The organism is Nocardia sp. NPDC058499, from assembly GCF_042719915.1.
In the GTDB taxonomy this organism is placed as follows: Bacteria; Actinomycetota; Actinomycetes; order Mycobacteriales; family Mycobacteriaceae; genus Nocardia.
Genome location: NZ_JBHXMZ010000002.1, coordinates 992,734 through 1,049,967, shown reverse-complemented (window position 1 = coordinate 1,049,967; position 57,234 = coordinate 992,734). Strand labels below are relative to the sequence as shown.

Sequence of the window (57,234 nt, the reverse complement as noted above, 5' to 3'; positions counted from 1 at the left end):
ACCGGCTCGACGAGGCCGGGGAACTCGTCGAGGCCGCCCAGTTGTATTACGAGCGGACCGGGCTCTCCCACCGGACCGGAATCGGCTGGAAGATCCGCGGTTTCCTCGCCGAACGCCGCGGGGATCTCGATCGTGCGCAGGAGTGGTATCGGCGCAGCCTCGACCATTTCCAGGCTTCCGGTGCGCTGCTCGACGTTGCGGCGCTGCAATGCCGGCTGGCGACCATCGAATTCGCGTACGGCAGGGTCGGTGCTGGGCAGCAGCTCCTGGACGGCTCGTTCATCATCTATGCGGAGCGCGGACTCGGTAGCGAATGCGCCAAACTCGACTACTGGCATGCGGTGCTGCTGGAGATGGTCATCGATGATCTGGAAGAGCCCGCCCCGGAACTGGTGGCTCTCGGGCGGGCACTGTCGGTTACGGCTGCGATCGCCATCGACGCCGTCCGCTACACCCTGCCGAGCGGGAGCCGGCGTGAACAATGGCACCGGGAAATAGCGGAACCCGCGATGCGACTGGCGTTCCGCTTCGCCCATCTCTGCCAGGACGGTGCGTTGCTCGCCGATCTGATCGAAACCCGTTGCGCGGGAACCACCGTGGATATCGACCGCGCGCAACCGGTCGAACGTCCGCAGTTCCCGCTGGACACCCCGAATCCACCCGCCGTCACCGAGCTGCCCGGACCCCTGCAGTTGGGTGCCGCACTGGCCCAGGTCGCTGCCTCTGCGGGTCTACCCGTCGCGCCGCCGCCACGTCTCGCGGTCGAACCCGGCGCCCGGATCGCGCTCGCCGATTACATCGAGGCCGCCGAACACCGCTACGGCGGAAAATTCCGGGAGGATCGGGTGATCCCGGCATGAAACGAGGACACGGCCGGCGCTACGAGCCCCGCGGCGGCGATTGCCGAGCACGGCACAGCGATGATGCACTACAAGCGGGGCGGCGGCCGAGATGGCCGCTCGACCGGCGGAGGGACTGATGGGTGACCGGCCGACCGTAGTGGTCCGGATGGCCGATGCGGGCGATCTCTACATGTCCTGGCAGTGGACCGACGGGTCCGCGCTGCCGGGTGTGACCGTGCTGCCCGGCGACGATATCGACGCGGCCGTCGGCAACCTGTCCGCGGCGTTACCCGCCCCCGAGGTGCCCGGTGGCCTAGAGAAAGCGCTCACCTCCGGGGCGTTCGCCGCGCCCGGCACCGAATATGAGCTCGCCCGCGACCTGTCCCGCGCGCTGCTGCCCTACGACCTGGCCGGTCAGTTGTACGAGCTGTATCAGCGTGGTGTGCGCCCGCATATCCGGTTGCAGCCCTCGCCGCGGGTCGCGCAGGTGCCGTGGGAGGTTCTCGCCCCGGCACCCGACGTCCGCCTGATCGATATCGCCGATATCAGCCTGCTGGTCCCGGCCGGGATCGTGCACGCACCGATACGGGTTCCGCGGTCGTGGCCGGCCTCACGTGACCTGCCGGTGGTCGCGGTCCTCGACCCCCGAGTGCCCGGGTTCCGTGCCGATTCCGCGCTCGGTTCGGTCCTGGGCCGGATGGACCGGCCGACACCGCTCGCCGCGCGCATCGCCGGACACCTCGCCGCCGGCCGGCTGCGCCCCGTCGTCCCCGAGCCGCAGGCCGCTTTCCGGCGCACCGACCTCGACCGCCACTGGCTGTCGGAAACCCTGCGCGCCGGCGCGTCCCGGTTGATCTATGTCGGGCATGTCACCGCGGCCTCCCCCGAATCGGGGCAGAGCGAGAACACCGAACTGCATCTGGCCTGCACCGCGGACACCGTGGGTTTCGCCGAACCGCAACGCGACCACCGACCGCTTTCCGCGAAAGACCTCCTGCTCGGCACCTATACCCTGGAATCGGAACCCGTTGCCGGTAACGAACTCTGGCCGATACCCGCCCGGGTCGCGCTGATCGCCTGCGAAAGCGGCGGCGATCTGCGATTCACCGAAGCGCTCGGGTTGATCGCCGCCATGGTCACCGGTGGCGCGGAACTGGTCACCGCCACCCGCTGGCCCCTCCCGACCGACCTCGCCTTCCAGCGCTTCGGCGCCGCCCCTGATGCTGCCCCGCTCCAGGACACGATCTGTGCCGTGGACTCCGCCCACGACACAGACGACCCGGTCCCCACACTCACCGCCTGGCAGCGCGAGCGGTTACATCGCTGGCGCTCGACCGGTGCCGTCGAACATTCGCCGCTGCTGTGGTCCTCCTTCGCAACCTTCACCACCTGACAATCGAGTGGGCCGGTCGGTCCCGGCGAGGTGCCGGGACCGGTTACCTCGTCGACCGCAGGATCTGTCGCGCTTGCCGGCCTTTCGTTCGAGGGGCGGAGGTGCGCCGGAAGCATTCGGCTGGTACCCAGCTCAGGGCTGAAGGACGTACCTGCCGCGAATACCGCCCTGCGCGACCGTCCGGTGGGCGTCGGCGGCGCGGTCCAGGGGGACGACAGCATGGACCCGCGCCGGGAGCCGGCCGGTCACCGTGTCTTTCAACAACCCGGCCAACCGGTCGCCGTCGGGGCGTACCGACACCGCGCGCACGGTGATCCCGCGCTCGGCGGGTGGTTCGCCGCCCGGCCGGACACCGGCGAACAGACCGCCGTCGCGGACCAGCGGAAGGGCTTTCTCCTGGAAAACAGCGGTATCGGCGACCGCGTCCCAGCCCGGCACAGCCGTCGTCGTGAAATCCGCTCCGAGACCGCGGACGAACTCCTCGTCCTGCGTCCGGGCCAGTCCGGTGACCTTCCAGCCACGGTCCTGAGCCAGCGTGACGACATAGCCGCCGACCGCACCCGCTGCCCCGGTCACCAGCAGGCTGCGCCCGCCGCCTTCGCCGAGCAGATCCACCAGCTGCGCCGCGGTGAGGCCGTTGAGCGGCACCGTGGCCGCCGCGGTCAGTTCGAGCTCGTCGGGGACCACCGCGATATCGCTTGCCGACACGACGAGTTGCTCGGCGTAGGTACCGAAATCGCGATCGAATCCGTCGACCGTACCCGCGACCCGGCTGCCGACCGCGATATCCACATCCGGGCCGACGGCCTCGACGGTGCCCGCGAAATCGGTGCCCAGGCCGGTGTGGTCGGGCTGGGTGACGACCCCCATCTGATGGAAGACACCGGCGGTGAGCGCCAGGTCGACGGGGTTGACGGACGTACCGGCGATCGCGACCCTGACCTGGCCGGGGCCGGGTTCTACGACCGGCACGTCGATGAACTCGATCGAATCGGGACCACCTGGGGTGCGGACGACTGCGGTACGGAATGTGGTGGACATTGCGCCTCCTCTGGAGTAATCGGTGTTGTTACTCCAGAATGGAGAGGTAACTCTCCAATGGGAAGTAGGCACTCAGAAGTGCGTAACTCACCCGCGAGTAGGAAGGTGCGGTCATGGCGACGATGACGGCGGCGCAGCAGCGAGCCCAGGAGAAGGCCGATTACGACGCATTCTTCGCGGACTGCCCCAGCCGGCAGCTGCTCGACCGGATCTCCGGCAAATGGGTGGCGCTGGTGCTGGCGGCGCTCGGCAGCGACGGACCGCACCCGGCGGGACACTGCGCCGGTGAACCCCGGGCCATGCGCTACTCGGAACTGTCCCGCCGGCTGGCCGGCGTCAGCCAGAAGATGCTCACCCAGACACTGCGCTCCCTGGAACGTGACGGCCTGGTGACCCGCACGGTGACCCCGACCGTGCCGGTCACCGTCACCTACGAACTGACCGACCTGGGCCTGTCCCTGCACCAGGTGATCCGCGGGATCAAGGTATGGGCAGAAGCCCATATGGACGAGGTCCAGGACCACCGCACACGGTTCGACAGCGCATCCCCCGAGCTCGCGAGGGCGTCGGTATAGGCCCGCCCGTGGTGTCGGTGGAGCCACTGCCCGGCGGACGGGTGGCTGTTACCGAGGTGGGCGCAGATCCCGCAGGGCCTGGCAGATCGTCGCGTGGATCTCGGATTCCTCGGTTTCCGCCTCGGGATCCCACGTCGGTTCGGGCGTCCCCTCGATCGCCGGGCCGAACAACCACCACACATTGCTCCACGGATCGATGAACCGCGCCAGCGACGACGCACCGTAGAACGACGTCGTCTCGGTGATCACCCGTACAGGTGAATGTGACCGACTGCGACGAGGCGCTGCGGCGGGCGGAAGCGCATGGGGCGCCGGAAGCGATGCGATGCTCTCGGCATGACCACATCACCTTTGATCATGTCCGGTTCGGAACTCGGCAATGGGTACGGCAGCGTGAACGCCTTTGCGGCAGTCAAGGGGCCGGGCGGGGCGCGGGGATTCATCGAATTCCTCGGCAACGTCTTCGACGGGCGGGAGGACGCCGGAAGCGCACGCCGACGATACCGACGGGCTGCTGATCCACGCCGAGGTGCGGATCGGGGATAGCAGCGCCGGCGTGAACACCCAATCGGGTTTGGAATCCGCAATCATCAGGCACGAAGCCAGTTCCCGTCCGCTTAGAGGCGAGTCCGCGTCGGGCGGATATCACTCGGCGGTTCGTCAGCGGCGAGATGGCAGGGGGATGCGGGTGAGGTCGGTGGCGACCACGATATCCCCGGCGAATTCCCGCCGCGCTTCGACGAGGTGAGCGTCCAGCGTGCGGTAGCGCTGGGAGAAATGCGTCAGCACCAGGGTTCGTACTCCGGCCTCGGCCGCGATGCGGGCGGCCTGGCCGGCGGTGAGATGGCCGTGTTCGGCGGCGAGGTCGGCCTCGGCGTCGCGGAAGGTTGCCTCGATGACCAGCATGTCGACATCGGCGGCGAGTTCGCGGGCCGCCGGGCAGAGGCGGGTGTCCATGACGAACGCGAAGCTCTGTCCGCGCCGGATCGTGCTGACTTCCGCCAGCCGGACCGTGCGGCCCTGCCAGGTGATCGCGCCCTCCCGCTGTAGCCGGCCGACGAGGGGACCGGACAGGCCGAGGTCGGCGAGGCGGCCGGGGAGGATCGCGCGGTAATCGGGTTCGGCGATTCGGTAGCCGAAGGCCTCGACGGGATGGTCGAGCCGGGCGGCTGTCAGTCGAAAGGGTGCGCCGGGGGCCGCGAGCGGGCCGGGTTCGGTGATCGGGTGCGACCGGAGCTCGACGGTCCGATGGTAGGCGGTGGCGTCGCACAGGTTGTCGAAATACCGCTGACCCGACGCCGGATAGTAGGCGTCGATCGGGTGCGGGACACGGTCCAGATTGATTCGCTGCATCACCCCGGCCAGCCCGAGACTGTGGTCGCCGTGGAAATGGGTTATCGCGATGCGGGTCAGGTCGGTCGCGGAAACCCCGGCGTGGATCATCTGCCGCTGTGTGCCCTCACCCGGGTCGAACAGGATCGCCTCGCCGCCCCACCTCAGCACATATCCGTTGTGGTTACGATGCGCGGTCGGCACTTGGCTGGCGGTGCCCAGAACCACCAGCTCCCGCTGCGACATCTACGACCTCCGTAGTCGCCGGGACTGACCGATTATCGCCATGAGTCGACCATAACCAGATCGAACATGAGGCAGCGCTTGCGGTCATGGAGCGGGAAACGCTGCTCGTCTCACCGCTGGTGCTCACCGAACTGGACCACCTCACCCATCGGGACCTCGGCTTCGACGCGGCGATGCAGGTCACGGATGCCTTGCCGGCCCGGATGATCGAAGGACGCTACCGTCTTGCCGAGTTGAAGCACGTCGATCTCGCTACCGCACAGGCTGTGCGGGCGAAGTATGCCGGGTTACGTCTCGATCTGGCCGGCGCTGTCGGTGTGGTCCTCGCCGATATGTGACAGCGTTGAACCTCACATCCCTAAGAAGTTTCAATGGGGACCATGTCCATTCCGGAGAGCGCCAGGGCCAGGATCATTCCGATGATCAGACACACACCGGCCGCGATAGCCGCCCATTTTCCGAGTGATTCGCCGCGAATATGGCCGACTACCCCGAGAACGATGCCGGCGATGCCGAACAAAAGTGGGCAGAACAGCAGTGAGACCGCAGCGCAGACGAAACCGATGATCGACAGGACCTGCGGTCCGGAGCGTTCCGGTTCCTGGGTGGCGCCATAGGGTTGGTACTGCTGTTGTGGATAGGCGGGATAACCGCCGGGTTGTCGACCACCGCCCCAGCCTTGCTGCCCGGGCTGACCACCGCCCCAGCCTTGTTGTCCGCCCCAGCCGGCTTGGCCGGGTTGTTCCTGACCCCAACCCTGCCGGCCGGGTTGTTCCCGACCCCAACCCTGCTGGCCGGGTTGATCGGCTCCCCAACCGGGCTGCCCACTCCAGCCCTGCTGCCCCGGCTGGTCGGCGCCCCAGCCGGGTTGCTCACCGGGCGGGGTGCCCCAACCGGATTGCTCTCCCGGCTGTCCGGGCCCGCTGCCGTATGCGCCGGGCGGCGGATAGGGGGTGCCGCCGGGCTGGGAGTAGCCGGCCTGACCGGGTGATTGGGGCTGCCAGGCCTGTCCCGGTTCCTGCTCCTCCGGTCGCGCGGACCACGCCTGCGGTGGGACCTCGCCCATCGGCTGGTGACCCGGCTGCTGTTCGGACGAGCCCGGCTGCCACCCGTGGGTGTAGGCCGCGGTCCCCTTGTCCATTTGCGGTGCCTCGGCGCCGGGTTCACCTGGTTGCTCGGGTTGTTTGGGCAACATTTGAGTCGGGTGGTCGTCGGCGGGGCTGCTCCCTCCGGGCGCGGGGCTCTCCGGCGCGGTTTCGCCGCCGGCCCGGCTCGAACCGGCGCCGGACGACTCGCGGTGCAGAATCTTCGGGAGATATTCGGTGGGCGGGTCCTCAGAAGATCTCGGCGTCTCGCCACCGGCGGACCGGTCTGCCCCGGCGCCGCCCGGTTCTGTGCCTGATCCGGTCGGAACGCCGGATTGCGAAGGGGGCTGCGGGGCTCCGGCCGCGGCGGCAGGTTCGTCCGGCGGTTGCGGGCTGTGCCCCGGGGCCTGCGTATGGTCCGGCGGTTGCGGGGCGGAGGGCGTGACGAACGGTTCGTCCGGAGTTTCGGGAGTCCGGTCGCCCGACGCTTGCTCGCCTGGACGGTGACCGCCGGTCCCGGAGTCCCTGTCCACCGGCGGCTCGCCGTGAGGTTGTGCCGGCCCGCCTTCGGGTTGCGATGGCCGGTGGTGATGGGGCGGCGGCTCGCCGGAGTCTCGCGGCTCGCCGGGGTTGCGCGGGTCCTGCGGTGTGCTCATCACGTCTCCTCGGTCGGATCGTCGAGGGCTCGTAGTCGGTACCGCGGTGGGTGAGCGTCAGCCTTCGGGTTCGTCCTCGATATGGATGGCGGCGGCTTCGGCGGGGCGGTTGTCCTCGCCGGAAAGGTCGCGGCGGTCCGATTCCTCGGCCAGCTCTTCGGTTATGCCCAGCCGGTCGTCATCGCTTTCCCGGTTGCGGATCCGCAGGTCGTCCGGTGGGTCCTCGATAGTGCGTTCATAGGCGCGGACCTCGTCCAACTGGTCGTCGTCGCCCATATCGGGCTCTTGTGGTTCGCGATCCATACCATCCAGTATGCGCCGCTGCGGGGCTACGTCGAGAGACCGCGAGCAGTCATGGCGAGCCATCCGTACCTGGCCACACCGATCGCCCTGATCCGCCCCGGAGACGCACCAGCCCCGGACAGTTTGTCCGGGGCTGGTGCGATAGAAATAGCGGTTACCGCCGAGATGTGATCAGGCGTTGCCGTTGAACAGCCCGGTCACCGAACCGTTCTCGAACACCTCGCGGATCGTGCGGGCGAGCAGCGGCGCGATGGACAGCACCGTGAGCTGCGGGAACTTCTTGTCCTCGGTGATCGGCAGCGTATTGGTCACCACGACCTCTTTGGCGCCGCAGGATGCCAGCCGCTCGGCGGCGGGAGAGCTCAGCACGCCGTGCGTCGCGGCGATCACCACATCACCGGCACCGGCTTCCTTCAGCACGTTCACCGCGCCGGCGATGGTGCCACCGGTGTCGATCATATCGTCGATCAGGATGCAGGTGCGGCCCTCGACCTCACCGACCACACGGTTGGACTTCACCTGGTTCGGCACCAGCGGATCGCGGGTTTTGTGGATGAACGCCAGCGGCGACCCGCCCAGCGAATCCGCCCATTTCTCCGCCACCCGGACACGGCCGGAATCGGGGGATACGACGGTGATGTTGTTCAGGCTGTAGTTGTTGCGGATGTACTCCGCGAGCTGCAGCTGGGCATGCATATGGTCGACCGGGCCGTCGAAGAAGCCCTGGATCTGATCGGTGTGCAGATCGACCGTCACGATGCGGTCGGCACCGGCCGTTTTGAGCAGATCGGCCACGAGCCGAGCGGAGATCGGTTCGCGGCCGCGGTGCTTCTTGTCCTGGCGGGCGTAGGGGTAGAACGGCAGAATGGCGGTGATCCGCTTGGCCGAACCGCGCTTGAGCGCATCGATCATGATGAGCTGTTCCATCAGCCACTGGTTCAGCGGCGCCGGGAAGCTCTGCAATACGAAGGCGTCGGAACCGCGTACCGACTCTTCGAAACGGACGAAGATTTCCCCGTTCGCGAAATCACGTGCGGTCTGCGGGGTGACTTCGACGTCCAATTCCTTGGCCACCTGCTCGGCCAGTTCTGGGTGCGACCGTCCGGCGAAGAGCATCAGGTTCTTCTGGTTGTCGATCCATGACGCGGTCACTACTGGTTGCCATCCTTAAGCTCTGTTGCCCGATCCGGTAAATCATCGGCCGCGAGTGCCTTCGCCGCCGCATTCGCTGCAGCGGTACCTGGACGTTTCCGCTGCACCCAGTTTTCGATATTGCGCTGCGTACCCCCGGACACGGCGAGCGCGCCCGGCGGGACGTCTTCCCGCAGCACAGTACCCGCTCCGGTATATGCGCCGTCACCCACCGTCACCGGTGCGACGAACATCGTATCGCTGCCGGTGCGCGCATGGGATCCGATGACCGTGCGGTGCTTGTCCACGCCGTCGTAGTTCACGAAAACGCTGGATGCTCCGATATTGCTGTGCTCACCGACGGTGGCGTCGCCGATATAGGTGAGATGCGGAACCTTGGTATGTCTGCCGATATCGACATTCTTCGCCTCGACGAATGCGCCGATTTTGCCCGATTCGCCCAGAACGGTGCCCGGGCGCAGATAACTGAACGGCCCGACTGTCGCATTTGCGTCGACTTTCGCGCCTTCGCCGTGCGTGCGGATCACCCGGGCACCGTCGCCGACGATCGAATTGGTGAGCGTGGTGTCCGGGCCGATTTCCGCGTCCTCGCCGATCACCGTCGTACCCAGCAATTGGACTCCCGGGCGGACGACGGTATCGCGGCCGATCCGGACATCGGTATCGATCCAGGTGGACGCCGGGTCGACGATCGTCACGCCGGCCCGCATATGGCGTTCCACGATGTAGCGGTTGAGGGTGCGCGCCGCGGCGGCCAGTTGCACCCGGTCGTTGACGCCGGTGACCTTGGCCGAATCCACCAGCCGGGCGCCCTGCACGGGGTAGCCGGCCTCGCGGGCGAGTTTCAGGACATCGGTCAGATACAGCTCGTGCTGCGCATTGGCGGTGGACAACCGGCCGAGCATGGTGCGCAGGACCGCGACATCGAAGGCGTACACACCGGAATTCACCTCGGTGATGGTGGCCTGCTCCGGCGTCGCGTCGGCGTGCTCGACGATCTCGGCGACCTCGCCGTCGGCATCGCGCACGATCCGCCCGTAACCGTTCGGGTCGTCCGGGACGAAGGTGAGGACCGTGACCGCGGGCCGGTCGGGATAGCTGCGATGCTCGTCGAGCAGCGCGGAGAGGGTGTGGCCGTCGAGTAGCGGAACATCGCCGGAGGTGACGATCACATCACCGCTGAACTCGGCGGGCAGTCCCGTGAGACCCACCTGCACCGCGTGCCCGGTACCGAGCTGCTGATCCTGGACGACCGGGACGATGGTCCGGTCCAGTTCCAGCGCCACGCCCGCGGCCTCGGCGCCGACCTGTTCCCGGTCGTGCCCGACGACGGTCACCAGATGGTGCGGGTCGATGGTGTGCGCTGCGTACAACGCATGCGCCAGCATGCTGCGCCCGGCCAGCGGATGCAGCACCTTGGGCTTCTTCGACCGCATTCTCGTACCGGCACCTGCGGCTAGCACGATGACGGCGGTCTGCTCCTGCATGAATCTCCCTCGGGCCGACGATGGTCGTCGTGCACGCGAGCTGCTCCGTCGCCAGGACCCGAACTGCCCAGATCGGATCGGGACCGAGCGAGGGATTTCCCGGGCATACGAAGAGGCCGCCATGGGTAAGGGTTACCCACTCGATGACGGCACCCTGTCGCGCTGCACGGGTGCTGAGCGTATCAGCCTCGCCGGGAACCGGGCCCGACGATCACGACGCCGAAGGGTTCGGGCGCATGCGTGCGGTCACGACAGAGAAAACCCCGGTGGCAGGCTGGAGTATTGGATATTCGAACTGGTGATCCCGACGAGGGTTGCGGTGCCGTCCCCGTTCGGCCGGTACACGGGTCCGCCGGAGTCGCCCACTCGGATACCTGTGTATCCGTCACAGCGCGTCCCGCTCCGCTGCCCCCACCTGCACAGGGCTCCGCCGGGCGCCCCCAGGGCGGTCAACCGCTCGCCGCTCGGGAGGGTGTTGTGGGTCGGCGTGCCGGGAAATAGGGGGATCATGGCCCAGTCGACGTCGGGTAGCCGGATCGCCCCGAACAGCCCGAGTGTGCAGTGCCCGGCGGTGAGTGCGACAGGCTGTCCGTCCGCGTATCCGGTCGCTGTGATCGAACACAGGCCCAGTGTCGAGCCCGGCCCCACGGCGGACAGTGATGAGCCCGACCCCGCAGAGCCCGGCCATGCAGAGCCGGTCCCCGCCGAGCCCGACCCCGCAGAGCCCGGCTCCACAGCGGACTGTGCCGAGGCCTGTCCGGTGGCGAGGGCGGCAGTGGTGAGGGCGGCGGCGATCAAGGGAAGTGCCTTCGGTGTCTTGGACATGGCATTCCTAGGCGGAAGACGGTGGCGTTGCGGCGAGCCCGATAGTCCCGGTCAACGGTTGCGAGGTTGCGGCGGACATGAATATGCACCTCTCGCCATTTGCTCCGCCGCCAGGACTCGAACCTGAACTATCTGAACCAAAATCAGAGGTGCTGCCATTACACCACGGCGGACTGTCACACCGGTGGATCATCGGTCACCCGCCGCTGTGCCCAGACACGGCAACGATAATCGCATGCCACCCCGGTTTTCGTCGAACCGTGGCTGCCGATGATCAGTCGGGCGGGTCATACGGCCCGCTCCCGCCGTGCCGGGCGGGCGCACAGCATGCCCGCGTGACCCGGGTCGCGGCAGGTCTGAGACAGTTGGTCTCGATGGTTTTGGTCGCTGGCCCGGATCCGGCCGTATCGGCGACCCCGGTAACCAGGGAGGCGGGAACGTGTCGTCGGGAGAACCGCGAACGGTCGGGGAGTCACCGGCCGGTGGGGGTGCGAAAGAGATCGCCGAGCAGGTTCCACCGGCCCGGCAGCGGATGACCGGTACGCAGCGGCGCCGGCAGTTGATCGAGATCGGGCGCGCGCTGTTCGCCGAACGAGGGTACGACGCCACCTCGATCGAGGAAATAGCGTTGCGCGCCCAGGTTTCCAAACCCGTCGTCTACGAGCATTTCGGCGGTAAAGAAGGCCTGTACGCGGTAGTGGTCGACCGCGAGATGTCGATGTTGCTCGATATGATCACGTCCTCGCTCACCAACAACAGATCCCGGGTCCGCCTCGAACAGGTGGCGCTCGCGCTGCTCACCTATATAGAGCAGCGCACCGACGGCTTCCGCATCCTGGTGCGCGACCAGCCCGTCTCCTCGACCGACGGCCGGTACTCGAGCCTGCTCAACGAAGCCGTCAGCCAGGTCGCGCACCTGCTGGCCGGCGATTTCGATCGCCGCGGTTTCGATACCAGCCTGGCGGGTCTGTACGCACAGGCACTGGTCGGGATGGTGGCCACCACCGCCACCTGGTGGCTGGACGTGCGCAGTCCGTCCAAGGAAGTGGTGGCCGCGCATCTGGTCAATCTGTGCTGGAACGGGCTCAGCCACCTCGAGGCCGATCCGCAGCTGAGCTCGGAATGGCCGGCCGTCCCGGGGACGGGTCCGGCGAACTCACCCGGCGGGCAGGGCAGTTCGGATAACCGTGCGTGAACTGTCCGCGAACTCCGGCGGGCCGGCGAATCGAGAACCGTACCCGGCACGGATGGTACGGTTCACCCATCCTTTGGGTGCTGTTCGGGCGGTAAGTCGGTCTACTTCGACAATGTCGGTCTACTTCAGGATGGCTGGTTATTGGGATGACAGGCGGAGCTGATGGCTAGGCAAGCGCGCGCGGAGATAACCCGCGATTCCGTCCTGGCGGGCGCTGCCGATGTCTTTCTGCGCTTGGGCTACGCCAATGCGAGCCTCAGCGAGATCATCGCGCAGTTCAACGTGACCAAGGGCGCCTTGTACTTTCACTTCGGGTCCAAGGAAGAACTGGCCCGCGCCGTGGTCGACCAGGGGCAGGAGCGGCTCACCGCCTCCTGTAAGGGTTTCTTCGATTCCCGGGTACCGGCCCTGGAAGCGGCGATCGGTATCACCTACGTGGTGGCGGATCTGTCGATGAACGATCCGATGGTCGGCGCGATGCTCAAACTGACCCATCAGATCGGCGACTACCGCGGCGCCAACGGCGACAATATCGCCAAAATGTGGGGCGAGACCTATCGCACGCTCGCCGAGAAAGCGATCACGCAGGGCGATCTGCTCCCCGATCTCGACCCGGAAACCATCGGCCTGCTGCTCTACGGGCTCACCACCGGTATGCATATCGTCGCGGTCGGCACCGAATCGATGGACCAGATGGCGTCGCGCATGGAACGGGCCTGGTACTTCCTGATCCCGTCGATCGTCCCGGAAGACAAGGTCTCCTACTTCCGCGAATTCGCCGCCCGCCGCCTCCGCCGCTACGTGCCGTAATACTGGCGCGCTGGCGCGCGCGGGGTTTTGGCCCCTTTGGTCCATGCGTTCAGCACGCGATACTCGCGCCTGCGGCGCATTGTCTCGCGTGCTGAACGCATGGACGGGCCAAAACCTCTGAGGGCCTCGCTGGACTCGGCGCCGCCGTTGGTCACGTTCACGTGGATCGTTTTGGTCACGTTCACGTGGTTCGTTCCAGGGGACGCCTTGAACTCCACCTTTTCCAAGCATCCGTATGGGTCACGACTCCGGGGTGGGGCCCGCCCGGTTCTGGAGCGACGGAGCGGGGGAGCGAAGCGGAGGAGCGGAGGAGTGAAGAACCGGGCCTCCAAGGGCCCCACCCCTCGAGACGCGGAGCGTCTCCAAAATTACAGCCCGCCCCTTCGCGGACGGTCCACCCCGTAGACAGGAGTCAACAGCGCGCGCCCATCCTGGGTTTCCCGAGCCTGGACGAGTGAAGACCAGGGCTTACCAGTCCCCCGCCCCGCGACGCCGGACGCAACGCCACGTCACAGCCCCTATAGACTCGGCTGGCCCGGTGGAATCGCCTTCGTTCGCGGTCAGGAGAGAACCATGTCTGCCCCTCGTCCACCACTGGCGGGATTGGCCTCGGCAGCGGGTGCCGACTCCGCGTTGCGGACTGTTTCCGGGATGCTCGGCCGGTCGCCGGTCGAGTTGGTGGCGCCCGGCGCGGCGCGGTCGTTCGTCGCGGCCACCGTTGCCGCCGACCGGCCGGTTGTCGTTGTCACCGCGACCGGTCGCGAGGCCGATGATCTGACCCTCGAGCTCACCGAGATGCTGGGGCCCGCGGTGGCGCAGTTCCCCTCCTGGGAGACCCTGCCGCACGAGCGCCTGTCGCCGGGCGCCGATACCGTCGGGCGCCGGCTCGAGGTTTTGCGCCGGCTGGCCCATCCCGACGATCCGGTGTTCGCGGAGCCGTTGCGTGTCGTAGTGACCACGGTGCGTTCGCTGATGCAGCCGATGGCGGCCGGTCTGGGCGATATCGAGCCGATCGTGCTGCGGATCGGCGCCGAGGCCGATTTCGACGAATTGGTCGCGCGGCTGGTCGAATTCGCCTACACCCGGGTGGATATGGTCGGTAAGCGCGGGGAGTTCGCGGTGCGCGGCGGCATCCTCGATCTTTTCCCGCCCACCGCGGACCATCCGGTGCGCGTGGAGTTCTGGGGCGACGAGATCACCGAGTTGCGTGCGTTCTCGGTGGCCGATCAGCGGTCGCTCGGGGAGGATTCGCTGTCCACCGTGGTGGCGTCGCCGTGCCGGGAGCTGCTGCTGACAGCCGAGGTGCGGGAGCGGGCGGCGGCGGTGGCGGCGGCCAATACCGCGGATGCCGCGCTCGTGGAGATGCTGGACAAACTGGGTGAGGGCATCCCCGTCGAGGGGATGGAGGCGCTGCTGCCGGTGCTGCAACCCGGTGAGCTGCGACTGCTCACCGAACAGTTGCCCGGCGGCACCCACCTGCTGGTGTGCGATCCGGAGAAGGTCCGCACCCGTGCCGCCGATCTGATGCGTACCGGTGAGGAGTTCCTGGAGGCGTCGTGGACGGCGGCCTCGTTCGGGGCGGATGCCCCGATGGGCGCGCACGGCCTGGATCTGGCGGCGTCGGCGTATCGCCCGCTCACCCAGATCCGGGACAGCGCCGAAGGCCGGGGACTGCCCTGGTGGACGCTGAGCCCACTGGCGACCGGTGATCCGGCCGAGATCGAGCTGCCGGTGCAGAGCGGGCCCACTGCCCGCGGCTCCGACGAACTGGTGGCGACGATCTTCGCGTCGCTGCGCGCCCATGTCACGACCGGTGGGCGGGCGGTGGTGGTGCTGGCCGGTCACGGCACCGCCCAGCGCACGCTCGAGCGCCTCGGCGAAGCGGAGGTGCCCGCCGCACAACTGGAGGCCGGTGCGGAACCGGCGCCCGGTGTGGTGGGCGTGCTGTGCGGTTCACTGCACGACGGCGTGATCTTCGGCGACGCCGGTCTGGTGGTGGTCGCGGAATCCGATCTCACCGGTAACCGGGTGACCGCGCCGGGCGACGGGAAGCGGCTCCCCGCCAAACGCCGCAACCAGGTGGACCCGCTGGCCTTGAACTCCGGTGACATGGTCGTGCACGACCAGCACGGTATCGGCCGGTTCGTGGAAATGATCGAACGTACCGTCGGCGGCGCCCGGCGCGAATACCTGGTGATCGAGTACGCGCCGAGTAAACGCGGCCAGCCGGGCGACCGGCTGTTCGTGCCGATGGAATCGCTGGATCAGCTGTCCCGGTATGTCGGCGGGGAGATGCCCAGCCTGTCGAAGCTGGGCGGGGCGGACTGGGCGAACACCAAACGCAAGGCCCGTAAGGCGGTCCGCGAGATCGCGGGCGAACTGGTGCAACTGTATGCCGCCCGCCAGGCCGCGCCCGGCCACGCCTTCGGTCCGGACACCCCGTGGCAGCGCGAGATGGAGGACGCGTTCGTCTTCACCGAAACCGTGGACCAGCTCACCGCCATCTCCGATGTGAAAGCGGATATGGAGAAAGCGGTGCCGATGGACCGGGTGGTCTGCGGCGACGTCGGGTACGGCAAAACCGAGATCGCGGTACGCGCGGCGTTCAAGGCGGTGCAGGACGGTAAACAGGTGGTCGTCCTGGTGCCGACCACCCTGCTTGCCCAGCAGCATCTGCAGACCTTCACCGAACGGCTGGCCGGGTTCCCGGTCACCGTGAAGGGCCTGTCCCGGTTCACCGATCCCGCGGAATCCCGCGAAGTGCTCACCGGGATGGCCGAGGGCGAGGTCGATATCGTCGTCGGCACCCACCGGCTGCTGCAGACCGGCGTGCGCTGGAAGAACCTCGGACTGGTGATCGTCGACGAGGAACAGCGCTTCGGTGTGGAGCACAAGGAGCACATCAAGGCCCTGCGCACCCATGTGGACGTACTCACCATGTCGGCCACCCCGATCCCGCGCACGCTGGAGATGAGCCTGGCCGGTATCCGGGAGATGTCGACCATCCTGACCCCGCCCGAAGAACGGCATCCGGTGCTCACCTATGTCGGCGGCTACAACGACAAGCAGGTCACCGCCGCCATCCGGCGCGAACTGCTGCGCGACGGCCAGGTGTTCTATGTGCACAACCGGGTGTCGTCCATCGAGAAGGCCGCCCGCCGGATCCGCGAACTGGTCCCGGAGGCCCGGGTGGTGGTGGCGCACGGGCAGATGAACGAGGACACGCTGGAACGCACCGTCCAAGGATTCTGGCAGCGCGAATACGACGTGCTGGTGTGCACCACGATCATCGAGACCGGCCTCGACATCTCCAACGCCAACACCCTGATCGTGGAACGCGCCGACACCCTCGGTCTCTCTCAACTGCACCAGTTGCGCGGCCGGGTGGGTCGTAGCCGGGAACGCGGTTACGCCTACTTCCTGTATCCGGCGGAGAAACCGCTCACCGAAACCGCCTACGACCGCCTCGCCACCATCGCGCAGAATTCCGACCTCGGCGCCGGTATGGCGGTCGCCATGAAGGACCTCGAGATCCGCGGCGCCGGTAACGTACTCGGCGCCGAACAGTCCGGGCATGTGGCCGGTGTCGGTTTCGACCTGTACGTGCGGCTGGTCGGCGAGGCCGTGGAGGCCTACCGGGCGGCCGCCGACGGGAAACCGATCACCACCGAGGAAACCAAAGAGGTCCGCATCGACCTTCCGGTGGACGCGCATATCCCGCCCGATTACATCGCCAGCGACCGCCTGCGCCTGGAGGCGTACCGGAAACTGGCCGCCGCCCACGACGATCCGGCCCTGGCCGCGGTGGTCGAAGAACTCGTCGACCGGTACGGCCCGCTGCCGGTGGAAGTCGGCCGCCTGGTTTCGGTCGCCAAACTTCGGCTGCTCGCCCGCGAATACGAGGTCGCCGAAATCGCGGTCACCGGTACCACGGTCAAGATCTCGCCGCTTTCACTGCCCGATTCGAAACAGATGCGGCTCAAGCGGATCTACCCCAGCGCCTCCTACCGCGCCGCCAGCGGGGTGGTGCAGCTGCCGCTACCGCGCGTCCAGGACAGTGTCGGCGCCGACCGGCTCCGCGACGTCGCCCTGCTGCAGTATCTGGCGGACCTGCTGCTCGCCTTGGACGGTAAAGCCGCCGGCGCAGTGGATCTCACCGTCGCCACCGAGGTGTCACCGGCCCGATGACGTCCGATCGGCCCACTCCGGAGCCCGGGAACGGGCAACCTACAGCCGCTCGGAGGCAGCACGGGACGGGCAAGTCCGAACATGCGCAGCCGCAGCCGGAACAGGGACAACAGACTGCCGCTCCCGGGCGGCGGTCCGCTGTCGTGCCCGCACAATCCGGGTCCCGATCGGCGCGGCCGGAGCCGAGCGTTCTCGAAGCAGAAGCGGCAAGTATCGCGGCGGGGCTGTCCGAGGCGGTCGAGGTGATGGACCGGCTCTGGCGGTTCGGCGGATGGGAGGTCACCCAGACCCACGATTCGCTGCGCCCGTACCTCCTGGAGGAGACCTACGAGCTCCTCGACGCCATCCAGGAAAACGACCCCGGCACCATCCGCGAAGAACTCGGTGATCTGCTGCTCCAGGTGCTGTTCCACTCTCGGATCGCCGAAGCGGCCGGCGAATTCACCATCGACGATGTCGCCGCCGCCTTGGTCGCCAAACTGGTGAACCGCAGCCCTCACCTCGCCGACCCGGCGGCGGCCGGTTTCGACCCGCACGCCTCGGTGACCGAGAAGGTCGCCGCCCAGGAAAAAGCCTGGGAAGAACGCAAATCCGCCGAGAAGGCGCGCCGCTCCTGCCTGGACGGTATCGCGATGGCGCAACCCGCGCTGGCCTTGGCGGAGAAGGTCCGTTCCCGAAGTGCCCAGGCCGGGCTACCCGACGATCTGATCCCGGACGAGCTGCGTGTCGTTCACCTGGGTGGACCGGAAAGCGCGGAAGAGCAGTTACGCAAAGCCACCTTGGAATTCGCCGCGACCATCCGCCGGGCCGAAGACTCCGCCGAAGCTGCCCGCGGCGCTCGCTCACCGCTCAACGCCGACGATTGGCGCAGATTTTGGCCCACCGGCAACCGAAGCCGTTAGCGCTGCCGGATCGGATTATGGTGTTCCGGCCGCGTGCTCTACCGTGAAGTCGGAGTCCAACTGGGGGGATACCTATGAATCCGGAGTTTCCACAGGCGCAACCGGGATACCGGCCGGCGCCGCCGTTGCCGGGGCGTGCCGATCGGGACGTGCTGACGCCGAATCAGCGGATCGTATTTTTCGCCGCCCACTTGTTCACCTGTTTCGGCTCGGTAGTCGCGGCGTCGGTGATCGGCTACACCAGCTGGAATTCGGATTTCCGGGCCTGGGTGGTTGCCGACCCGGAATATCGCGGCGACTCACCCTCACTGGCCATGTACCTGCCAGGGACGGTTGTATTCGCTGCCGCAGTGGCGGTTCCGCTGATCCTGATGCTGATCGTGATCAAGAACAAGCTGCGAACCTACATGCTGGAGCGGCCATTCCGTTGAAGTGCGGAGGTTCCCGAGCTCGCCGGGAGCTCGGGAATTCTCGGCTCGCCAGGCGAGCGCTGCTCCAGTTCTCTGCGGCCCGCAGGCCATCGGGGCCCGGGACAGCGTCTCCCCCGGAAGGTCTCAGACGTTCACACCGTAATCGCGGGCGATCCCCGCGAGACCCGACGCGTACCCCTGGCCGATCGCCCGGAACTTCCACTCACCTGCACGGCGGTACAGCTCGCCGAACACCATGGCGGTTTCCGAGGATGCGTCCTCGGACAGGTCGTAGCGGGCCAGTTCCGAACCGGTGTTCAGGTCGACGACGCGGATATAGGCGTTACGGATTTGGCCGAATGACTGTCCCCGCTGGTCGGCCTCGTGGATGGAGACCGGCAAGAAGATATTGGTGATCGTTTCCGGCGTATTGGCCAGGTCGACATTGATCACCTCGTCGTCGCCGTCGCCCTCACCGGTGAGGTTGTCGCCGGTGTGTTCGATGGTGCCCTCGGGGGAGCGGAGGTTGTTGTAGAAGACGAAATGCTCGTCCGAGAGGACCTTCATGCTCGGGCCGGTGGCCAGGGCACTGGCATCGAGGTCGTAATCGGCGCCCATGGTCGTGCGCACATCCCAGCCGAGTCCGACAGCGATCTTGGTCAGGTTGGGGGCCTGTTTGGACAGCGAGACATTGCCGCCTTTGGCCAGGTTTACGCTCATGATCTCCTCCCCGTGGCGCCGGTGGCGCCGAATGTGATGTGCGCCGATGGCGCTGATCAGGACTGCCGGCCACCCGGATCGAACCGGTGGACCTAGACGGCGCCGCCGACCGCCGGTCTCAGACCTGCTGTTCGTTCTCTGCCCACGACTGCAACGTCGCTACCCGGTGTTCCAAGGCGTGTAGTTCGCTGTCGTCCAGGACAGTGCGCTGAATACCCTGCGCGACCGCGAAAGCCGACTGCCGGTGATCGTCGATAACGTCCACATCGAGGCGAACCGCCACATAGTCGTCCGCGCCGGGCATCTCCTCGGCGATGACCTTGGCCGAACCGCGGGCGCACAGTGCCACGTTGTTCCCGCCGAGGATCAGCAGCGCCACCTGCGGGCGCTCGCGCAGCCGGGCCAGGGAACCGCGATCGAACTTGAGGCTCAGCAGGATTCGCCGGTCACCGGCGCGGACCGGCCAGGACACCGGGATCGCATGCGGCGCCGGGTCGGTGGTGACCAGGACGGCGATCGTTTCCCGCGGCCATTCCGGCAGCGTTTCCAGTTCGGGATGGTCGGTTGCCGACTGTTCGGCTGGACTGACTCCGGCTGCCATATCGTCCCCTCCTGGATCGACGTGCTGCGGCGGAGGATGCGCCGCACCGTTCACCAGTCTAGAGTGCGATGCCGACACGCGCCGGAGAAGTCCCTGCCCCGACCTGCGGCGGAACCTTGTGCGACCGGCCGGTTTACACTCGCGCGAGGCATAGGGCAGCCTCAGAAAACGAGGTCAGCAAGGCCCTCGAGCGAGTCAGGGTACCGGCGCGTGTCCGAGTTGCCCGCGTAGTGGATGGCACGACATGGCCGGGCGGCTCCCGCCCATGCCCGTAAACACAGCGGGGGTATCGAGATCCGCCGGAGCAAGTGGTGCGGCGTCCGCGAGCAGTGCTCACGCTGAGAGCTGAGCGGTGTCAGGCTCCACTGGGGTGTGCGGCGTTACCCCGCTGTACCCGCGGTCATGCTCAATTGCCGCGTATCGAACGGCAGCGTGCGCACCCACTCACGACCCATTGCCGCGGGCTTGGTCTCGGTGGAGGCGTCGTGGCGGGCATGGTCGCCCACCTGGCTGCCGCCGAGTGCGGTGAGTTTCGCGGCGGCGATTTCCCCGCCGCGGTTGAAGGTGGTGTCGTAGACCGAATCGCCGAGGCCGAAGACGGCGAAGCGGAGGCCGGTGAGGTCCGGTTGCTGTGCGTCGAGGGCTTCGAAGAAGGGTTCGGCGCCGGTCGGCAGGTCGCCTTCACCGTAGGTGGAGCAGACGATGATGTGGAAGGCCTGCGGATCGAGGTCGGCGAGGTCGAATTCGGACATATCGAAAACCGCCACCTCGGATCCGTTCAGTTCGTCGGCCATCGCCTCGGCCACCTTTTCCGCTGTGCCCATTTCCGAACCGAACAGGACGACAATACGCACCTCACCACTCCTTCCCGGAAACTTTGGTGAGGCAATCCTAACTCACTGTTTCCCGGTGGCGCGGAGCCACCAGGGCATCGTGTTCGTCGAGCAGGGCGAAGTATTTGCGCAGCATCAGGGCGGCGGTGGCGGCGAGGCCCGCGGTCAGCCCCCACCACACTCCCGCGCCGCCGAGTCCGGCGGGGAAGGCCAGCACCACCGCCGTGGGCAGGCCGACGAACCAGTAGCCGACCACCGACAACCGGAACCCCGCGTTCGTCGCCTGTAGCCCTCGCAGAAGTCCGGTGCCGATGTTCTGGGCTGCGTCGAAGAACTGCAGCACGATACCGATCAGCAGCAGCGACCGGGCCACCTCCAGAGTCGCCGAATCGTCCAGGTCGAGGAACGGTCGCAACACCAGCTGCGGGACGAAGACATAGGCCAGGCCGGTGACCAGCGCGACCACCCCGGCGCACCGCAGGGCCAGCCAGGCCAGGCCGCGGGCGTGCGCGGTTTCGTCGCGCGCCACACTGTGGCTGACCAGGATCGAGGCACCGTGCGAGATACCGATGGCGACCTGGAAGACGATGTAGATCACCTGGTAGACGACATTGTGTGCCGCCAGCGCGGCCGGGCCCAGGGAGCCCATGACCAAGGCGAGTACCGAGAACATCCCCGCTTCGGAGCCGTAGGTCAGCGCGATGGGCGTACCGAGCCGCAGTTCGGCGCGTACAGTCGCCGGGCGTACCGGCCACGGACGCAGCGGCAGGGTACGGCCCAGTTGGGGGTCGCGGCGCACCATGGCCCAGAAGGCCGCGAACATGAGCAGGAAGACCAGTGAGCTCGCAACACCCACACCGGTCAGGCCCAGGGCGGGCAGCCCGGCCCAGCCGTGGATCAAACTCAGCGCCAGCACCAGGTTGACCGCGATGGAACCGAGGGTCACCAACAACAGGGCCTGTGGGCGCTGCATGCCGACCGTGTATTGGCGCAGCACCTGGAACCACAGGCACGGCAGCAGGCCGGGAGCCAAGGCGACCATCAGCGGCCGGGCCTGCTCGAGCACGCCCGTGTCCTGGCCGAGCCATTGCAGTGACCAGCCCAGGCCGATGAGGATCGCGCCGCCGAGTAATCCGGCGGCCGTCGCGATCAGGAAACTCGACCGCACCACATCGCGGATCTCCGGGTCGGGATCGGTGCCCCGTTTCCCGGCGGCGCCCACGGCCGCGGCGATCTGATTACCGCTGCCGGTGATCAACCCGACGCACATGGTCCGGATCTGGTTGAACAGCACCAGCGCCAGCCCACCGGCCGCCACGGCCTGCACACCGAGACTGCCCATCAGGGCGATATTGGTGGTGGAAACCGCGACCTGCGCGAGCTGGGTCAGGGCGATCGGGGTGGCCAGGGCGGCGAGCCGCCGGAAATCCGGGGCGCCCGGCCGCCGGAGGTCGGGGCCGCCCGGCCGGCGGCCGTCGGGGCGATATCGCGAGAGTGGTGTGCTGATCACCGGGCCCGCACCATGGTGTCCGAATCCTCCGTATCGTCGTGCTCGTCGTGGGTGTGCTCGTCCGGCCGTGCGGTAGCGGAATCACCGGTGCCGGAATCGCCGAGTACGGTCGCGTCCACCGGCTGTGTACCACGGCCCGCGGGAGCATAACGGGTCAACAGGGCGTGTACCTCGCGTTCGGCGGCGGTGTCGAGCAGATCGTGTCCGGCCATCCAGTCGTCGTCGAATACCGTGTCGAGGTATTTCTCGCCGCCGTCGCACACGATGGTGACCACGGTGGAACCGGCCGGGAACTCGTCGAGCCTGGTCAGCCCCGCATATACGGAGCCGCCCGCCGAACCGCCCAGCATCAGTCCGAGGTGGCGGGATATCGCGCGGCAGGTGGCGAAGGCGTCCCGATCCGAGACCTTGACTCCCTCGTCGAGCAGGTCGTAGTCGACGGCGGTGCCGATGGTGGCGCCGGGCGGGGTGCCGGTGCCGGACTGCCAGTAGGGGCCACCGGGGCCGCCGAATGCGATCGAACCGACCGGTTCCACTCCGATGACGCGCGGTACACACCCCAGCTGCCGTAATCGGGTCGCCGTACCGAATAAGGAACCCCCGGTGCCGACCGCGGACAGCAGGATATCCACCCGGTCCACCTCGTCCAGTAATTCATCGGCCACCGCGTAATAGCCCACCGCGTTGGCGTCGTTGTTGTGCTGTTCGGTGAAATACGCATCGGGTAGTCCGGCCGCCATGGCCTCGGCGTGGTCTTCGCGGGCGGAGGTGGCCAAGGTGTCGTCACCGTCGTCGGCGACGAAGACCAGATCGGCACCCATTGCCCGCATGGCCCGCAATTTGTCCCTGCTCGCATGATGGTCGACCACCGCGGTGAAACGGTAGCCGCGTTCGGCGGCCACCACCGCCAGGCCGAGCCCGGTATTTCCGGACGTGGATTCGATGATATGCCCGCCGCTGCCCAGAAAACCCCGGCGTTCCGCATCCAGAACCATTTCCCGCGCCATCCGAATCTTGGCGGCACCCGTCGGATTGAATTGTTCGAGTTTGAGCAGCAGGCGGCTACCGGAGGGGGTGGTCGCCAATTCGAAGAGCGGGGTGCGGCCGATCAGGTCCGTCACGCGGGTGACGAGGGGCATGGCAGAACTCCTGGGCGTCGATAGCGGTCGGTGCGAAGCGGCCTGGGCCGGCGGCCTCACCGTCAGGATTGAAGGGGCTGTCAGGATCGATCGAGAGCCCAGCGGAACCGGCCGCCCGGCGCCTGCGAAAGCACCACCTTCGGGGGAATGGGTAATTCGTGGAAGGGGGATTCGTTGGAATCCATCTGGTATCCGGCGGTATTCGGGTAGATCAGCAGGTCACCGGTTTCCGCGGCGCGCGGTAGCGGAATCCGCCGCCAGCTGAGCATGTCCGATTCGAGGCAGGTGGCGGCACCGACGACGGTGGGTGTGGGTGTTCCGGCAGTGGTGGGCCAGAGCACCGGGTCGGGCAGGTACTCGCTGTCGAACCACTGTTCCGACAGGCTCAGGCTGGACCCGTCCACCGTCAGCACCCGGTACGGCTGCCCGTGCTCGTGGCGCGTCTTGTGACCTTGGACGCGGAACACGGTGCTGCCCGCGCGGTCGAGCAATGCCCGGCCTGGCTCGACCGCCAGCGTGGTGCCGGTCTGCCGGAGCCGCCGGGCCAGACCGTCGCGTTCCAGAATCGCGGCCAGCATGGCCGGGCCCGCTTCGGGAAAGGAATACGGATAATACGATTCGAAGGCTTTTCCGGAATGGAACCATCGGCGGTTGGCTTCGTCGCGGAAGGCGGCCCAGTGTTCGGCGGGTACGTAGTCCACCCCGAATCCGCCGCCGACGGAAATGGTGGTGGCCGGATGGCCTTGTGCCCGGGCCGCTTGAATACGATCCAGCAACTGAACTGCCAATTCGGTACGAGGCACCGGGTCGTATCCGGACAGATGGAAACTGAAGCCCTGGAGTGTGATCGACGGATAATCGGCCGCCGCGGCGATTGCCTGGCCGAGTTCGTCCGCCGACATTCCGAACCGGCTGGCCGAAGCTGCCGGCAGCACCCGCAGCAATACCCGAACCGGGATATCCAGGGCGGAAAGACGTTTCAACTCGCCCAGGCTGTCCACGGCGATCAGGCAGCCGTGCCGGGCGGCGAGCCAATGCAATTCATCGGCCTTTTCGGGTCCGGTGACGAGCAGATCGGTACCGCGGACACCCTGCGCCAGGGCGGCGACGAGTTCGCCGGTACTGGATACGTCGACTCCTGCCCCCGCGGTCGCGCAGGCCCGGGTGACGCACGCCGCCTTGTTCGCCTTCTTCCCGTAGAAGACCGCCCCGGAAACGCCGGCGGCAGCGAAAACCTGCTGGAAGCCGCGGATGTTCTCGACCACCCGCGCCGGATACATCATATGGAAGGGCCCGCCCACCGCGAACGCGATATCCGCCGGCAGGTGCGGATCCGCGAGCACCTGCTCTTCCCAGGGATCACGGTGCGCGGGCAGCGGTGCGGCCACCGTGCCCGCGTGCTCCCCGCGGGAACCGGGGCCGGCTCCGGCGGGGGCATCGGCTCCGGTCAATCCCATAGCGCGACCTCTGTGCCCCGCCCCTCGGCGATGGCGCGTTCGGCCAGTGCGTGGGCCACCGCGATATCGGTGAGCACCAGACCGCTGTTGTAGACGAAGATCCGCTCGTCGGCGTGGCGGCGGGCGACCGCGCGCCGACTCAGAATCTGCGGTAGTTCGGCGTCCACCGGGCGCAGCGCACCGTTCTCGTCGGCCATATCGGTGCCGGTCAAGGTCATCTGCTCCGCGCTGGTGGCGATCACCCGGTCGGCGTCGCCCAGGGTGGAGGGGGCGAGACCGTAGCCCACCAGCACCACCACCGCCCCCGGTTTCAGGTGCTCGGATTCGATCGCGACCTCGGTGCCCGGCCCGGCCGTGGCCAGTACGACATCCGCTGTCCGCGCCGCCGCGTAGGGGTCGTCGACCGTTTCCAGCAGCGCATGCGGCGCATATTCCGCGAGCTGCCGGTGGACCGCTTCGATGCCCTCGGGGTGGGTGCCGAACAGCATCAGTTTGCGCAGTTGCGGATTGGCGGCCAGCAGATGCGGCAGCGCGTTGCGGCCCTGGGTGCCGGTGCCGATCAGCAGTACCGAATCGGCGTCCCGGCTCAGCGTTTCCCGTACGAGCAGCGCGGACACCGCCGGGGTGCGCAGGGCGCCCACCCGGGCGCAGTCCATCATGGCGATGGGGGCGCCCGTGGTGTCGTCGTAGAGCGTGATGGTCGTGAAGTAGCGCTTGGTGGTTCGGTCGTGGCCGGGGTCGAATTTGTACGACGATTTCATCGCGACCACCCGGCGCCGGCCGTCGCGACCCAGCATGGCGTAGGCCACCGACCAGCCGTCCGGGTTGGCGACGCTGAGTTTGCGTGGGTTGTCCGAATCACCTGCGGCCAGGGCTATATAGGCCTCCTCCACGGCGCGGACCACCTCGGCCGGAGCCACCGGCACATCGGCCAGGTCGCTGCGGCTCAGGACGCGCAGTGGAGTTGCTCGGTCACGTGTGCCCAATGGATCCTCGATCATCTACTGCACCGTTCCGCTCTTCCCGCACCTCCCGCGCCGGTGCCGTCTGTCGCGGCGGCGCCGGTGCGAAGGGTGCGACGATCTGCTGACCGTATCCATTCTCCCTGGATTCGGCTGCGCGGCGCGGGCGTTCGGGTAGCCGGATATTCACTCGTTTGAGCCAGCGATCGGTGCCGTCGTAGCGGGGAGTGAACGGCACGCGGCCGTGGACGGCGACATCGTTGTCGATCAGGAGCAGCTCCCCGGGGCGTAACGCGGGTACCACGCAGACCCTTTCGAGTTCGCGTTCCAGCTGCGCGTAGGCCTCCCGGAACTCCGGGCCGGCGTCGCCGAGGGGAGTGTAGGCGGGGTCGAAACGCAGTGTGAGCGACCCCGGGTCGTCCTCGTGACCCGGTTCGCTCCACAGGGTAGGTACCGAGACGGCATCGGCCCGTTCGAATGACGATCCGTAGGAGACGTCCGGCAGGATCGGCAGGGTGGGCGTGCGGAGGATGTCCTGCTGCGGGCGGGTCAGCCGGACGCGGCGTACCGAGGACACCGTGGTGCCGACCGAATCGGGGTTGCGCAGGCAGACCAGCATGAGCATGTTGGCGCGCAGTGGATGGAACGCGTCCTCGGTATGGGGGCTGAGCAGGACGGTGCTGCTGGCGCCGGACTGTTCGACTTCGTGTCCCGCCGCGGGGATGATGTTGTTGACCAGCCGCCCGTCCTGCTGGCCGGCCCAGCCGAACGGTTCACCGGCCGCCGCGGCCAATAGCAGCATGGTGATATCCAGTTGGAGCGAGCCGCATGCCCGGCCGGGGTCGGTGCTCCACAGCGCCGCGGTCTGCCAGTCCGGTGGGGTGGGCCCGATTTCGCTGTCGGACAGCGGTAATCCGCGCACGATGCAGGCCCCTGCCGCGGTGGCCGGCGGGCGGAGCGTGGCGCGTACCGCGGCCGGTAGGTCGCCGGCGCGGGCGGCGATCTGCGCCGGCAGGGCCGGGTCGGCCAGGGATTCGGACGCGTTGACGGTGGAGTGAGTCGTTGTGAGGGCTATCTCAGCGGCCAGGTCGCGTACCGCCTGTCCGGCGGTGCCGTGTAACTCACGGTGCTCGATATCGTCGATGCTGGGTGGGTGAAGCGCTTTACGTTCGGAGAGAACGCTTTTCACCAAAGTTTCCCTTCTCGGAATCGTGGATCGCGGTACCGGTGCGGACGAGTCGATGAGCGAAGGTAGTGCGTGGCCGCGGCGCTGGCAAGGCTTACCTAACTACGGCGTGTGATAGCGAATGTGTATCACGCGCTCAACGTACAGGTGGGCGGGTGTATGGTCATCGGGTGTTGCGGCTGCGGTGAGACGCAGAACACGGTAAGGCTAGCCTGCCCTTGCGGCAAATTTCCGGACGACTCGCCGGTGGTGAGAAGGACCGGGCCGCAACGTTTTCCGCCCGGCCGCCACCGGCCGGAGCGGGGTTACAAACTGTTCGCCAGCAGCGCGTACTGGGCCGCGGTCTTCTGCCGGATCTCTGTTTCGTCGTCGCTGGACACCACACCGACGTACCGCTTGTACGGGACGAAACAGCGGTACCGGTACTGACGCTCCGGATCACCGGAGCTGTTGAGCTCCAGGCATTTCACGCCCGGCACATCCTCCGGTGCCGGCATCGGATCGTAGGCGGGACCCGCCGATTCGATGAAACCGTTCACCAGGACCGGGGCCCCGGCCGGATCCCGCACCCGCGCCACGGAACTACCGGCGGCGTAGGCGGTGCGTTCGAACCCGGATTCGTCGAGCAACCGGGCCCGGGCGGGCTGATCGTCGGCCGAATTGATCAGGTAATTGCGGCCGTAGACGGCGAACTGGTCCGGATCCGGCTCATGGCTCTCCCGATCGGCGACCACCACCCGCGCCAGCAGATTCTCCGGGTCGACCGCCAGATCGGCGATATCGGCCGTCGGCGTCGGTTCGAACCGGGCGAGCTGATCGAGCTGCGCGGTCAGCGCTCTGTCCGCCCAGGACACCAGATCGGCGCTGTCGGCCGCCGGGCGCTGGACGAACAGCGAGATCACGAACTCCTCATGGGCGAGGAACGCGCCGATATTCGCGATACCGGGCCGCCAGTGCAGCAACGCCTGCGGGTACTTCTCCGATTCCAGCTTCCGGTTGTCCGGTGAGACGCCGATATCGGCGGCCTCCAGTTCTTCGGCCGCCGTCGCGGCGCTACCGGTATCGGGGAAACGCAGCGCCACCACCTGGATCGCGGTGGCATCCGACGTGGGCCGGACCTGCCCCTCGGGGTCGCCCTGGTCGGCGCCGCTTGCGGCATAACCGACCACCATCCGGCGATTCTCGAGAATCGGCTGGGACACATTGGCCAGGAAATCGACCGCGGTCGCGGGGTCCGGCAGCACCTTCGATCCCCGGCCGAATTTCAGCGACGGATCGACCTGGCTGCTGGTCACGACGGCCTCCGACATCCGTATACCTTCCAGCAGCACGCCGTGGTCACCGGCCTCCTGTGGGTAACTGAACCGGTCGACCGGGAAATCACCGACATCGAGGGTGCGGACATCGATCTCGCCCGGCACCGCCGTACCGGCCACCGAACCGCAGCCGGACAGCCCGGCCACCAGAAGCGCAACCAGCGCGGTGACGGCGCCGCACCGTGTTATCCGAACCATGGGCCGCCCCTCGTTCCGATCGAAGCTGCAGTGTCGAAGTTACCCGACGTCCGGTGAACTCGGGGAGGGCCGGTCCCGGCCGTGCCATACCCTGGTGTGGTGGCAGACAACCCGCGGCAGCACCCGGGCGGAGATTGATCCGCATGCAGGACCAGCAGGTCGAGGTGGTGCCCGGGCCGCATGCCGTGGCCCGGGTCGCGGGCGCGGTGGTGCTGGTGGCCCACCGCGGCGCCGGCCGCCCCACCGCGGATTCCCGGGCCGTGCGGGCGCTGGTGGCCCTGGCCGAACTTGTCTACGAGGCCACCGCCCGGCACCCCGAGGGCCCCGGCGCCGCGATCGCCCGGGACGCCACCAGATGGCTCACGGCATCCGCGGCGCAGGCCGACCCGGGCGGTCCGGCCGATTTCGGGATCCTGTCCGCCGCAGGACCCGACCGAGTGGCGATCTTCCTGCACGGCGCCGTCACCGCCGTCGTCGCGGGTGAGACCACTGATTACCTGCACGGTCGCGACGCGGCTTTCACCGTCGACCGGACCACCTCCGTGCCCTCCCGCGCGGTGGCGCTTTTCGTCGACGACCCGCTCGCGGACCCGGACGACGCTGTCCGGCCCGAGCTACCCGCCGCCCGCGGGATCGGCCGACTGGTCGAGGGCATCGCCGAAGCCGGCGGGGCGATCGCGTGGGCGCCGACGGTCCGTCGAGTTCCCGCGTCGGCGGAACCGGGCCGGGGGAGCGGGGTGGTACTCGGTAAAGGCGCTGTGCGCGGAGTCCGGGAGCAGTCTGCGGAACCTCTGCTGGCGCCGGATGTTGCGCAAGTCCCGGCAGCGGGATCGGGCGCTGCGAACGTACCGGTGGGTGCGGCGGGAAGTTCCGGGAGTACGACCGGAGATCCGGAGGTCGACGGCGTACCGGAACCAGCAGTGGAAAATGCTGCGGGTCCCGCGCAAGCTCCACGGGTCCGGAGCGCTTCGGGGACGGCGGTGGAAAGTTCCGGGGTTGCGCAGCGAGGTCCCGAGGCCGAGGGCGGAGCCGGGCGTTCCGGGAACGACGTACAAGGCCCGGGAACAAGGGACACTCCGGCTGCGTCGGAAAACGCTGCGGTCGCGGCAGGTGGTGCGGGGGCCGGGGAATCTCATGCGGGAGCGGTCCGGAGCGGTGCGGGGGCCGGGGAATCTCATGTGGGGGCGGTCCGGAGTGGCGCGGGGGCCGGGGAATCTCATGTGGGGGCGGCCCGGAGTGGCGCGGGGGCCGGGGAATCTCATGCGGGGGCGGCCCGGAGTGGCGCGGGCGGAGAATCTCATCCAGGGACCACACGGGGTGGTCCGGGAGCTGGGGACCCCCAGGCGGGCGCGAGTCGGGGCGGTCCGGGAGCCAGGGGCCCCGAGGCGAGTGTGCCGCAGGGGGGACCGGTGGCTGAGCCCGGGAAAGCCCACGGGGCTGCTGTGGACGGTTTCGGGGCCGGAGATCCGCCGCCCGTGGCGGCCGATGCCGGAGGCCCCGCGGTCGCCGAAGGAACCGGGAACCTCGCGTCCGGCGGGCCCGAGGACGAGACCGCAACCCGGCGCTCCGGTGCCGGCGAATCGCCGGCTTCGCGGCGTGACCCGGGTGACCGAACCGCCGCGGCACCGAATCCGCCTGTGGACAGTGGGCAACTGTCCGAGCGGCCGACCGTCGCATCCTCCATCGACCGCGACCGCGACCGCGACCGCGACCGCGACCGCGTCGGCGTCGGCGACCGGGAGGGCGGGCAGACGGCCGCGACCGATCCCCATCACGCACTGACCGAAATCAGCGGCAGGCAGCCGCCGCGGGCGAGCCTGCCCGAGGAGGGGCTCGACGAGACCGCCGATTCACGCCCGAGCCGGGCCGGTTCGGCTCGGCGACCACCGGCGCATCCCACTCCACGCATGGATATTCCGGTACCGCAACCGGGTGCGGGCGAGCGGCCCCGGCAGGGGCCGCCGGAGCGCGGGGCCCCGCCGCTGGACGCCGAACTGCGCCGGCGCACCGAAGCGACCGCGAAAGGTGCCGCACTGACCGTGAAGGTCATGGGGTTCAAATGTGCGCGTGCCCACCCCACCGATCCGCGCTCGGCATTCTGCAGTGTGTGCGGGATGCCGGTGGATCAGACCCAGCCGCTCATCGAGGTGATGCGGCCCCCGCTTGGCATCCTGGTCCTCGACGACGGTTCGACCTTTCTGCTGGAGACCGATTCGGTTCTCGGCCGCGATCCGGAGAAATCCGAGCCCGCCCGCCGCGGGCTCACCCCGCTACAGGTCACCGACAACTCGGGCGGGATGTCGCGGGCACACGCGGAACTGCTGCTGGTCGAATGGGATGTGACATTGGTGGACCGGGGTTCCACGAACGGCACCCGGACCCGCGCTCCCGGATTTCGGGAATGGGTCCGTGTTCCGCCACATCAGCCCGTGGTGCTGGTGCCGGGTACGGATATCCTGATCGGTAACCGCATGCTGCGCTTCGAATCCGCCGCGCCGCCCCCCTTCGGCTCCTGAGCTGTTTCATGGCGCCGCCTCCGGCGTCGCGGGTTCGGGGCCCCGGAGGTCTCGAATCTTCCCTCCTCCGCTCCTCCGCTGCGCTCCTCCGCTCCGTCAGTCCAGATCCGAGACGGGCCCCGAACTGTGTCATGGCGCCGCCTTCGGCGTCGCGGGTTCGGGGCCCCCTGGGTCTCGAACTGGGGCATGGCGCCGCCTCCAGCATCGCGGGTTGGGGCCCCTCGGTCTCGAACGGGGCATGGCGCCGCGTCCGGTGGCACGGGTTCGGCGTTGCCTGGTTACTCGTACCGGGCGGCGCAGGTTTCCTCTCCCCCCAGGACCCCGGCGCGGAACGCGTCGACCCGGGAGAAGCCGCTCGGCACGGTCTTGCCCTCCACATCGCTGGCGGCCAAACCGTCGGTGAGCAGGCCGGATACCGCTTCGTCCAGATCGCCCGCGGCCAGCGTGATATCGCCTTCGGCGCGTCCGGTCTCGGCCAGTTTGCCGGTGGCCACACCGGACAGGCAGGCGGCGCGCAACCCGGTTTTCGCGCCGACCAGTTCCTGATCGCGGCTGCGTTGCACCGAGAGGGTGTAGCGGGAGATGAACACGACGTAGCCGTTGTAGTCACCGGTCACCTTCACCGGCAGCGGAACATCGGAATCGTCGGTCGGCGCGCCGCGTTCGGAGAGCCCGTCGACATTGGTCGCGATCGTATTGTTCGCCGGGCAGTAGGTGACCGGCTCGGTGGAGACCCCGTCGCGGCAGTCGATTTCGGCGCCTTCATAGCTGTAGGCCGGCTCGTCGGGCACCGGCAGGATCACCGACAGTGCCTTGCTCAGTTCGACCAGGCTTTCCTCGGTGATATCGAATTCGCCGGAGGCGCCGTCGAAGCTCTGTGGCAGATCGCCGCGACGCTGTTCGATCTCGTCCATATCGATCCCCTTGCAGCCCTTGGCGCCGTCGGTGAAACCGACCTGCACGGCGGTGACCCGCTCGAAGGCCGAACCGTGCACGCTTTCCGGGTCGTCGGGATCGGAATCGCGGATCGCGACCGTCGCGGCGAGTACCGAGTTCAATCCGTCGGAGGTGTTGATGGTGAAGTAGTCCGATTCGCCCTCCGCGACCCAGCGCATGTAGGCGCCGGCGAAACAGTCGGCCTGCTGCTCCTTGACGATCACCGGATCGTCGCGGTCGACGATATCGGCGTTGTTCTGGATCGCGTGACCGTATTCGTGGGCGATCACCATCACCACCGCCATCTGCCCGAATGTCTCCGACATCGTCGGCAGCAGCAGCTCCCGGTCCCAGCCGATGGAGTTGTCCAGCCGGCAGTAGGCGGCATTGACCATCCGGTAGGTCGATTCGGTGCAGAACTCCACCGATTCGCGGCGGGAATCGCGGGCACTCCAGGAGATCAGCTTCTCCACCGGCTCGAATTCGCCCTCGAACTCGGTGCCGTAGTGCTTCTCCCAGTACGCCTGGACATCGGTGACCGCGTTCAACGCCAAGGTGTCGATCTCGCCGCCGTCACCGTTGTCGGCACTCAATTCGGTGGGCGGGACGTTCGCGCGGGGCCCGCTGGGGCCGCTCGTCGTCGGCAGCCCGGCCACCTGGAAAGGATTGTCGTAGATGGAGACCGCGCGGCCGTCCACCGCCCGGGTACACCCGGTGACCAGCAGCACTGCGCACAGCGCCGCCACAGCGAGTGCGGCGACCCGGAGTTTCGGCATGGATCCTCCCCCATTTTCGGCCGGTTCGGGTGCTGGCATCTCCCGCTGAGCGGGGTGATCACCCCCCAAGCGGGGGCATCTCCGATGCCCGGGTAATGGAATAGTATCCGCTGCATGTCTGCACCGGGGGTGCGCACTATCACGGTGCGCCATGATGGAACCGAACGTGTCTTCGATTCGAATCAGCAGATCACTTTGGGCCGTGCGCCCGAGGTGACGCTGTTCGTCGACAGTCCGCTGGTTTCGCGGGTCCACGCGATTCTGGCCTGGCAGTCGGGAGCCTGGGTGCTCACCGACAACGGCAGTACCAACGGAGTGTTCGTCGACGCACGCCGGCTCGGCGGGCCCGTCCCGATCGACCGGCCCACGCAGGTCCGTCTCGGTGACGCGATCACCGGGCCGCTGCTGTGGCTGGTTCCGTCGGGGGTTCCGCAGCAGCAGGCGCAGCGGCCTGCGCAGCAGCAGTTTCCGTCCGGGCAGCAGCCGTATCCCTCGGGGCAGCAGCAGTTCCCCGGCGCGCAACAGCAGTTCCCGGGCGCACAGCAGCAGTTCCCCGGGCAGCAGTTTCCGTCCGGGCAGCAGCATCAACCGGCGCAGCCGCCGCATCGACCCCAGTCCGTTGCGCAGCCGCAGGTCGCGCAGCGTGCCGCCGCCCCGGTCAATCCCCCGCCTGCGCAACGTCCCCCGCATCAGCAGCCACAGCCGTGGGCGCCGAGCACCGGGCAGCCGGCGCAGCCCCCGTATTCCGGCCCGTCCGCGCACTCGCCCGCGACCCCGCATTCCCCCCCGACCCCGCATTCCGGCTCGACCCCGCAACAGCAACCGCCCAACGTGAACATGACCGCCAAAGCGAGTGTCGCGGCGGTCCCTCCGGTCCGGCACCGCGCCAGCGAGGGCCCGATAGCTCGCGCCGACCGGATTCCGCCGGGCGGGCTGGCCATCGGGCGTACCTCCGACAACCAGATCGTGGTCAACGATCCGCTGGCGTCGCGTAAGCACGCCCGGCTCGTCGCGGGCTCCGAAGGTCTGGTCATCGAGGATCTGGGGTCGGCCAACGGCACATTCGTCAACGGTGTCCGCCAGCAGCGCACGCTGCTGCGTGAACGCGACATCATCACCATCGGCAATATCGACTTCGAGGTCTCCCAGGGCACACTGGCGCACCGGCAGCGACCGGTCGCCGAACAGGGGTTGACCGTGCACGGGGTCGGGTTCACCGTCGAAGGCAACAAACAGTTGCTGGTCGATGTGAACATGCAGGCCGGCCGCGGCACGCTCACCGCGTTGATCGGACCCTCCGGTGCCGGTAAATCCACCCTGTCCCGGCTGATCGCGGGCAGCACCCAGCCCTCCGGCGGTCAGGTGGTCTTCGAAGGCCGCGATCTGCACGCCGAATACGAGGCGCTGCGTTCCCGTATCGGCATGGTCCCCCAGGACGATGTGCTGCATCGTCAGCTCACGGTGCGGCAGGCGCTCGGTTTCGCGGCCGAACTGCGGCTGCCCCCGGACTCCTCCAAGGCCGACCGGCAGCAGGTGATCGACGGTGTGCTGCGCGAACTATCGCTCACCGAGCACGCCGATACCCGGGTGGACCGGCTCTCCGGCGGGCAGCGTAAACGCGCCTCGGTGGCACTGGAACTGCTCACCGGCCCCTCGCTGCTGATCCTGGACGAACCCACCTCGGGCCTCGATCCGGCGCTGGACCGGCAGGTCATGATGATGTTGCGCGAACTGGCCGATGCCGGGCGCGTGGTCATCGTGGTCACCCACTCCGTGGCCTGCCTGGATATGTGCGATCAGGTGGTGCTGCTGGCCCCGGGCGGGAAAACTGCCTACGCGGGCAACCCGGCGGGCGTCGAATCCGCGCTGGGCACCAGCGACTGGGCCAAGATCTTCGCCGAGGTCGCCGCCAACCCCGATGCGGCTTTCGCCCACTATCGATCCCGGCAGGCGGCGCTACCGCCCCCACCGCCACCCGCGGCGCGACAGGGTGGTGGTGGTTCGCCGCCACAGTCGGGTGCCTGGAAACAGTTCTCCACCCTGGCCCGGCGGCAACTGCGGCTGATTCTGGCCGACCGCGGCTATATGGCGTTCCTGGTGCTGCTGCCGTTCGTGCTCGGTGGGCTGTCGCTGCTGGTGCCCGGCAGTAACGGATTCGGCCGGCCGCCCCTGATCCAGCAGGACGACGGCACCTTCGTGCCCAACGGTGATTCGGAACCCCAGATGCTGCTGGTGGTGCTGATCCTCGGCGCCTGCTTCATGGGTATGACCCTCACCGTGCGTGATCTCGTGGGGGAGCGCACGATCTATGTGCGGGAACGCGCGGTCGGGTTGCGGTCGGGGGCCTACCTGTGGGCCAAGGTCACGATCTTCGGTCTCGCCGCGCTGGTGCAATCGGCCGTGCTGGTCGGTTTCGTGTTGCTCGGGAAGAAGCGGCCACAAGAGGGGTCGGTACTGGCGATGGGCGGCGCCGAGCTGTACATCGATATCGCGGCTACCGCGGTGTCCTGTGTGGTGCTCGGGTTGCTGTTGTCGAGCCTGGCCAGGTCCAGTGAACAGGTGATGCCGCTGCTGGCGGTGGCGATCATGGGCCTGCTGGTGATGGCCGGTGGGATGATCCCGGTCACCGACCGGGTGGTGCTGGAGCAGATCACCTGGCTGTTCCCGTCGCGCTGGGGGTATGCCTCGGCGGCGTCGACGGTGAATATTCGGGAGCTGTTCATCGCGGCGCAACCCGACGGGCTCTGGGAACACACGCGCGGCGCGTGGTTCCTGGATATCGGCATGGTGGTGGCCCTCACAGCCGTGCTCGCGTTGCTCACGTGGAGCCGGTTGCGGCTCAAGAAGTCGGCGCGGTGAGACCGATGACCGGCCGCTTCCACAGTTCGCGCCGCTGGTGGGTGGGGGCGGCGAGCGCAACGACCACACACCAGGCACACTGATGCCTGTGATGGTGCGAGTTGGTGCGGTACACCTCGGGTGGGATGTGGTGTCCGTGGCCGCGGGCGGATCCGGCGTACCCATCCGCCCAGTCCAGGTCGAGGGAAGCTACAACCCACCCGCCTATTTGCTGGCCGATGCCTCCGGCAAGCTCTATACCGCCGCAGCGGGCCGGCAACGGCCCGATCTGGGTATGGCGATTCCGGACGTACGGGAGATTCTCGGGCATCCGCAGATCGTGATCGCGGGCGCCACCTGGCCCGCCGAACTGGTCTTCCGGGCCCGCCTCTACAACCCGCTGGCCTCGGTCGGAACGCATCTGCGCGGTAAACCCGATGTGATCGCGCTGCCGTATCCGGACGACTGGCCGGATCCGAAGATCGACGCCTATGCGCGGCTGGTCGAGCAGCTCGATGTCGAGGTGGAACCGATCCCGGAGTCCATCGCGCTCTCCGGGTATGTGCGGGCCCTCGGCCTGGTCCGGGCACCCGATCACCGCCTGCCCGACGGGCTGGGCGCGACCGCGGTCCACTTCGACGGCCAGGTGGTCGACGGTCGCGCCAACGTGCTCGTGGTCGCGGTTCACGGTGACGAGGAACGGCCCACCGAATCGGTGTACGTCCCGATCGACCCCGAATCCACCCGCGACCCGCGCGTCGCCGACGACACCGTGATCGAGGTGATGGCCGCGGCCCGGGCGATCGGCGCGGACAATTCGACGGTGCTGCTGGCGGGGCAGGTCGTGTTCAACGAAACCCTGCGCTTCGCCTTCCGTAATCATCTCGGGCAGCGGCTGAAGAAGGCCGAACACCCCATGCACGCCCTCGTTCTCGGCGCCACGCATCTGCTGGTGAGCGAGAACGAGGACGACGACGAGGAGGGCGACTCAGCGGGCTACTCGCAGACAGCGCCGCCCGCCGGTACGAGCACGCCGGGTCCGCAGTACGGAGCGCCCGGGCGAGCGGATGAAGCGGCCGGTCCGCCGGGGCGGAATCCGGCCGCCGGACCGCACCCGCTCGCTGCGGGGAACGGTCCGCATACTCCGCCGGCGGGTCCGGCTCGGGCCCCGGGTACTGGGCCGCACCTCGGCCACACCGGCTCGTCGCGACCCGGTGAGCCCGGCTCGGCGCCTCCCGGCGCGCCCATTCAACGAGGCGGTGGCCGCGTACCGGGTGCCGATCCGTCGACCGGCCCGTATTCGGGACCGCAGCATCAGTACGGCACCTCGCCGGGGTCGGCGGGCGACGACGCCACCGTCCGGGGCGGCCGCGGTGACGTACCACCCTCGACCGCCGGGCCGGCGGGACGGTTCACCCGCGCCCCCGACCCGGAAACCGGCAGCCAGGCCGCGGTGTCGCACCCGTCCGGCACCGGGCAGCGGGGTGGGTCGTCCGCCGATGACATCGAGGGGGACGACGAGCAGGGCAAGGGCAAGCTCTGGAACAAGATGAAGGACAACCTGTTCGGCGCGCACGCCGTGCTGGGTGTGGCGGCTGTCGCCGCCGGGGTGGTCGGCGGGGCGGCCACCGCGCAGGCCCAGGTCGCGCCGCCCGGCGTCGTCAGCTCGGCCGGGCACGCGGTCGATACCGCGATCGCGCATCGTGTCGCGGGTTGTGTGCCCATGCCGCGAGTGCTGGTGGAACCACCCCGTGAGGCCACGGTGGCGCCGCAGGAGCGTCCTCTCTATGCGCGGGTACCCGCCCCCGGCGCGGGCGAATCCGAACCCGGCCGGGAAGCGCCGGCCGACGACGGCGTCGAATGCGGCCGATCCGGGATCGACACCCTGCGCTATCTGGTGCCCGGCCGGCCGGGAGTCACCGACCCCGGTCCTCCGTTCGACATCTGAGCCGGTAGCGGCCGATTTCGAGGGCCGTCGACCGGCTGGTATCGTGGTCCGCTGGTGTGTGGAACACCGAGGCCCGGGTCTCAACCGGCCGCCGGGGTCCCCTCGTCCACGCACCTGGCCGGCAGCATCGACGACAGACAGGGAAGCACTGTGCCTACGTACAGCCCGAAGGCGGGTGACGTGACCCGGCAGTGGTACGTCATCGACGCCACTGACGTAGTGCTCGGCCGTCTTGCCGTTCAGGCAGCGAATCTGCTGCGTGGCAAGCACAAGCCGACCTACGCTCCGCATATGGATGGTGGCGATTTCGTCGTCATCATCAACGCCGACAAGGTTGCCATCAGCGGCAACAAGCGCGACGGTAAGCGCATCTACCACCACTCCGGGCATCCCGGCGGCCTCAAGTCCCGCACTGTCGGTGAGGTGCTGGATACCCGCCCCGACCGCCTGGTGGAGAAGGCCGTGAAGGGCATGATCCCCAAGAACAAGCTCGGCAATGCCATCGCCGGCAAGCTGAAGGTGTACGCGGGCCCCAACCATCCGCACGCCGCCCAGCAGCCCGTTCCGTTCGAGATCAAGCAGGTGGCCCAGTGACCGCTCCCGAGGAATACACCGAATACGACGAAGCGGTCGTCGAAGACGCCGCCGCCGAGGTGCTGGACGAGGGTGTCGTCTACGAAGACGACGCCGAATTCGTCGAGTTCGCGGCCCCGCTGGACCGTCCCGTCCAGACCGTCGGCCGCCGTAAGGAAGCCGTGGTCCGGGTGCGCCTGGTGCCGGGTACCGGCAACTTCGTGCTCAACGGCCGCTCGATCGAGGACTACTTCCCGAACAAGGTGCACCAGCAGCTGGTGAAGTCCCCGCTGGTCACCGTCGAGCGTCTCGAATCGTTCGATGTGTTCGCGCGCCTGCACGGCGGCGGCCCCTCCGGGCAGGCGGGTGCGCTGCGCCTGGCCATCGCCCGTGCGCTGACCGTGGCCAACGCCGACGATCGTCCCGCGCTCAAGCGCGCCGGGTTCCTCACTCGTGACCCGCGTGCCACCGAGCGTAAGAAGTACGGCCTCAAGAAGGCTCGTAAGGCGCCGCAGTACTCGAAGCGCTGATATCACCGGTGCCGGCCTGTCCGCTCACGGTATGTGGGTGGGCAGGCCGGTGTCGGTTCCGAGAGCAGGCAACCAGCCGGAGTCTGGTCGCCTGCTCTCGTGCTATATCTACCGCGGTGCTCGTCGGCCGGCCGTCTCGACGGCGTTCCGGCAGGAGCGCCGCGCGCTGTGGACTCACTGACAGGGGCAAGGTATGGGACGTTTGTTCGGCACCGACGGCGTACGCGGGCTGGCCAATGATTCGTTGAGCCCGGAGCTCGCGCTGCGCCTCGCGGGCGCGGCGGCGCAGGTTCTGGGTACCGAGGTCCGGTCCGGTCGCCGCAAGGTTGCGGTGGTGGGCCGGGATCCGCGCGCGAGCGGGGAGATGCTGGAGGCCGCCGTCACCGCGGGGCTGACCGCCGCCGGAATGGATGTATTACCCGTCGGCGTGCTGCCGACTCCCGCCGTCGCCTACCTGACCGCCCTGCACGATGCGAGCCTCGGCGTGATGATCTCCGCCTCGCACAATCCCATGCCCGACAACGGGATCAAGATATTCGCGGCAGGCGGGCACAAGCTCGACGATGCCGTCGAGGACCGTATCGAGGCCGTCGCGGGCGCCGGTGATTTCGCCCGGCCGACCGGGGCGGGTATCGGGCGGGTGCTCGCCGCGCCGGGGTCGCGGCATCCTGGATTCGATATGCCCGAGTTCAGTCTCGAAGGCACCCATGAGCGCTATATCGAGCACCTCGTCGAGGTCACCGGCCGCGACCTGAACGGCCTGACCGTTGTCGTGGACTGCGCGCACGGCGCCGCGTCGGAGGTCGGGCCCGCCGCCTACCGGGAAGCCGGTGCGCAGGTCATCGCTATCAACGCCGAACCCGACGGCCTCAATATCAACGACGGTGTGGGTTCGACCCATATGGAGCAGGTGCAGCGCGCGGTCCGTGAACACGGCGCCGATCTGGGCCTGGCCCACGACGGTGACGCCGACCGCTGCCTGGCCGTGGACGCCGCCGGCGAACTCGTCGACGGCGACGCCATCATGGCCATCCTCGCTCTCGGTATGCACGAAGCCGGGACCTTGGCCGAGAACACTCTGGTCGCCACCGTGATGAGCAATCTGGGTCTGCATATCGCGATGCGTGACGCCGGAATCACCGTGCGCACCACCGGTGTCGGCGACCGCTATGTGCTCGAAGAACTACGCAGCGGCGGGTTCACCCTCGGCGGCGAACAATCCGGGCATGTGGTCTTCCCGCGATTCGGCACGACCGGCGACGGTGTGCTCACCGGTCTGCAGTTGATGGCGCGGATGGCCGCGACCGGAAAGCCGCTGGCGGAGTTGGCGAATGTGGTGCAGAAGGTGCCGCAGGTCCTGGTGAACGTCTCCGTCACCGATAAGGCGGCTGCTACCGAGGCCGCGGAGGTGCGTGCTGCGGTGCAGGAGGCCGAACGCGTACTCGGCGAGTCCGGGCGGATTCTGTTGCGGCCGAGTGGTACCGAACAGTTGGTGCGGGTGATGGTGGAGGCCACCGACCCCGCGCAGGCCGAGGAAATCGCCGCCGATATCGCCAAACGCGTAGCGGCCGTTCAGATCACGACGGTCGTCAGCGCAGGGCCCAGAGGAAGCCGCTGAACAGCACCAGGAATCCGCCGATCTCGCCCACCACGAGCGCGATCATGGTGACCCTGAGTTGCACGCCGATATCGCCGCGGAACTGGTTGGTGGTGTCGCGGCGGTATCCGTGCCACGCGTAGGTCGCGATGGCGCCGGCGAAGAACGCGAGGACGATCGCGGCGGCCACCAGGTTCACCGCGGTCGGCCATCCGCTGAGCTCGGTGAAAACCGCCAGCAGCAGCCCCGCGAACGAGTACATCAGGGCGGCGCGGTGCGCGATATCGACATAGACGTGCGCCGCACCCTCCGGCGAGGTGCGGATGCCGTGATACTTCCACGTCCCCAATACCAGGGCCGACAGGAAGAGGAGGCCGGTCGCGACCAGGGCGAACAGCGTATCCGCGCCCAGCTGCGCCGAGAGCGTGCCCGGCGCGGCGAATAGTTCGACGGTGTTCTGCATACCACTCCTGACCTGCGCATGAACCGACCCTGTGCGCCTTCATCATGCCTGCGCGCCCTCCGGCGACCGCGGCGTACCCATCGCAGCCGCGAGCGGCGCGCGGTACTCCGTGCCGACGCTCCCGGTCGCCACCGCACGCGAGTGGCTGTTCTCACGGCAGCACCGAGGTGCCGGGGCTGCAGCAGCATTCTCGCGGGCCGGCGAAGAGTCGGCTCCGAGCTTTGAAAGAGGATCGGCGCAGCCGTGCTCGTGTTGGGGGTCCGGTCCGGTCGGTATCCGGCGCGACGGCGACGAGAGCGCTGTGCGGCACGCGAAGCCCTCAGCGGAACCGGTGGGTTCGGGGTCGACCCTGAGCCCGGGGCCCCGGATATCAGGGTGAGTATCGGTATCGCTACCGATGCGCGCCCACGCCACAGCGCGGACAGTGGAGTGTGTAGTCCCCGCTGTCGAAAGGACCGCCATGACCGCCCCCACACGCCGCTTCACACGCTCCACCACCGACAAGTGGGTCGGCGGTGTCTGCGGCGGTATCGCCGAATACTTCGGCTGGAGCTCCGGAATCGTCCGCCTGCTCTTCGTCGTATCCTGCGTCCTCCCCGGCCCGCAGTTCGTGATCTACCTGGTGCTGTGGTTGCTGATGCCGAAACGCTGATCGCGCGCCGGAACTCTCGGCTATCCATCAGTCGCTGCCAAGCCCCGTTCCCGTATGGGAGCGGGGCTGCGCTGTATTCCGCGTGGATTCGGGACCGGGCCGCGACCGCGGTGGGATCCGGGGGCTGCGTTCCGCTGCCCGAGATGGAAAGATAGGCCGAAACTCGTAGCGCCGCCGAATATGGAACTCAGGAGGACCCATGCCCGTATCCGGAGAGTTCCCATGTCTCGGAATGCCGAGCTTCGACACCACCTCCTCGCTGGACAACCTCGGCCCGGTCGAGATGGAAAGCCCCACCCAAGACCTCGACGGCGACGGCATCCTCGACACCTTCACCACCACCAACTCCGACTCGATGAGCTTCTGGACCGACTCCGACCTCGACGGCTACGCCGACCAGCTGAGCGTGGTGGAAAACGACGGCGACTACGCGGCCTGGGAGTACCACCGCAACCCGGACGGGACGGGCGAATGGCGGCAGACGGATCAGGGGACAGTGGGGGAGTAAGCACTTTTCGAACGCCCGGGGATCGGAAGGGAACCGAACCCCGGGCGGGCGCGTCGAATCAAGTAGCAGCAGAGCGCCGCAGGGCCGATCGGGGAGTTCCCGGGAGGGGCGGGCAGGACGGAGGGGAGACCCATGAGTACGGGTGGTCAACCGGTCGGGATGGACACGGATGCACTGGGGATGATGGGAAACAATTTCCGTACCAGTGCAGGAGTTATCAAGGGCCAAGCGACGAAGGTTGCCGGCAATATCATCGGTAAGGCCCATGTAGGTGCCGCGTACGAAACGGAAGGCGGCGAGCTGGAGTCGGGTCTCCGGGAAATCGAGCACTGGCTCAACGACTGGGCGGAGGCAACGCAGCTCACGGGTCAGGCCATAGGCGATGACGTTGTCAAGTTCTCCAATGTCGACGACGAGAATGCGAGCGAAACCGGTAAGGCGGCGAGCTGATCCCTATGCCCGTTGAGATCGAAGATTGCGTAGCGTTCCCTACCCCTGATTTGACCTGGCCGGTCATTAAGATGCTCGAGGAAGGTTCGAAGGCTCTGCTGTATTTCGAGTACTTCGGGCCTCGTTACGACCGTTGGGTCGGCAGCCCGCCCGTGTTCATGAAAAGCTATGCAGAGTTACATGAGTTGTTCTACGCGCAGAATGGGCTCGATGAGGAAAAGTTCCGAACCTTCTCGGGTGTCCTGGCAGATGTCCTTGGGAATGCAAAAGCGCAACATGATGAATTGGTCGGTCTAGCCCGGAACTTGCCATCGATATGGTCTGGCGAGAGCGCAGCGAACGCGTCGGTTATGGTTGCGGAACAATTGACTATGTCCAGTGCCGATATCGAGGTTGTCCAAAAGGTTAAGGAGCAGCTGGAAAAGGCTCCCGACGCGCTGCGCCGGACGATTCTCCCCAAAGTGGAGATGCTGCCGGAGATACTGCAGACACCGAACCACGTTACGCACGATTATAAAACAGCGGAGGATGTCGATTCGATCATTTCGGCGGCACAAGGAGTTGGGTGGACCAACAGTACGGAAAACTCTCTGCTGAGCAAGATTCAGAGGATATTTCCAGGTCTGAGTGATGGGACTCTTTTTCTCGTTCCCGGCATTGGTGGGGACATTGAAGATCACTGCCGGGACTGGCTGAACAAGTTCAAAGTAAGCTATGAAGAAAAGTTGAGGCATTTCATCGATACTTGCACTTCGGTAAATGACGGGGTGCGGGGCGAATACCGCATAATCATCGATTTGATGGGAAATCTATCGGAGAAGGCATATCCCTGCCCCCAGGGTGCCCAGGGGACTCCGGGTACTCCTCAGGCACCGGCGGGGACTCCATCGGGTACACCGGCCGGGACCCCGGCAGGTACGCCCTCCGGGACGCCGACGGGTACCAATCCCAGTACGCCAGGAGCTCCTGGCACCACACCCAGCGGCGACAACCCTTTGTCGGCCCTGACGGAGTTGGGAACTCAGCTCGCCTCGTCGGGTCTCGGCAGTCAGCTCGCAACGGGCCTGAATCAGTTGGTGACTTCTGCGAACGAACAGATTACGAGCACCCTGGAGCAGCTACGCGAACAGGCGGAGCAGGCAGTCGACCTCGACGGCGATGGACAACCGGACGAGGACGCAAACGGCGACGGAAAACCGGACGACCCGGGCGAGGCCAAGGAAGACGGCAAGGGCATCGAGCTGAATGGGAAGGAATACAAGCTCGAAATGGGTCCCGACGGCCAGCTGAGACTGGTGGTCAGTGGTGAGGACGGCGAACCGCAGAACTACAAGATAGAGATCGGCGCAGATGGCAAGCCGACACTGGTCCCCGAAGAATCACCCGGTGAACCCGACTCCGAATCCGGCGATCCAGATACCGAGAATCCGGTCGGCGCAGGCGTACCGCCGGGGGCTCCCGGCGTCCCCAAGGGGACGAATGGGGAAGACGGTGAACACCAGCCCCAGGACTATCCTGCTCCCGTCGAGGACGAAGATCCTTCGCCCGCTGACGATCCGGTGATCGAAAGCAACGAGGAGACCCCGGCGGCACCACCTCCACCACCTCCCCCGGTGGACACCGGTGCTCAATTGGCCGAGGCCGGCCCGCTGTGACCCGGCGGTCGCAGCCGTCATCGTGGCGTAATGTCGTTTGAGGAGGATCGAAACCATGGTTTTTCGGGATGTCGATGAGATCGCCGAGGATGTGTATCGACGGAGTTCGGCCCGGCTCAGTGAATTACGTGCGGCAAACCAGCGGATGGCTGCGGAGAGCCGGGCGCTGACGGAGCAGACGGCTGGAAAAATTCGCCAAACTGTCGAGCGGGCCGAGAACGAAACACGAAAGGCGGGGCGCAGCCTCGATGACCAGTCAACGGTGCTCGGTGATGAACGGTCTGCTCTGGCGGAGCCAGTTCAGCCGGGTGCCGGTGACCTGTACGACCAACGGGAAGCGATCGCCCGTTCGGTCGCAGCTCGTCGATCAGGAACTGTCGTTACTCCGATCGACGATGACGGTGACGACGAGGGCGAGTACTACCGGCGCAAAAGCTGGCTCGTCTGAGTGGCGGACGAGCGGGTAGTTCTACACCGGGATGGCCCTGTCCAGTGCCCGTCCAGGGAAAACGAATCGGGCAGTGAGGTAGCGTTATCACGTTGGAGCGGTGACCTAAGGAGCAGCGGTGTTAGGGGTGGGGGCGACTTTCGCTGGATACCGGATTCAAGGGCTACTGGGCCAGGGCGGAATGGGTACGGTGTACCTCGCGCAACATCCCCGGCTGCCACGCAGTGTCGCGTTGAAGTTGTTGAATCGGGAGGTTTCCACCGATCCCGAATTGGCTCGTCGGTTCGAACGGGAAGCCGATGTCATTGCCCGACTGGAGCACCCGGGGATTGTGGGGATCCTCGATCGGGGTGCCGACGACGGTCATTTGTGGATCGCGATGCAGTACATCCGTGGGACCGACGCTGCCTCGTGGGAAGCCTCCGCCCAGCCGTCGACAACGGTGGTGCGACTACTTGCGGGGGTCGCGTCCGCGCTGGACTACGCGCACAGTCGCGGGGTGCTGCACCGTGATGTGAAACCGGCCAACATCCTGGTCGCGCAGGCGGATGACTTCCGTGAGGCCCATGCAGTGATCACCGATTTCGGTATCGCGGGACTTATCGATTCTACCAACACCAAGATCACGGCGACGGGTACGTTCACCGCGACGCTGGCCTACGCTTCGCCGGAGCAGTTGTCCGGCGAGGTGTTGGATCAGCGGTGCGATCAGTACTCCCTGGCCTGTACGCTCTTCGCCTTGCTGGCCGGACAGCCACCGTATGCGTCGACGAATCCAGGTCAGGTGGTGATGGCCCACCTCTCGAAGCCTGTTCCTCAGGTCAGCACTGTTCGCCCGGATCTACCCCCGGCACTAGATGCAGTTCTGGGACGAGCCATGGCCAAACAACGTGAGGACCGCTTCTCCTCGTGCACCGAGTTCATTACCGCGGCTCGTGACGTGCTCGAGGACCGTTGCGCCTTCGATACAGTCGATTACGCGCGCGTCGCACCGACTGTGCGTAGTTCTCCACCGGTCGGATACGGGCAGCGAATCGAGCCTGAACCCGGGGCGAGCCCTCCCTATCCTCGCTCGGCCTGGCAGTCGCCTGATTCCCGGCCAGGCCCGATGCTGAATGCTCCCGTAGCGGCGTATCCGGGTCGAGGACACCCGATCCAGCACTCTATCCCCGCTGGGCGCGGCAAGTTCCCGATCATTCCGGCCGTGATCGTCGGTCTCGTCGTGATGCTGATCGGTGCTGCTTCAGTTGCTTACCTGTCCCGCTCGTCGGATGGGTCCCCCTCGGCTGGTGAGGGCGTGCCCAACCAAGAGGACTGGGGGGCTCTTCAATACATCAGAGATGACTTCCCCCGCCTTGTCACGGCACACCGGTACGTATTCGAAATGCCCAACGGGAAGCAGGGGTCCTGCAACGCGGCTGCGAAACCCGATGGAAACGAAATCACCTGCCACCAAACGGATAACCCGGGCGTCCACTTCGTCATCAAGGATTTTACTGTTCTCGGCGCCGTGCAGAACTACTTGAATTCGGACGAATTCCGTGACAGCGAGATCATAAATGGATCGAAAGTCGTGCATTCGGCCGAGGTGAAACCGGCGCCCAATCCCGCCCTCGACGGGGTGCCGCAGATGACCGTGCCACCTGACTCACCGACGTCGATCGGCTCACTGGCTGCGATCGCCTACGACGCCTACTTCTCGTTCCCAACCGATCCGGATCGTCAACGTTATTTGATCATGGTGAGATGGAATGACCATACCGCCGATGACATCCTCCGAGACTGGTGGTCTCAAGCTCCCCTCGGTAAATGACAAACCAGGGCTACGCTGACTTCACCTCTGGTCTCGCTCGGCGCTTCACAAGGGTCTGTTCTCAGCTGGCCCAGTAGATGGCTGAGCGCAACCTGTAATCGCTGACGGGCCGCTGATAGGGAGAACTAATGCTCGCGATGACTGCCACCGAGGCACGCGATAACTTGGCTGCGGTTCTTGACGCCGCTACCGAGGACGACGACGAGGTCATCATCACACGGTCCGGCGGCCGAGAACCCGCGGTGTGACCAGTCTGCGTGAATACGAAGCCCTGAAAGAAAACCGCTTACCTCCTTTCGACGCGTACGAATGCGCGCCGTCTGACGGAATCGATATAGAGAATGTTCGAGCCAGTAGAATCCAGGGCCCTGTCTCGGATTTCGGTGTGCTAGGTGACCGGCGCTGACGTGGTGTCGCGCTGTGCCTGCAGCAGCTGTGGGCGGTGTTTGCCGTCCTTGAGCCAGCGGTGGGAGCCCGGCTTGCGTGCTTCGGTCGCCAAGTGCTTGATGCCGGCCTCGCAGGCGAATTCCTTGAGTTTCTTGCCCGCGAACCCGCTGAAATACAGCCGCATACCGGTTTCGTCCTTGTGGCCGAGCTGGTAGATGCCGGCTTCACGGCCGAAGCTGAGGCACATGGCGGGGAAGGCGAGGTCTATCGGGGCCGGCGGTTCGCCCGCGATACGGTGCAGCACGGTGTCGGCGGCGTGGGCGCCCAGGCAGTAGGCGGTGTAGGCGCTCATGCGGAACGGGAGGTTCGAGGGGGCCGAGGAGTCGCCTGCCGCGATGATGCGGTCGTTGTCGATACTGGTCAGTGTTTCGTCGGTGAGCAGGCGGCCGGTGGTGTCGGTGCTCAGGCCGCTGCGCCTGGCGAGGTCGGGGACATCGAAACCTGCTGTCCAGATGGTGAGTTCACTCGCGAGGGCCCGGCCGTCGCCGAGTTCGACCGTGTCCTGGGTGACTGCGGTGACGGTCGCGTCGGGGCCTTCGATCACGGTTGCTCCCAGTCGGGCGAAGTACTTGCGGGCTGTCCGCCGCGCCTTCGGGTGCAGGTACGCGCCGAGGACGCTGCCGCAGATCAAGGTAACCGCACGTCCCTGCTCGGCCAGTTCCGCGGCGGTTTCGATACCGGTCGGGCCGCCGCCGATCACCGTCACCGGCGCGGTCATGGGAATATCGAACAACTGCGACCTGAGCCGTTGCGCCGCCTCCAACGTCGCCACCGGGTAGGCGAATTCGCCCGCGCCGGGTACTCGCGACACGGCGCCGGAGCTGCCCACCGCATAGATCAGGTAGTCGTACCCGATCGTCGTGCCGTCGGCCAGTGTCAGGCTCCGCTCGGCGGGATCGATCCGCGTCACACTGTCGACGACCAGCCGGACCCCCTCGGCCAGGATGTCCTGATAGTCGACGACCGCGTCGTGGGTCCCGCCCACCAGCTGATGCAACCGCAGCCGGGGGACGAAGACCTCACGAGGATTGATCACGGTCACCGTCACGTCGTCGCGCTTGGTCAGGCGATTGGCCGCCATCACTCCGGCATATCCGCCGCCGACCACCACCACATCGATGTTGTTGCTCACGGTGTCTCCTTCGTTTCGAGGGTTCGAAAACTAGACAGCGCAGCTTCGGAAAACCTGACAGGGTGTGACGTGGATTACTGATCGATCGCCCGGGGGACGTGTCCCTCGCCGCTATCGGGGAGTGTGCAAGGCCGAGCGACCGGTCAGAATTCGAGTTCGGCCCAGGGGATCGAGATTGGGAACGGATGTTCGATCTCGATGGCCGTGGTGCCGGCAGGCGTCCACTCGTCGGCGAGGAGATAGTTGGTCTGGTGCAGCGGTCGTACGCCCTCGTGGATTTGTCCCGGCGCGGTTTCCAGGACATAGGCGCGAACGGTCGCGATACGGCGGGGGTTGCGGGCCAGATGTACTTCCCAGTACCAGGGGATACCGCTACCGGCATAGCGGATCTTCTTCGCTTCGATATCGGTCTTGGTGTTGTGCCAACAGTGCCCGGTGCGGCGAGTCATATCGTCGCTGGCATTCCGGCGCAGTGCCGACCAGAAGGTACCTGTGTACTGCTGGTGCTCGAACGGTCCTCGGCGGACCCAGACCACGCGGCCGTCCCAGAGTTCGATCTGGGTGGCGAGTTCCTCGGGCAACTGTCCGAGTTCTTCCCAGGTGAGGTATTCGGGCAGGTCGGGCCGGTCGCCCCCGGTGTGGACATGCCGCTCATATTAGTCGAGCATGCCGGGTTGCCTGGGGTGCTCGGCCCGATGAACAGGTGTTCGCGGGGCGGCGCTACCAGAATGTGGGCTAGTGCGCCGCCCTTCGGGACGGTGGTGAAAGCCCACGCGGAGGGCCGCCAAGGCCCGAGCGTGCCCTAAACCGGGCAGCTCAGATAGCGCATCGACCACAATTCTGTCAACCCCATGTGATATATTTGAGATATGTTGTTGCGGTACAATTTCCGCGTTTATCCGACGCCCGGCCAACAGGTTGCGTTGGCTCAGGCGTTCGGTTGCGCGCGGGTGGTGTACAACGACGCACTCGCAGCACGAGAAACAGCCCGCCAGAACGGTTTGCCGTACATAAAGGATGGCGAACTGTCGAAGGCGTTGACCGAAGCCAAAAAAGCCCCCGAACGAGCATGGCTGGGCGAGGTTTCTTCGGTGGTGTTACAGCAGTCGCTAGCGGATCTGAACACTGCCTACCGGAACTTCTTTCAGTCTGTATCCGGGAAGCGAAAAGGTGCCCGGATCGGGCCGCCCAAGTTCCGGTCGCGGCGCGACAGTCGGCAGAAGATCCGGTTCACGAAGAACGCGCGGTTCTCGGTCGCTGCGGCGGGAAAGTTGCGGCTCCCGAAGATCGGGGACATGAAGGTTGCTTGGTCGCGGGAGTTGCCGTCCGACCCGTCATCGGTCACTGTCATCAAGGACGCGGCCGGCCGGTATTTCGCATCGTTTGTGGTGCAGACCGACGATCAGCCGTTACCGGAGTTGGCTACCGAGGTCGGTATCGACCTGGGGCTAACCACCTTCGCGGTGTTGTCGAACGGCCAGACGATCGCTTCGCCGCGCTTCCTGCGGCAGGCGGAACGCAGGTTGAAGAAAGCCCAGCAGGCCCTTTCTCGCAAGGAGAAGGGGTCGAAGAACCGGGCGAAAGCCCGGATTCGGGTTGCCAAGGCGCATGCCAAGGTGGCGGATACGCGCCGGGACTGGGCGCACAAGCACTCGACACGGATTATTCGCGAGAACCAAGCGGTATTCGTCGAGGACTTGTGCGTGAAAGATCTCGCCCGCACCCGGATGGCGAAATCGGTTCACGACGCGGGGTGGGGCATGTTCACTCGCATGTTGGAGGAGAAAGCCAACCGATATGGTCGCGCCTTCGGCAAGGTGAACCGTTGGTTCCCGTCCACGCAAATGTGCTCCGTGTGCGGGGCTTTGGGTGGGAAGAAGCCACTGCACGTCCGGGAATGGACGTGCACCTGTGGAACGATCCACGACCGCGACTTGAACGCGGCCATGAATATTCTCGCCGCAGGACGTGCGGAGAGAGCCTAAACGCCTGCGGAGGGGCCGTAAGACCAGCCGCTTAGCGGAAGGCAAGTCCCAGTGAAACAGGAACCCACCGAGAGCGCCCGTGAGGGCGCTGGTAGGAATCCTCGCCCTTCAGCTTCAGGGCGGGGAGGACGTCAATTGCGGAGTGTGCGGACCAATTTGCCCACCGTCGCGGGATCAGGGGTGGCGGCGGCCTGGCGGGTTTCCTCCTGGTCCTGGAGTGCGGCCGCCGGGTCGATGACGTGGGTGTGGCGGATCGATGTCTCCGGATCCGAGAAGGCGGCGTAGGTCTTGTCGCCGAGGAGAGTGTGCAGGAGATAGCCCGTGAGGAGGGCGCGGGTGGCGCGGGCTGTTTTCGGTTCGTGTTTGCCGCCGCCGAGCGCGGCGAGTAGGCGGCGGCCCTCGGCGAGGCCGTTGGGGCCGGCGCCTTCGAGGGTGCGCAGGATCGCCGGACCGGACCAGGCCGCCGCGAGGGGGACCGCGTTGGAGTTGAGGGAGTCGATATCGGAGACGCCGGCCAGGATCAGGGCGGGCGTGTCGATATCGGGGGCCACCGATTCGGCGGGCGGTGTGGTGGGGGCCGGGAACAAAGGGGTGACCGCGGCCACGCGGCGCTGGGCGGCGGCGAGGACGGCGGCGCCGGCGCCCATACCGTGGCCGGCGAGGGCCAGCCGGTCGGAGTGCACGGTGACGGTGCCGTCGCCGAGGCGGACGCCGGTGCAGATATCGAGGGTGGTGAGCAGGTCGGTGGCCAGGTTCAGGTGCGAGGCCAGCGGGCCGCGTTCGGTATCCGGCGCGGCGGCGACAATGCCCCAGGATGCGAGGTGTTCCAGCAGCGTGGAGTAGCTACCGGCGCTGTTGAGCCAGCCGTGGCCGAAGGCCACAGCCGGTAGGTCGCGGCCGCTCTCGGGCGTGTACACCACCCCGGGCTGGCCCGCGATGGCCAGATTCCCGCGGAGCACCCGGTGCGGGCCGCGGCTGGTCAGAGTGCTCAGAAGTGATTTCACAGACGCCGACACGACGAGAAGGCTAGCCGATAAGTACTCTGGGGAGCCATGTGCGGAATCGTGGGGTACGTCGGGTACCGGGACGCGTTGGGCGTCGTCGTCGCTGCCTTGCGCCGCATGGAGTACCGAGGTTATGACTCCGCGGGCGTGGCAATTCTCGACGGCACCGGGCAGGCCGCGATCGAACGGCGCGCCGGCCGGCTGAGCAATCTGGAAGAGGCGCTGGACGTCGCGGGCCCGGGCGTGTTCGCCGGGTCCACGGGAATGGGGCATACCCGCTGGGCCACACACGGCGCGCCGACCGATCGCAACGCCCATCCGCATCAGGATGCGAGCGGCAAGGTCGCGGTCGTGCACAACGGCATCATCGAGAACTTCGTCGAACTGCGCCGCGAACTCGAGAACGCCGGGGTCGAGTTGCGCAGCGAAACCGATACCGAGGTCGCCGTGCACATGGTGTCGCGGGCCTACGCCGAAGGGCCGACCGCGGGCGATTTCGAGGCCAGTGTGCTGGCGGTGCTGCGGCGGCTCGAGGGCGCGTTCACGGTGGTCTTCACCCACGCCGACCATCCGGGCACGATCGTGGCGGCCCGGCATTCGACCCCGCTCGTGGTGGGCGTCGGCGAGAACGAGATGTTCATCGCCTCCGATGTCACCGCGTTCATCGAACACACCCGCGAAGCCGTCGAACTGGGCGAGGGCCAGGCCGTGGTGATCACCGCCGACGGCTACCGCGTCACCGATTTCCACGGCTCCACCGAGGGCGTGCACTCCCGGCCGTTCACCATCGACTGGGATCTGGCCGCCGCCGAGAAAGGCGGCCACGACTACTTCATGCTCAAGGAGATCGAGGAGCAGCCCGGCGCGGTCGCCGATACGCTCATCGGTCATTTCGACCAGACTCCCGGCCTGGACGGCCGGATCGTGCTGGACGAGCAGCGTCTTTCCGACCAGGAACTCCGCGATGTGGAGAAGGTGTTCGTGGTGGCCTGCGGCAGCGCCTACCACTCCGGTCTGGTCGCGAAGTACGCCATCGAACACTGGACCCGGCTGCCCGTGGAAGTGGAGCTGGCCAGCGAATTCCGTTACCGCGACCCGGTGCTGGACCGCTCCACCCTGGTGGTCGCGGTATCGCAGTCGGGTGAGACCGCCGACACCCTGGAAGCCGTCCGGCATGCCAAGAGTCAGAAGGCGCGGGTGCTGGCGGTCTGCAATACCAACGGCGCGCAGATTCCCCGCGAATCCGATGCGGTGCTCTACACCCGCGCCGGGCCGGAGATCGGGGTCGCGTCCACCAAGGCGTTCCTCGCCCAGGTGACGGCGAACCTGCTGGTCGGGCTGGCGCTGGCGCAGGCGCGGGGCACCAAGTACCCCGACGAGGTGGCGCGCGAGTTCGCCGAGTTGGAGGCCATGCCGAAGCTGGTGGACCGGGTGCTGGAAACGGCACCGCAGGTGCGGGCGATCGCCCGGGAACTGGCGCGGGAACGGACCATCCTGTTCCTGGGTCGCCATGTCGGCTACCCGGTGGCGCTCGAGGGCGCGCTCAAGCTGAAGGAACTCGCGTATATGCACGCGGAGGGTTTCGCGGCAGGTGAGTTGAAGCACGGTCCGATCGCGTTGATCGAGGACGGGCTGCCGGTGATCGTGGTGATGCCGTCGCCGAAGGGGCGCGGGGTGCTGCATGCCAAACTGCTCAGCAATATCCGTGAGATCCAGGCCCGGGGCGCGCGCACGATCGTGATCGCCGAGGAGGGTGACGATCTGGTTCGGCCGTTCGCCGACGATCTGATCGAGATCCCGTCCGCGCCGACGCTGTACCAGCCGCTGCTGTCGACGGTTCCGCTGCAGATCTTCGCCGCCGAGGTGGCGCAGGCCCGCGGCTACGACGTGGACAAACCGCGTAACCTCGCCAAATCGGTGACAGTGGAGTAGGAGTCTCTCACCACCGGACGTGTTTGCCCACCTCCCGCGTCGGCACCGCCGGCTGCATCGGCGAGGTCATGCGGACGTAATTCGACGGGCTGTATACGCGCGACTGCGCACCCGACCGGTGCCGGTCGGGTGCCCGGTGATTTCGAGCGGATTCGCCTCTGCCTTCGCCCGGCCGCGCGTAGCCGGAATGCACCCGTCGGCGCCTGACAGAGGGGCCTCGCCTGAAGGCCGGCCGGAGTTGAGCCCCGCCGACCCGCTGGATAGTGCCCGGTCAGGCTTCCTCGACGGTGATCGTTCCGCGCATATCCGGGTGGATCGGGCACAGGTAGCGGTATTCGCCCGGTGCGGTGAAGGTGTAGCTCCAATCGCCGACCTCGAACAGCGGGCTGTTCAGGCCCATCGCCTTGTCGCCGATGCCCTGGACGCCGTGCGGGATATCGCCGTCGAAATGCCAGGACACGGTATCGCCCGCGGTGATGGTGATCTCGGCCGGTGCGAAAGCGTCTTCCTCGACGAAGACGGTGACCGTCGCCTCCGGCTTCTCCGTGCTCTCCGCCGATCCGGTGACCGACGTATCGGTGCGGGAAGGGGCGGGCTCGTCGGATCCGCAACCGGCCAGCAGGGCCGCCACGAGCGTGAGTCCGGCGACGGCGGCCGATGCGGCACGGTGAGGTCGGGGCATGACGGCCAAGCGTAGTCTGCTGGCGTCGTTGGCTGTCGACTGCGGAGGTGTGTTCGGTGAGCGAACTGTCCGGCTATTACACCGCCGACGAGGTGCGTGCCGCGGAGGCCGAATTGTTCACCCGGGTCCCCGCGGGGGAGCCGATGCGCCGGGCCGCCTACGGGCTGGCCACGGTGGTGGCGTCCGAACTGCGCTCTCGCAGTGGTGGAATCGCGGGCCGGAAGGTGGGCCTGCTGGTGGGTTCCGGGGACAACGGCGGGGATGCGTTGTGGGCGGGATCGATGCTGCGCCGCCGCGGCGTGGCGGTAACGGCCGTGTTGTTGAAGCCGGAACGAGCGCATACCGCGGGACTTGCCGCCTTACGCCGCGCCGGGGGACGAGTATGTGCCGATCAGGCTGTGGCTCTTACGGAATTGGCCGGCGCGGACCTGGTGATCGACGGGATCGTCGGTATTTCCGGGCGAGGGTCGCTACGTCCGGACGCGGCACGAATCGTTGCGGGCCTGACGGTCCCGATCATCGCCGCCGACCTGCCGAGCGGGGTCGATCCGGATACGGGGGCGGTCGATGGGCCCGCAGTGCAGGCGGCGGTCACCGTCGCGTTCGGTGCCCGGAAACCGGTGCACGCGCTGGCGGCGTCCCGTTGCGGCCGGATCGTGCTGGTGCCCATCGGTTTACGGCTGCCCGACCCGCGACTCGCCGCGCTGGAACCGGCGGAAGTGGGGGCGGGCTGGCCGGTGCCCGGGGCGGAGGACGACAAGTACACGCAGGGAGTTGTCGGGGTGCATGCCGGCAGCGAGACCTATCCGGGCGCGGCAGTGCTCTGTACCGGGGCAGCGGTCGCCGCGACCTCCGGGATGGTCCGCTATGTCGGCACCGCAGGCCCGGCTGTCCTCGCGCAGAACCCGGAAGTGATCGCGACCCCTGATCCAGCCACTACCGGCCGGGTTCAGTCCTGGGTATTCGGCCCCGGCTCCGGAACCGGCCGCAGCGCCCGCGATCGCCTCGCCGAGATCCTGGCCACCGATCTGCCGGTTGTCATCGATGCCGACGGTCTCACTCTGCTGGCGCAGGAACCCGAGCTGGTCCGTGGTCGCCGGGCCGCTACGGTGCTGACCCCACATGCCGGCGAGTTCGCCAGGCTCACCGGCCGCGAACCCGGCCGGGATCGGGTCGCGGCGGTGCGTGAACTCGCCGAAGCATGGCAGGTCACCGTGCTGCTGAAAGGGCGGGCGACCCTGATCGCCGAACCCGGCAGGCCGGTGCTGGTCAACGAGGCCGGCGGCTCCTGGGCGGCGACGGCCGGGGCCGGCGATGTGCTGTCGGGGGTGATCGGCGCCTTGCTCGCCGCGGGCAAGGAACCCGGATGGGCTGCGGCCGCGGCGGCGCGGGCGCACGCAGCGGCCGCCGATATCGCGGCGCACTCCGCGGGATCCGGTGCCGCTCCGATTTCGGCCGGCCCCCTCTTGCGTCATCTCCAGCCGGCCATCGCGTATCTGCGGACCTCGTCGCGCAGGCGATGAAGAGGTATCTTGCTGTGCGCTACGCGGGCGGGTCGGGTCCGCGTGTCGAGACGGCGGTACAAGAGATCGGCTCCGGGTATGTGTGCCCGCGCGAGTTTCCGCTGGGACTCTGTGGTTGTGGCCGTGCGCACGCGGAAATGAGTCGATGTACCCGGTGGGTCGCAGTGGCGCGCCGGTATCGCCGACCCGGCCCCCGCGCGCATCCGCATTGGGTGCATCCGGCGCCACCGCCCCATGCTCGCGCCGTTGCAGCCAGTACGTCGAGGGCGAATCAGTTCATAGCTGCGACACCGGCCGATGCGCTGATGGCGGCGTCCGGCTGCGGTGTCCTCGCTGTGGTGTCCCCGCTGCCGCGGATCGGGGGCACGGCTGCACACGACTACAGTGCCTGGTCTTTGCAGACCCGGATCGCGTCCGGTGAACTCGGTGCCACCGGAGCCTGCCGATGCAGGCCGGTGAGGCATGGGCAGGCGGGCATCGAACCGGACCATTCGGGGAGATGGCAGTATCGGCAGATGTGAATGGGCAAGTGGAGACGATCGTCGATCTGGATGCCATCGCGCACAATGTGGGCGTCCTGCGGGCACACGCCGGCGACGCCGCGGTGATGGTGGTGGTCAAGGCCGACGGTTACAACCACGGGGCCGTCGAGGTCGCGCGGGCGGCGCTGGCCGCGGGGGCGGCCGAACTCGGGGTCACCACGATCGACGAGGCGGTGGCGCTGCGGGCCGCCGGGATCGAGGCACCGATCCTGTGCTGGCTCAATGTCTGTGACGCCGATTACGCCGCCGCCGTCGCCGCCGATATCGAGATCGGGATCTCCTCGCCGGAACAGCTGGGAGCGGTGGCAGCCGCCGCCCGCGAGCTGGGTCGCCGCGCGATCGTCACGCTGAAGGTCGATACCGGGCTCAACCGCAACGGTGTCGATCCGCTCGTCTATCCGACAGTGCTCGCCGACCTGCGGAAACTGGTCGACGAGGGCATCGTCCGGTTCCGCGCGATCTTCTCCCACCTCGCCCATGCCGACGAGCCGTACCACCCGGTGATCGATCGGCAGCGCGACCGGTTCCTGGAAGCGATTGCCACCGCCAAGGAGTACGGGCTGGAACCCGAACTCGTGCACCTGGCGAACTCTGCGGCCACCCTGACCAGGCCGGATCTGGCTTTCGACATGGTGCGCCCGGGGATCGCCGTCTACGGCCTGACACCCGTTCCGGATATCGGCGAATTCGATCTGCGGCCCGCGATGACCTTCCAGGCCGAGGTGGCGCTGGTCAAGGAGGTGACCGCGGGGGAAGGCGTTTCCTACGGCCACGAGTGGATCGCGCCCGCCGACACCACGGTCGCGCTGATCCCGGCCGGCTACGCCGACGGGGTGTTCCGGACCCTCGGCAACCGGATGGAGGTGTGGGTCGCCGGCCGGCGGCGCCCGAACCGGGGCCGGGTCTGTATGGACCAGCTCGTGGTCGAACTCGGTGACAACAGCGACGGGGTGGTGGAGGGCGATACCGCCATCCTGTTCGGCCCCGGCACCCGCGGGGAACCGCGCGCCCAGGACTGGGCGGATCTGCTCGGCACCATCCACTACGAAGTGGTGTGCGCGCCGCGCGGCCGGGTACACCGGCGCTATCGGGGAGGGACGCGGTGAAACCACGGACGACACTGTTACGCGGCGGTCTGGCCACGGCCGGTGTGGTGGGCGCCATGGCCGGTGTGCACGCGCTGCGCCGGGCCGGCGCGAAAGTGCTGTGGCCGCCGGTGCGCGACGAATACCGGGACGAGAACTTCGCGCTGATCGATCTCGACCGCGCCGGCGAGGTGATCGCCGACGACGGTGTCTGCCTGGCCACCCGCGAATGGGGCACCGGCGATGCCGAGGCGACCGTGGTTTTCGTCCACGGCTTCTGTAACAGCATGGAGTCCTTCCATTTCCAGCGCCGGCATCTGGCGCAACGCTGGGGATCGCGGCTGCGGCTGGTGCTGTTCGATCTGCGCGGGCACGGCCGGTCGGGCACCCCGGAAACCGATAGTTGCACGGTGAACCAGCTCGGCCGCGATCTGCTCACGGTGATCGACGCCAAGGCGCCGCGCGGTCCGCTGATCCTGGTCGGGCATTCGCTCGGCGGGATGGCGGTGCTGGCCGCCGCCGCGCATGCGGGTGATCTGTACGCGCAGCGTGTGCGGGCCGTGGCCCTGCTGTCCACCGCCGCCGCGGAGGTGACCTCCGCCGGGATCGGCCAGCTGCTGCGCAACCCGGCGATCGACGGGTTCCGGCTGGCCGTGCACACCGCGCCGGCATTGGTGCAGGCCGGGCGGGTCACCGCCCGGCATATCATCACGCCGATCCTGCATGTGAGTTCGTTCCACGGCCCGGTGAGCCCGACCCTGTCGCGGTTCACCACCATGATGATCGACCGGACGCCGGTGGAAACCGTGGTGAAGTTCCTGAAGGCCATCGAATT

Annotated in this window: 52 protein-coding genes and 1 tRNA gene (2 of these 53 cut by a window edge); 28 read left to right on the top strand and 25 right to left on the bottom strand. The window is 67.4% G+C overall.

From position 1 onward, the window contains the following. Together ACFWPH_RS09965 and ACFWPH_RS09960 are read left to right on the top strand one after the other, a co-directional pair. Positions 1–860, top strand: partial view of a tetratricopeptide repeat protein gene (locus tag ACFWPH_RS09965; RefSeq protein ID WP_378749333.1) — the 3' portion only. 655 nt of this gene lie to the left of the window's left edge; 860 of the gene's 1,515 nt are visible here — the last part of the coding sequence; its start codon lies beyond the left edge, outside the window; it ends in the stop codon at positions 858–860. Between the two features lie 118 nt (positions 861–978). Continuing rightward, on the top strand, positions 979–2,235 hold the full coding sequence (locus ACFWPH_RS09960; protein WP_378749331.1) for a CHAT domain-containing protein: 1,257 nt from the start codon (positions 979–981) through the stop codon (positions 2,233–2,235). A 132-nt stretch (positions 2,236–2,367) separates the two neighbouring features. On the opposite strand, the gene ACFWPH_RS09955 is transcribed toward ACFWPH_RS09960, so the two are convergent. After that, positions 2,368–3,276, bottom strand: coding sequence for an NADP-dependent oxidoreductase (locus ACFWPH_RS09955; protein ID WP_378749329.1), 909 nt, complete (start codon positions 3,274–3,276; stop codon positions 2,368–2,370). A gap of 113 nt (positions 3,277–3,389) precedes the next feature. On the opposite strand from ACFWPH_RS09955, the gene ACFWPH_RS09950 reads away from it, so the two are divergent. Beyond that, positions 3,390–3,851, top strand: coding sequence for a winged helix-turn-helix transcriptional regulator (locus tag ACFWPH_RS09950; RefSeq protein ID WP_378749327.1), 462 nt, complete (start codon positions 3,390–3,392; stop codon positions 3,849–3,851). A gap of 48 nt (positions 3,852–3,899) precedes the next feature. Here ACFWPH_RS09950 and ACFWPH_RS09945 read toward each other — a convergent pair whose 3' ends face one another. After that, on the bottom strand, positions 3,900–4,100 hold the full coding sequence (locus ACFWPH_RS09945; protein WP_378749325.1) for a hypothetical protein: 201 nt from the start codon (positions 4,098–4,100) through the stop codon (positions 3,900–3,902). 87 nt (positions 4,101–4,187) lie between these two features. Here ACFWPH_RS09945 and ACFWPH_RS09940 point away from each other — a divergent pair, with 87 nt between their 5' ends. After that, the gene (locus ACFWPH_RS09940) at positions 4,188–4,397 is read left to right on the top strand and encodes a hypothetical protein (protein WP_378749323.1); all 210 of its coding nucleotides are present in this window, start codon (positions 4,188–4,190) and stop codon (positions 4,395–4,397) included. Positions 4,398–4,511: 114 nt separating this feature from the next. On the opposite strand, the gene ACFWPH_RS09935 is transcribed toward ACFWPH_RS09940, so the two are convergent. Continuing rightward, a complete protein-coding gene (locus ACFWPH_RS09935; RefSeq protein ID WP_378749321.1) occupies positions 4,512–5,429 on the bottom strand; it encodes a ribonuclease Z in 918 nt (305 codons plus the stop codon). 86 nt (positions 5,430–5,515) lie between these two features. Here ACFWPH_RS09935 and ACFWPH_RS09930 point away from each other — a divergent pair, with 86 nt between their 5' ends. Next, positions 5,516–5,767 (top strand): hypothetical protein, encoded by a 252-nt coding sequence (locus tag ACFWPH_RS09930; RefSeq protein ID WP_378749319.1) that lies wholly within the window; start codon positions 5,516–5,518, stop codon positions 5,765–5,767. Between the two features lie 20 nt (positions 5,768–5,787). Here ACFWPH_RS09930 and ACFWPH_RS09925 read toward each other — a convergent pair whose 3' ends face one another. The 6 genes from ACFWPH_RS09925 to ACFWPH_RS09900 form a co-directional block, all read right to left on the bottom strand. After that, positions 5,788–6,624: a hypothetical protein gene (locus ACFWPH_RS09925; RefSeq protein ID WP_378749317.1), complete on the bottom strand. Its 837-nt coding sequence runs from the start codon at positions 6,622–6,624 to the stop codon at positions 5,788–5,790. Positions 6,625–7,227: 603 nt separating this feature from the next. Further along, entirely contained in the window at positions 7,228–7,473 is a 246-nt protein-coding gene (locus ACFWPH_RS09920; RefSeq protein ID WP_378749315.1) for a hypothetical protein, read from the bottom strand. A gap of 171 nt (positions 7,474–7,644) precedes the next feature. Further along, positions 7,645–8,625, bottom strand: a complete 981-nt coding sequence (locus ACFWPH_RS09915; RefSeq protein WP_378749313.1) for a ribose-phosphate diphosphokinase — start codon at positions 8,623–8,625, stop codon at positions 7,645–7,647. Beyond that, on the bottom strand, positions 8,625–10,112 hold the full coding sequence (gene glmU, locus ACFWPH_RS09910) for a bifunctional UDP-N-acetylglucosamine diphosphorylase/glucosamine-1-phosphate N-acetyltransferase GlmU (RefSeq protein ID WP_378749311.1): 1,488 nt from the start codon (positions 10,110–10,112) through the stop codon (positions 8,625–8,627). Before glmU ends, ACFWPH_RS09915 begins: the two co-directional genes overlap by 1 nt. A 246-nt stretch (positions 10,113–10,358) precedes the next feature. Further along, entirely contained in the window at positions 10,359–10,937 is a 579-nt protein-coding gene (locus ACFWPH_RS09905; protein WP_378749309.1) for a hypothetical protein, read from the bottom strand. A 102-nt stretch (positions 10,938–11,039) separates the two neighbouring features. Beyond that, positions 11,040–11,110, bottom strand: a tRNA-Gln gene (locus ACFWPH_RS09900). Between the two features lie 359 nt (positions 11,111–11,469). Between ACFWPH_RS09900 and ACFWPH_RS09895 the strand changes: the two genes are divergently transcribed. Then, positions 11,470–12,132: a TetR/AcrR family transcriptional regulator gene (locus ACFWPH_RS09895; RefSeq protein ID WP_378749505.1), complete on the top strand. Its 663-nt coding sequence runs from the start codon at positions 11,470–11,472 to the stop codon at positions 12,130–12,132. 162 nt (positions 12,133–12,294) lie between these two features. Then, positions 12,295–12,942: a TetR family transcriptional regulator gene (locus tag ACFWPH_RS09890; RefSeq protein ID WP_378749307.1), complete on the top strand. Its 648-nt coding sequence runs from the start codon at positions 12,295–12,297 to the stop codon at positions 12,940–12,942. Here the strand turns inward: ACFWPH_RS09890 and ACFWPH_RS09885 are convergent. Further along, a complete protein-coding gene (locus ACFWPH_RS09885) occupies positions 12,930–13,127 on the bottom strand; it encodes a hypothetical protein (RefSeq protein WP_378749305.1) in 198 nt (65 codons plus the stop codon). The two genes, ACFWPH_RS09890 and ACFWPH_RS09885, sit on opposite strands and share 13 nt — an antisense overlap. Positions 13,128–13,515: 388 nt before the next feature. On the opposite strand from ACFWPH_RS09885, the gene mfd reads away from it, so the two are divergent. The 3 genes from mfd to ACFWPH_RS09870 all read left to right on the top strand — a co-directional run bounded on the left by mfd (position 13,516) and on the right by ACFWPH_RS09870 (position 18,463). Further along, positions 13,516–17,130, top strand: a complete 3,615-nt coding sequence (gene mfd, locus ACFWPH_RS09880) for a transcription-repair coupling factor (RefSeq protein ID WP_378749303.1) — start codon at positions 13,516–13,518, stop codon at positions 17,128–17,130. Positions 17,131–17,375: 245 nt separating this feature from the next. Beyond that, positions 17,376–18,032, top strand: a complete 657-nt coding sequence (locus ACFWPH_RS09875) for a MazG family protein (protein WP_378749503.1) — start codon at positions 17,376–17,378, stop codon at positions 18,030–18,032. A gap of 74 nt (positions 18,033–18,106) precedes the next feature. Next, positions 18,107–18,463 (top strand): hypothetical protein, encoded by a 357-nt coding sequence (locus tag ACFWPH_RS09870; protein ID WP_378749301.1) that lies wholly within the window; start codon positions 18,107–18,109, stop codon positions 18,461–18,463. 123 nt (positions 18,464–18,586) lie between these two features. Here the strand turns inward: ACFWPH_RS09870 and ACFWPH_RS09865 are convergent, their stop codons facing one another. The 9 genes from ACFWPH_RS09865 to ACFWPH_RS09825 form a co-directional block, all read right to left on the bottom strand. Next, on the bottom strand, positions 18,587–19,162 hold the full coding sequence (locus ACFWPH_RS09865) for a TerD family protein (protein WP_378749299.1): 576 nt from the start codon (positions 19,160–19,162) through the stop codon (positions 18,587–18,589). Between the two features lie 118 nt (positions 19,163–19,280). After that, positions 19,281–19,763 (bottom strand): hypothetical protein, encoded by a 483-nt coding sequence (locus ACFWPH_RS09860; protein WP_378749297.1) that lies wholly within the window; start codon positions 19,761–19,763, stop codon positions 19,281–19,283. Positions 19,764–20,143: 380 nt separating this feature from the next. After that, a complete protein-coding gene (locus ACFWPH_RS09855) occupies positions 20,144–20,617 on the bottom strand; it encodes a flavodoxin domain-containing protein (RefSeq protein WP_378749295.1) in 474 nt (157 codons plus the stop codon). A 37-nt stretch (positions 20,618–20,654) separates the two neighbouring features. Continuing rightward, the gene (locus ACFWPH_RS09850) at positions 20,655–22,004 is read right to left on the bottom strand and encodes an MATE family efflux transporter (RefSeq protein ID WP_378749501.1); all 1,350 of its coding nucleotides are present in this window, start codon (positions 22,002–22,004) and stop codon (positions 20,655–20,657) included. Between the two features lie 98 nt (positions 22,005–22,102). Beyond that, the gene (locus tag ACFWPH_RS09845) at positions 22,103–23,245 is read right to left on the bottom strand and encodes a PLP-dependent cysteine synthase family protein (protein ID WP_378749293.1); all 1,143 of its coding nucleotides are present in this window, start codon (positions 23,243–23,245) and stop codon (positions 22,103–22,105) included. 80 nt (positions 23,246–23,325) lie between these two features. Then, positions 23,326–24,702: an alanine racemase gene (locus tag ACFWPH_RS09840; RefSeq protein WP_378749291.1), complete on the bottom strand. Its 1,377-nt coding sequence runs from the start codon at positions 24,700–24,702 to the stop codon at positions 23,326–23,328. Continuing rightward, positions 24,693–25,703, bottom strand: coding sequence for an ornithine cyclodeaminase family protein (locus ACFWPH_RS09835; RefSeq protein ID WP_378749289.1), 1,011 nt, complete (start codon positions 25,701–25,703; stop codon positions 24,693–24,695). Before ACFWPH_RS09835 ends, ACFWPH_RS09840 begins: the two co-directional genes overlap by 10 nt. Continuing rightward, positions 25,675–26,853: a TauD/TfdA family dioxygenase gene (locus tag ACFWPH_RS09830; protein WP_378749287.1), complete on the bottom strand. Its 1,179-nt coding sequence runs from the start codon at positions 26,851–26,853 to the stop codon at positions 25,675–25,677. Before ACFWPH_RS09830 ends, ACFWPH_RS09835 begins: the two co-directional genes overlap by 29 nt. Before the next feature lie 302 nt (positions 26,854–27,155). Next, on the bottom strand, positions 27,156–28,364 hold the full coding sequence (locus ACFWPH_RS09825; RefSeq protein ID WP_378749285.1) for a hypothetical protein: 1,209 nt from the start codon (positions 28,362–28,364) through the stop codon (positions 27,156–27,158). 143 nt (positions 28,365–28,507) lie between these two features. Here ACFWPH_RS09825 and ACFWPH_RS09820 point away from each other — a divergent pair, with 143 nt between their 5' ends. Beyond that, entirely contained in the window at positions 28,508–30,880 is a 2,373-nt protein-coding gene (locus ACFWPH_RS09820; protein WP_378749283.1) for an FHA domain-containing protein, read from the top strand. 278 nt (positions 30,881–31,158) lie between these two features. On the opposite strand, the gene ACFWPH_RS09815 is transcribed toward ACFWPH_RS09820, so the two are convergent. Then, the gene (locus ACFWPH_RS09815) at positions 31,159–32,592 is read right to left on the bottom strand and encodes a metallopeptidase (protein WP_378749281.1); all 1,434 of its coding nucleotides are present in this window, start codon (positions 32,590–32,592) and stop codon (positions 31,159–31,161) included. Between the two features lie 114 nt (positions 32,593–32,706). Here ACFWPH_RS09815 and ACFWPH_RS09810 point away from each other — a divergent pair, with 114 nt between their 5' ends. The 5 genes from ACFWPH_RS09810 (at position 32,707) to glmM (ending at position 40,099) form a co-directional block, all read left to right on the top strand. Continuing rightward, positions 32,707–35,451 carry an FHA domain-containing protein gene (locus ACFWPH_RS09810; RefSeq protein ID WP_378749279.1) on the top strand — a complete coding sequence of 915 codons (2,745 nt, stop codon included), beginning with the start codon at positions 32,707–32,709 and terminating at the stop codon, positions 35,449–35,451. Between the two features lie 88 nt (positions 35,452–35,539). Beyond that, the gene (locus ACFWPH_RS09805; protein WP_378749277.1) at positions 35,540–37,378 is read left to right on the top strand and encodes a hypothetical protein; all 1,839 of its coding nucleotides are present in this window, start codon (positions 35,540–35,542) and stop codon (positions 37,376–37,378) included. A gap of 150 nt (positions 37,379–37,528) precedes the next feature. Further along, a complete protein-coding gene (gene rplM / locus ACFWPH_RS09800; protein WP_033243446.1) occupies positions 37,529–37,972 on the top strand; it encodes a 50S ribosomal protein L13 in 444 nt (147 codons plus the stop codon). After that, the gene (gene rpsI, locus ACFWPH_RS09795) at positions 37,969–38,481 is read left to right on the top strand and encodes a 30S ribosomal protein S9 (RefSeq protein ID WP_084492538.1); all 513 of its coding nucleotides are present in this window, start codon (positions 37,969–37,971) and stop codon (positions 38,479–38,481) included. Before rplM ends, rpsI begins: the two co-directional genes overlap by 4 nt. A 193-nt stretch (positions 38,482–38,674) precedes the next feature. Next, entirely contained in the window at positions 38,675–40,099 is a 1,425-nt protein-coding gene (gene glmM, locus ACFWPH_RS09790) for a phosphoglucosamine mutase (protein WP_378749274.1), read from the top strand. Here the strand turns inward: glmM and ACFWPH_RS09785 are convergent. Beyond that, positions 40,071–40,541 carry a hypothetical protein gene (locus tag ACFWPH_RS09785; RefSeq protein WP_378749272.1) on the bottom strand — a complete coding sequence of 157 codons (471 nt, stop codon included), beginning with the start codon at positions 40,539–40,541 and terminating at the stop codon, positions 40,071–40,073. The genes glmM and ACFWPH_RS09785 overlap by 29 nt on opposite strands. 460 nt (positions 40,542–41,001) lie before the next feature. Between ACFWPH_RS09785 and ACFWPH_RS09780 the strand changes: the two genes are divergently transcribed. The 7 genes from ACFWPH_RS09780 to ACFWPH_RS09750 all read left to right on the top strand — a co-directional run bounded on the left by ACFWPH_RS09780 (position 41,002) and on the right by ACFWPH_RS09750 (position 46,315). Next, positions 41,002–41,193, top strand: coding sequence for a PspC domain-containing protein (locus ACFWPH_RS09780; RefSeq protein WP_195056477.1), 192 nt, complete (start codon positions 41,002–41,004; stop codon positions 41,191–41,193). A gap of 199 nt (positions 41,194–41,392) precedes the next feature. Next, positions 41,393–41,701, top strand: coding sequence for a DUF6802 family protein (locus ACFWPH_RS09775; RefSeq protein ID WP_378749270.1), 309 nt, complete (start codon positions 41,393–41,395; stop codon positions 41,699–41,701). 132 nt (positions 41,702–41,833) lie between these two features. Continuing rightward, positions 41,834–42,151, top strand: a complete 318-nt coding sequence (locus ACFWPH_RS09770) for a hypothetical protein (protein WP_280416863.1) — start codon at positions 41,834–41,836, stop codon at positions 42,149–42,151. 5 nt (positions 42,152–42,156) lie between these two features. Further along, on the top strand, positions 42,157–43,806 hold the full coding sequence (locus ACFWPH_RS09765) for a hypothetical protein (RefSeq protein ID WP_378749268.1): 1,650 nt from the start codon (positions 42,157–42,159) through the stop codon (positions 43,804–43,806). 55 nt (positions 43,807–43,861) lie between these two features. Continuing rightward, positions 43,862–44,254: a hypothetical protein gene (locus tag ACFWPH_RS09760; RefSeq protein WP_378749266.1), complete on the top strand. Its 393-nt coding sequence runs from the start codon at positions 43,862–43,864 to the stop codon at positions 44,252–44,254. Positions 44,255–44,372: 118 nt separating this feature from the next. Then, positions 44,373–46,067, top strand: a complete 1,695-nt coding sequence (locus tag ACFWPH_RS09755) for a serine/threonine protein kinase (protein ID WP_378749264.1) — start codon at positions 44,373–44,375, stop codon at positions 46,065–46,067. A 128-nt stretch (positions 46,068–46,195) separates the two neighbouring features. Beyond that, positions 46,196–46,315 carry a type II toxin-antitoxin system prevent-host-death family antitoxin gene (locus ACFWPH_RS09750; protein WP_378749262.1) on the top strand — a complete coding sequence of 40 codons (120 nt, stop codon included), beginning with the start codon at positions 46,196–46,198 and terminating at the stop codon, positions 46,313–46,315. A 140-nt stretch (positions 46,316–46,455) separates the two neighbouring features. Here ACFWPH_RS09750 and ACFWPH_RS09745 read toward each other — a convergent pair whose 3' ends face one another. Both ACFWPH_RS09745 and ACFWPH_RS09740 read right to left on the bottom strand, forming a co-directional pair. After that, a complete protein-coding gene (locus ACFWPH_RS09745) occupies positions 46,456–47,646 on the bottom strand; it encodes an NAD(P)/FAD-dependent oxidoreductase (RefSeq protein WP_378749260.1) in 1,191 nt (396 codons plus the stop codon). A gap of 143 nt (positions 47,647–47,789) precedes the next feature. Continuing rightward, complete coding sequence (locus ACFWPH_RS09740) at positions 47,790–48,227, bottom strand: Uma2 family endonuclease (RefSeq protein ID WP_378749258.1); 438 nt, start codon at positions 48,225–48,227, stop codon at positions 47,790–47,792. A 288-nt stretch (positions 48,228–48,515) separates the two neighbouring features. Here ACFWPH_RS09740 and ACFWPH_RS09735 point away from each other — a divergent pair, with 288 nt between their 5' ends. After that, a complete protein-coding gene (locus tag ACFWPH_RS09735) occupies positions 48,516–49,631 on the top strand; it encodes an RNA-guided endonuclease InsQ/TnpB family protein (RefSeq protein WP_378749256.1) in 1,116 nt (371 codons plus the stop codon). A 131-nt stretch (positions 49,632–49,762) separates the two neighbouring features. Here the strand turns inward: ACFWPH_RS09735 and ACFWPH_RS09730 are convergent, their stop codons facing one another. After that, on the bottom strand, positions 49,763–50,647 hold the full coding sequence (locus ACFWPH_RS09730; RefSeq protein ID WP_378749254.1) for a hypothetical protein: 885 nt from the start codon (positions 50,645–50,647) through the stop codon (positions 49,763–49,765). 36 nt (positions 50,648–50,683) lie between these two features. Between ACFWPH_RS09730 and glmS the strand changes: the two genes are divergently transcribed. After that, positions 50,684–52,567, top strand: coding sequence for a glutamine--fructose-6-phosphate transaminase (isomerizing) (gene glmS, locus ACFWPH_RS09725; protein WP_378749252.1), 1,884 nt, complete (start codon positions 50,684–50,686; stop codon positions 52,565–52,567). A gap of 271 nt (positions 52,568–52,838) precedes the next feature. Here glmS and ACFWPH_RS09720 read toward each other — a convergent pair whose 3' ends face one another. Beyond that, positions 52,839–53,249 (bottom strand): plastocyanin/azurin family copper-binding protein, encoded by a 411-nt coding sequence (locus ACFWPH_RS09720; protein ID WP_378749250.1) that lies wholly within the window; start codon positions 53,247–53,249, stop codon positions 52,839–52,841. Positions 53,250–53,314: 65 nt separating this feature from the next. Here ACFWPH_RS09720 and ACFWPH_RS09715 point away from each other — a divergent pair, with 65 nt between their 5' ends. The 3 genes from ACFWPH_RS09715 to ACFWPH_RS09705 all read left to right on the top strand — a co-directional run. Then, positions 53,315–54,772 (top strand): NAD(P)H-hydrate dehydratase, encoded by a 1,458-nt coding sequence (locus ACFWPH_RS09715; RefSeq protein WP_378749499.1) that lies wholly within the window; start codon positions 53,315–53,317, stop codon positions 54,770–54,772. A gap of 499 nt (positions 54,773–55,271) precedes the next feature. Next, positions 55,272–56,420, top strand: a complete 1,149-nt coding sequence (gene alr, locus ACFWPH_RS09710; RefSeq protein ID WP_378749248.1) for an alanine racemase — start codon at positions 55,272–55,274, stop codon at positions 56,418–56,420. 56 nt (positions 56,421–56,476) lie between these two features. Next, on the top strand, positions 56,477–57,234 hold the 5' portion of the coding sequence (locus tag ACFWPH_RS09705; protein WP_378749497.1) for an alpha/beta fold hydrolase. Its footprint extends 262 nt past the window's final position; 758 of the gene's 1,020 nt are visible here — the first part of the coding sequence; it begins with the start codon at positions 56,477–56,479; the stop codon falls past the right edge of the window.

Coding starts and splice junctions, on each gene's coding strand:
- ACFWPH_RS09960 (WP_378749331.1), top strand. CDS start 979: ATGGGTGACCGGCCGACCGTAGTGGTCCGGATGGCCGATGCGGGCGAT.
- ACFWPH_RS09955 (WP_378749329.1), bottom strand. CDS start 3,276: ATGTCCACCACATTCCGTACCGCAGTCGTCCGCACCCCAGGTGGTCCC.
- ACFWPH_RS09950 (WP_378749327.1), top strand. CDS start 3,390: ATGGCGACGATGACGGCGGCGCAGCAGCGAGCCCAGGAGAAGGCCGAT.
- ACFWPH_RS09940 (WP_378749323.1), top strand. CDS start 4,188: ATGACCACATCACCTTTGATCATGTCCGGTTCGGAACTCGGCAATGGG.
- ACFWPH_RS09935 (WP_378749321.1), bottom strand. CDS start 5,429: ATGTCGCAGCGGGAGCTGGTGGTTCTGGGCACCGCCAGCCAAGTGCCG.
- ACFWPH_RS09930 (WP_378749319.1), top strand. CDS start 5,516: ATGGAGCGGGAAACGCTGCTCGTCTCACCGCTGGTGCTCACCGAACTG.
- ACFWPH_RS09925 (WP_378749317.1), bottom strand. CDS start 6,624: ATGTTGCCCAAACAACCCGAGCAACCAGGTGAACCCGGCGCCGAGGCA.
- ACFWPH_RS09920 (WP_378749315.1), bottom strand. CDS start 7,473: ATGGATCGCGAACCACAAGAGCCCGATATGGGCGACGACGACCAGTTG.
- glmU (WP_378749311.1), bottom strand. CDS start 10,112: ATGCAGGAGCAGACCGCCGTCATCGTGCTAGCCGCAGGTGCCGGTACG.
- ACFWPH_RS09905 (WP_378749309.1), bottom strand. CDS start 10,937: ATGTCCAAGACACCGAAGGCACTTCCCTTGATCGCCGCCGCCCTCACC.
- ACFWPH_RS09895 (WP_378749505.1), top strand. CDS start 11,470: ATGACCGGTACGCAGCGGCGCCGGCAGTTGATCGAGATCGGGCGCGCG.
- ACFWPH_RS09890 (WP_378749307.1), top strand. CDS start 12,295: ATGGCTAGGCAAGCGCGCGCGGAGATAACCCGCGATTCCGTCCTGGCG.
- mfd (WP_378749303.1), top strand. CDS start 13,516: ATGTCTGCCCCTCGTCCACCACTGGCGGGATTGGCCTCGGCAGCGGGT.
- ACFWPH_RS09875 (WP_378749503.1), top strand. CDS start 17,376: ATGGACCGGCTCTGGCGGTTCGGCGGATGGGAGGTCACCCAGACCCAC.
- ACFWPH_RS09870 (WP_378749301.1), top strand. CDS start 18,107: ATGAATCCGGAGTTTCCACAGGCGCAACCGGGATACCGGCCGGCGCCG.
- ACFWPH_RS09865 (WP_378749299.1), bottom strand. CDS start 19,162: ATGAGCGTAAACCTGGCCAAAGGCGGCAATGTCTCGCTGTCCAAACAG.
- ACFWPH_RS09860 (WP_378749297.1), bottom strand. CDS start 19,763: ATGGCAGCCGGAGTCAGTCCAGCCGAACAGTCGGCAACCGACCATCCC.
- ACFWPH_RS09845 (WP_378749293.1), bottom strand. CDS start 23,245: ATGCCCCTCGTCACCCGCGTGACGGACCTGATCGGCCGCACCCCGCTC.
- ACFWPH_RS09840 (WP_378749291.1), bottom strand. CDS start 24,702: ATGGGATTGACCGGAGCCGATGCCCCCGCCGGAGCCGGCCCCGGTTCC.
- ACFWPH_RS09835 (WP_378749289.1), bottom strand. CDS start 25,703: ATGATCGAGGATCCATTGGGCACACGTGACCGAGCAACTCCACTGCGC.
- ACFWPH_RS09825 (WP_378749285.1), bottom strand. CDS start 28,364: ATGGTTCGGATAACACGGTGCGGCGCCGTCACCGCGCTGGTTGCGCTT.
- ACFWPH_RS09820 (WP_378749283.1), top strand. CDS start 28,508: ATGCAGGACCAGCAGGTCGAGGTGGTGCCCGGGCCGCATGCCGTGGCC.
- ACFWPH_RS09815 (WP_378749281.1), bottom strand. CDS start 32,592: ATGCCGAAACTCCGGGTCGCCGCACTCGCTGTGGCGGCGCTGTGCGCA.
- ACFWPH_RS09810 (WP_378749279.1), top strand. CDS start 32,707: ATGTCTGCACCGGGGGTGCGCACTATCACGGTGCGCCATGATGGAACC.
- glmM (WP_378749274.1), top strand. CDS start 38,675: ATGGGACGTTTGTTCGGCACCGACGGCGTACGCGGGCTGGCCAATGAT.
- ACFWPH_RS09785 (WP_378749272.1), bottom strand. CDS start 40,541: ATGCAGAACACCGTCGAACTATTCGCCGCGCCGGGCACGCTCTCGGCG.
- ACFWPH_RS09780 (WP_195056477.1), top strand. CDS start 41,002: ATGACCGCCCCCACACGCCGCTTCACACGCTCCACCACCGACAAGTGG.
- ACFWPH_RS09775 (WP_378749270.1), top strand. CDS start 41,393: ATGCCCGTATCCGGAGAGTTCCCATGTCTCGGAATGCCGAGCTTCGAC.
- ACFWPH_RS09770 (WP_280416863.1), top strand. CDS start 41,834: ATGAGTACGGGTGGTCAACCGGTCGGGATGGACACGGATGCACTGGGG.
- ACFWPH_RS09765 (WP_378749268.1), top strand. CDS start 42,157: ATGCCCGTTGAGATCGAAGATTGCGTAGCGTTCCCTACCCCTGATTTG.
- ACFWPH_RS09760 (WP_378749266.1), top strand. CDS start 43,862: ATGGTTTTTCGGGATGTCGATGAGATCGCCGAGGATGTGTATCGACGG.
- ACFWPH_RS09750 (WP_378749262.1), top strand. CDS start 46,196: ATGCTCGCGATGACTGCCACCGAGGCACGCGATAACTTGGCTGCGGTT.
- ACFWPH_RS09735 (WP_378749256.1), top strand. CDS start 48,516: ATGTTGTTGCGGTACAATTTCCGCGTTTATCCGACGCCCGGCCAACAG.
- glmS (WP_378749252.1), top strand. CDS start 50,684: ATGTGCGGAATCGTGGGGTACGTCGGGTACCGGGACGCGTTGGGCGTC.
- ACFWPH_RS09720 (WP_378749250.1), bottom strand. CDS start 53,249: ATGCCCCGACCTCACCGTGCCGCATCGGCCGCCGTCGCCGGACTCACG.
- alr (WP_378749248.1), top strand. CDS start 55,272: ATGGCAGTATCGGCAGATGTGAATGGGCAAGTGGAGACGATCGTCGAT.